The sequence below is a fragment of the Pseudomonas defluvii genome, from assembly GCF_001695625.1.
Classification (GTDB): Bacteria; Pseudomonadota; Gammaproteobacteria; order Pseudomonadales; family Pseudomonadaceae; genus Aquipseudomonas; species Aquipseudomonas defluvii.
This window is the reverse complement of sequence record NZ_MBPN01000033.1, coordinates 1-50137: the sequence shown is the minus strand read 5'-3', so window position 1 is coordinate 50137 and position 50137 is coordinate 1. Positions and strand designations below refer to the sequence as shown.

The 50137-nt window shown below is 60.3% G+C and carries 47 protein-coding genes and 1 pseudogene; 24 read left to right on the top strand and 24 right to left on the bottom strand.

Translation table 11 applies throughout. The features are described from left to right. Positions 1-891: 891 nt before the first annotated feature. From eutC to eat, 3 genes are read right to left on the bottom strand one after another with little or no spacing between them, the layout of a single operon-like run. Positions 892-1692 (bottom strand): ethanolamine ammonia-lyase subunit EutC, encoded by an 801-nt coding sequence (eutC, locus tag EKA13_RS11645; protein ID WP_065759551.1) that lies wholly within the window; start codon positions 1690-1692, stop codon positions 892-894. A gap of 8 nt (positions 1693-1700) precedes the next feature. Beyond that, positions 1701-3092, bottom strand: a complete 1392-nt coding sequence (locus EKA13_RS11640) for an ethanolamine ammonia-lyase subunit EutB (protein ID WP_065759550.1) — start codon at positions 3090-3092, stop codon at positions 1701-1703. An 11-nt stretch (positions 3093-3103) separates the two neighbouring features. After that, on the bottom strand, positions 3104-4462 hold the full coding sequence (eat, locus tag EKA13_RS11635; protein ID WP_065759549.1) for an ethanolamine permease: 1359 nt from the start codon (positions 4460-4462) through the stop codon (positions 3104-3106). A 369-nt stretch (positions 4463-4831) separates the two neighbouring features. Between eat and qhpR the strand changes: the two genes are divergently transcribed. Then, positions 4832-5881, top strand: a complete 1050-nt coding sequence (qhpR, locus tag EKA13_RS11630; RefSeq protein ID WP_065759548.1) for an AraC-like transcriptional regulator QhpR — start codon at positions 4832-4834, stop codon at positions 5879-5881. Positions 5882-5907: 26 nt separating this feature from the next. Here the strand turns inward: qhpR and EKA13_RS11625 are convergent, their stop codons facing one another. Beyond that, complete coding sequence (locus EKA13_RS11625) at positions 5908-6792, bottom strand: LysR family transcriptional regulator (RefSeq protein WP_065759547.1); 885 nt, start codon at positions 6790-6792, stop codon at positions 5908-5910. Between the two features lie 114 nt (positions 6793-6906). Between EKA13_RS11625 and argC the strand changes: the two genes are divergently transcribed. Further along, positions 6907-7860: an N-acetyl-gamma-glutamyl-phosphate reductase gene (gene argC, locus EKA13_RS11620; RefSeq protein WP_065759546.1), complete on the top strand. Its 954-nt coding sequence runs from the start codon at positions 6907-6909 to the stop codon at positions 7858-7860. 46 nt (positions 7861-7906) lie between these two features. Here argC and katG read toward each other — a convergent pair whose 3' ends face one another. Next, the gene (gene katG / locus EKA13_RS11615) at positions 7907-10105 is read right to left on the bottom strand and encodes a catalase/peroxidase HPI (RefSeq protein WP_065759545.1); all 2199 of its coding nucleotides are present in this window, start codon (positions 10103-10105) and stop codon (positions 7907-7909) included. Between the two features lie 434 nt (positions 10106-10539). On the opposite strand from katG, the gene EKA13_RS11610 reads away from it, so the two are divergent. From EKA13_RS11610 to EKA13_RS11590, 5 genes are all read left to right on the top strand, one after another. Beyond that, positions 10540-12006, top strand: a complete 1467-nt coding sequence (locus EKA13_RS11610) for a high affinity choline transporter 1 (RefSeq protein ID WP_065759544.1) — start codon at positions 10540-10542, stop codon at positions 12004-12006. A gap of 404 nt (positions 12007-12410) precedes the next feature. Next, on the top strand, positions 12411-13979 hold the full coding sequence (locus EKA13_RS11605; RefSeq protein ID WP_065759543.1) for a methyl-accepting chemotaxis protein: 1569 nt from the start codon (positions 12411-12413) through the stop codon (positions 13977-13979). 385 nt (positions 13980-14364) lie between these two features. Beyond that, on the top strand, positions 14365-15603 hold the full coding sequence (locus tag EKA13_RS11600; protein ID WP_065759542.1) for a type II and III secretion system protein family protein: 1239 nt from the start codon (positions 14365-14367) through the stop codon (positions 15601-15603). 110 nt (positions 15604-15713) lie between these two features. After that, positions 15714-16421: a tetratricopeptide repeat protein gene (locus EKA13_RS11595; RefSeq protein ID WP_065759541.1), complete on the top strand. Its 708-nt coding sequence runs from the start codon at positions 15714-15716 to the stop codon at positions 16419-16421. A 35-nt stretch (positions 16422-16456) separates the two neighbouring features. Next, positions 16457-16723 carry a DUF3613 domain-containing protein gene (locus EKA13_RS11590; RefSeq protein ID WP_065759540.1) on the top strand — a complete coding sequence of 89 codons (267 nt, stop codon included), beginning with the start codon at positions 16457-16459 and terminating at the stop codon, positions 16721-16723. A 248-nt stretch (positions 16724-16971) separates the two neighbouring features. Here EKA13_RS11590 and EKA13_RS11585 read toward each other — a convergent pair whose 3' ends face one another. The 11 genes from EKA13_RS11585 to EKA13_RS11535 are packed head-to-tail and all read right to left on the bottom strand — an operon-like array spanning position 16972 to position 26886. Continuing rightward, entirely contained in the window at positions 16972-17940 is a 969-nt protein-coding gene (locus tag EKA13_RS11585) for a type II secretion system F family protein (protein ID WP_065759539.1), read from the bottom strand. 27 nt (positions 17941-17967) lie between these two features. Then, the gene (locus tag EKA13_RS11580; RefSeq protein WP_065759538.1) at positions 17968-18954 is read right to left on the bottom strand and encodes a type II secretion system F family protein; all 987 of its coding nucleotides are present in this window, start codon (positions 18952-18954) and stop codon (positions 17968-17970) included. Continuing rightward, positions 18951-20390, bottom strand: a complete 1440-nt coding sequence (locus EKA13_RS11575) for a TadA family conjugal transfer-associated ATPase (protein WP_065759537.1) — start codon at positions 20388-20390, stop codon at positions 18951-18953. The genes EKA13_RS11580 and EKA13_RS11575 overlap by 4 nt, the downstream gene beginning before the upstream one ends. A 3-nt stretch (positions 20391-20393) precedes the next feature. After that, positions 20394-21611 carry an AAA family ATPase gene (locus EKA13_RS11570; protein ID WP_065759536.1) on the bottom strand — a complete coding sequence of 406 codons (1218 nt, stop codon included), beginning with the start codon at positions 21609-21611 and terminating at the stop codon, positions 20394-20396. Continuing rightward, entirely contained in the window at positions 21605-22108 is a 504-nt protein-coding gene (locus EKA13_RS11565; RefSeq protein WP_065759553.1) for a TadE/TadG family type IV pilus assembly protein, read from the bottom strand. The genes EKA13_RS11570 and EKA13_RS11565 overlap by 7 nt, the downstream gene beginning before the upstream one ends. Further along, a complete protein-coding gene (locus EKA13_RS11560) occupies positions 22108-22578 on the bottom strand; it encodes a TadE/TadG family type IV pilus assembly protein (protein WP_065759535.1) in 471 nt (156 codons plus the stop codon). The genes EKA13_RS11565 and EKA13_RS11560 overlap by 1 nt, the downstream gene beginning before the upstream one ends. Positions 22579-22586: 8 nt before the next feature. Next, positions 22587-23915 carry a TadE/TadG family type IV pilus assembly protein gene (locus EKA13_RS11555; RefSeq protein ID WP_065759534.1) on the bottom strand — a complete coding sequence of 443 codons (1329 nt, stop codon included), beginning with the start codon at positions 23913-23915 and terminating at the stop codon, positions 22587-22589. 37 nt (positions 23916-23952) lie between these two features. Further along, positions 23953-24762 (bottom strand): Flp pilus assembly protein CpaB, encoded by an 810-nt coding sequence (cpaB, locus tag EKA13_RS11550; RefSeq protein WP_065759533.1) that lies wholly within the window; start codon positions 24760-24762, stop codon positions 23953-23955. Positions 24763-24774: 12 nt separating this feature from the next. Further along, entirely contained in the window at positions 24775-26100 is a 1326-nt protein-coding gene (locus tag EKA13_RS11545; RefSeq protein ID WP_065759532.1) for a P-loop NTPase family protein, read from the bottom strand. Positions 26101-26114: 14 nt separating this feature from the next. Then, entirely contained in the window at positions 26115-26633 is a 519-nt protein-coding gene (locus tag EKA13_RS11540; RefSeq protein ID WP_065759531.1) for an A24 family peptidase, read from the bottom strand. 58 nt (positions 26634-26691) lie between these two features. Beyond that, positions 26692-26886 (bottom strand): Flp family type IVb pilin, encoded by a 195-nt coding sequence (locus EKA13_RS11535; protein WP_065759530.1) that lies wholly within the window; start codon positions 26884-26886, stop codon positions 26692-26694. Between the two features lie 937 nt (positions 26887-27823). Here EKA13_RS11535 and EKA13_RS11530 point away from each other — a divergent pair. Next, on the top strand, positions 27824-28720 hold the full coding sequence (locus EKA13_RS11530; protein ID WP_065759529.1) for a response regulator transcription factor: 897 nt from the start codon (positions 27824-27826) through the stop codon (positions 28718-28720). Between the two features lie 40 nt (positions 28721-28760). Here EKA13_RS11530 and ppnN read toward each other — a convergent pair whose 3' ends face one another. After that, the gene (gene ppnN / locus EKA13_RS11525; RefSeq protein WP_065759528.1) at positions 28761-30134 is read right to left on the bottom strand and encodes a nucleotide 5'-monophosphate nucleosidase PpnN; all 1374 of its coding nucleotides are present in this window, start codon (positions 30132-30134) and stop codon (positions 28761-28763) included. A 469-nt stretch (positions 30135-30603) separates the two neighbouring features. Here ppnN and EKA13_RS11520 point away from each other — a divergent pair, with 469 nt between their 5' ends. Then, positions 30604-30870 carry a ParD-like family protein gene (locus EKA13_RS11520; protein WP_065759527.1) on the top strand — a complete coding sequence of 89 codons (267 nt, stop codon included), beginning with the start codon at positions 30604-30606 and terminating at the stop codon, positions 30868-30870. Beyond that, positions 30867-31658, top strand: a complete 792-nt coding sequence (map, locus tag EKA13_RS11515; RefSeq protein ID WP_065759526.1) for a type I methionyl aminopeptidase — start codon at positions 30867-30869, stop codon at positions 31656-31658. Before EKA13_RS11520 ends, map begins: the two co-directional genes overlap by 4 nt. A gap of 47 nt (positions 31659-31705) precedes the next feature. Here map and EKA13_RS11510 read toward each other — a convergent pair whose 3' ends face one another. The 3 genes and pseudogenes from EKA13_RS11510 to EKA13_RS28830 form a co-directional block, all read right to left on the bottom strand. Next, complete coding sequence (locus EKA13_RS11510) at positions 31706-32731, bottom strand: lysylphosphatidylglycerol synthase transmembrane domain-containing protein (RefSeq protein ID WP_065759525.1); 1026 nt, start codon at positions 32729-32731, stop codon at positions 31706-31708. A 12-nt stretch (positions 32732-32743) separates the two neighbouring features. Further along, positions 32744-32980: a hypothetical protein gene (locus EKA13_RS28350; protein ID WP_065759524.1), complete on the bottom strand. Its 237-nt coding sequence runs from the start codon at positions 32978-32980 to the stop codon at positions 32744-32746. 92 nt (positions 32981-33072) lie between these two features. Beyond that, positions 33073-33558: pseudogene (locus EKA13_RS28830) on the bottom strand (cation-transporting P-type ATPase); the annotation flags it as partial. 114 nt (positions 33559-33672) lie between these two features. On the opposite strand from EKA13_RS28830, the gene EKA13_RS11500 reads away from it, so the two are divergent. Together EKA13_RS11500 and EKA13_RS11495 are read left to right on the top strand one after the other, a co-directional pair. Further along, positions 33673-34074 (top strand): hypothetical protein, encoded by a 402-nt coding sequence (locus tag EKA13_RS11500; RefSeq protein WP_065759522.1) that lies wholly within the window; start codon positions 33673-33675, stop codon positions 34072-34074. 113 nt (positions 34075-34187) lie between these two features. Then, positions 34188-35981, top strand: coding sequence for a sensor domain-containing diguanylate cyclase (locus EKA13_RS11495; protein ID WP_065759521.1), 1794 nt, complete (start codon positions 34188-34190; stop codon positions 35979-35981). Positions 35982-36016: 35 nt separating this feature from the next. On the opposite strand, the gene EKA13_RS11490 is transcribed toward EKA13_RS11495, so the two are convergent. Continuing rightward, the gene (locus EKA13_RS11490) at positions 36017-36787 is read right to left on the bottom strand and encodes a phytanoyl-CoA dioxygenase family protein (protein ID WP_065759520.1); all 771 of its coding nucleotides are present in this window, start codon (positions 36785-36787) and stop codon (positions 36017-36019) included. A 161-nt stretch (positions 36788-36948) separates the two neighbouring features. Here EKA13_RS11490 and EKA13_RS11485 point away from each other — a divergent pair, with 161 nt between their 5' ends. Next, positions 36949-37611 (top strand): VIT1/CCC1 transporter family protein, encoded by a 663-nt coding sequence (locus EKA13_RS11485; RefSeq protein ID WP_065759519.1) that lies wholly within the window; start codon positions 36949-36951, stop codon positions 37609-37611. Between the two features lie 18 nt (positions 37612-37629). On the opposite strand, the gene EKA13_RS11480 is transcribed toward EKA13_RS11485, so the two are convergent. After that, positions 37630-38520 (bottom strand): helix-turn-helix domain-containing protein, encoded by an 891-nt coding sequence (locus EKA13_RS11480; protein WP_065759518.1) that lies wholly within the window; start codon positions 38518-38520, stop codon positions 37630-37632. 297 nt (positions 38521-38817) lie between these two features. Here EKA13_RS11480 and EKA13_RS11475 point away from each other — a divergent pair, with 297 nt between their 5' ends. The 10 genes from EKA13_RS11475 (at position 38818) to EKA13_RS11430 (ending at position 47245) form a co-directional block, all read left to right on the top strand. After that, positions 38818-39651, top strand: coding sequence for an SDR family NAD(P)-dependent oxidoreductase (locus EKA13_RS11475; RefSeq protein WP_065759517.1), 834 nt, complete (start codon positions 38818-38820; stop codon positions 39649-39651). Between the two features lie 80 nt (positions 39652-39731). Continuing rightward, positions 39732-41480 (top strand): FAD-dependent oxidoreductase, encoded by a 1749-nt coding sequence (locus tag EKA13_RS11470; protein ID WP_065759516.1) that lies wholly within the window; start codon positions 39732-39734, stop codon positions 41478-41480. Continuing rightward, positions 41480-41812, top strand: a complete 333-nt coding sequence (locus tag EKA13_RS11465) for an NIPSNAP family protein (protein ID WP_065759515.1) — start codon at positions 41480-41482, stop codon at positions 41810-41812. Before EKA13_RS11470 ends, EKA13_RS11465 begins: the two co-directional genes overlap by 1 nt. A gap of 68 nt (positions 41813-41880) precedes the next feature. Further along, complete coding sequence (locus EKA13_RS11460) at positions 41881-43278, top strand: MFS transporter (protein WP_100250136.1); 1398 nt, start codon at positions 41881-41883, stop codon at positions 43276-43278. 107 nt (positions 43279-43385) lie between these two features. Further along, positions 43386-43625 carry a Pathogenicity locus gene (locus EKA13_RS11455; protein ID WP_065759514.1) on the top strand — a complete coding sequence of 80 codons (240 nt, stop codon included), beginning with the start codon at positions 43386-43388 and terminating at the stop codon, positions 43623-43625. Positions 43626-43711: 86 nt separating this feature from the next. Then, a complete protein-coding gene (locus EKA13_RS11450; protein ID WP_065759513.1) occupies positions 43712-44263 on the top strand; it encodes a hydrolase in 552 nt (183 codons plus the stop codon). 66 nt (positions 44264-44329) lie between these two features. Beyond that, positions 44330-44824 carry a DUF1543 domain-containing protein gene (locus EKA13_RS11445; protein ID WP_065759512.1) on the top strand — a complete coding sequence of 165 codons (495 nt, stop codon included), beginning with the start codon at positions 44330-44332 and terminating at the stop codon, positions 44822-44824. 83 nt (positions 44825-44907) lie between these two features. Then, positions 44908-45582 (top strand): hypothetical protein, encoded by a 675-nt coding sequence (locus tag EKA13_RS11440; RefSeq protein ID WP_065759511.1) that lies wholly within the window; start codon positions 44908-44910, stop codon positions 45580-45582. A 29-nt stretch (positions 45583-45611) separates the two neighbouring features. Next, complete coding sequence (locus EKA13_RS11435) at positions 45612-46694, top strand: DUF1615 domain-containing protein (protein WP_065759510.1); 1083 nt, start codon at positions 45612-45614, stop codon at positions 46692-46694. Positions 46695-46798: 104 nt separating this feature from the next. Continuing rightward, positions 46799-47245 carry a hypothetical protein gene (locus EKA13_RS11430; RefSeq protein WP_065759509.1) on the top strand — a complete coding sequence of 149 codons (447 nt, stop codon included), beginning with the start codon at positions 46799-46801 and terminating at the stop codon, positions 47243-47245. 51 nt (positions 47246-47296) lie between these two features. On the opposite strand, the gene pbpG is transcribed toward EKA13_RS11430, so the two are convergent. Beyond that, the gene (gene pbpG / locus EKA13_RS11425) at positions 47297-48220 is read right to left on the bottom strand and encodes a D-alanyl-D-alanine endopeptidase (RefSeq protein ID WP_065759508.1); all 924 of its coding nucleotides are present in this window, start codon (positions 48218-48220) and stop codon (positions 47297-47299) included. 329 nt (positions 48221-48549) lie between these two features. Between pbpG and EKA13_RS11420 the strand changes: the two genes are divergently transcribed. Further along, positions 48550-49395, top strand: a complete 846-nt coding sequence (locus tag EKA13_RS11420) for a shikimate 5-dehydrogenase (RefSeq protein WP_065759507.1) — start codon at positions 48550-48552, stop codon at positions 49393-49395. A gap of 52 nt (positions 49396-49447) precedes the next feature. Here the strand turns inward: EKA13_RS11420 and EKA13_RS11415 are convergent, their stop codons facing one another. Beyond that, positions 49448-50092, bottom strand: a complete 645-nt coding sequence (locus EKA13_RS11415) for a YceH family protein (protein ID WP_065759506.1) — start codon at positions 50090-50092, stop codon at positions 49448-49450. Between the last annotated feature and the right edge of the window lie 45 nt (positions 50093-50137).

The window sequence follows — 50137 nt, the reverse complement described above, 5'->3', positions numbered from 1 at the left end:
GCAAGCTGTAGGAGCCGGGCTTGCCCGCGATACAAACGCCGCGCACTCACGGGCACCCCACCGACGCCATCGCAGGCCAGCCAGCTCCAACAGACCCCGCGCAAGCTGTAGGAGCCGGGCTTGCCCGCGATACAAACGCCGCGCACTCACGGGCACCCCACCGACGCCATCGCAGGCAAGCCTGCTCCAACAGCGCCCGCGCAGCCTGTAGGAGCCGGGCTTGCCCGCGATGCAGACGCCGCGCACGTACTGACACCCCGCCGATACCATCGCAGGCCAGCCAGCGCCAACAGGCCCCGCGCCAGCCTGTAGGAGCCGGGCTTGCCCGCGATGCAGACGCCGCGCACTCACGGATACCCCACCGACGCCATCGCAGGCCAGCCAGCTCCAACAGAGCCCGCGCCAGCCTGTAGGCGCTGGGCTTGCCCGCGATGCAAGCGCCGCGCACTCGCGGAGATCCCACCGACGGCATCGCAGGCAAGCCAGCTCCAACAGGCCCCGCGCCAGCCTGTAGGAGCCGGGCTTGCCCGCGATGCAGACGCCGCGAACTCACTGACACCCCACCGACGCCATCGCAGGCAAACCTGCTTCAACAGCGCCCGCGCAACCTGTGGGAGCCGGGCTTGCCCGCGATGCAGACGCCGCGCATTCACGGACACCCCACCGACGCCATCGCAGGCAAACCTGCTTCAACAGAGCCCGCGCAGCCTGTAGGAGCCGGGCTTGCCCGCGATGCAGACGCCGCGAACTAGCGGATACGCCACCGACGCTATCGCAGGCAAGCCAGCTCCAACAGCGCCCGCGCAGCCTGTAGGAGCGGGTCTTGCCCGCGATGCAAGCGCCGCGTATTCAGTGGGCCAGGCACCACAGATCCAGCGCTCGGACGGTTACCTAAACAAGAAAATTCCCCGGTCGAACCTCACCAGTGCCTTCCAGCACGGGTATCTGCGCCTCGTCCTTCAGGTTCACCCCCGACAACTGCCGCCGCCAGGCCTCGCGCATCAGGTAACCCAGTTTGTGGGTGGCCATGGCGTAACTCAGCCCCTCCAGCCGCACATTGGAGATGCAATTACGCGATGCGTCGTTCAAACCCACCCGTGGGGCATAGGTGAAATACAGCCCGAGGCTGTCCGGCGAGCTGAGCCCGGGCCGTTCACCAATCAGAATCACTACCATGCGTGCGCCGAGCCGTTCAGCCACTTCATCGGCAACGGCCACGCGGCCTTGTTCGACCAGGCAAATCGGCGCAACGTTCCAGCCTTCATCCTTGGCCAGTGCTTCGATACGCTGGAGCATCGGTAGGGCATGACGGTGTACCGCCAGCGCAGACAGCCCGTCTGCCACCACCAGGGCCAGGTCGACCCCTTCCGGTTGAGCCTTGGCGTAGTCGCGCAGTTGCGCCACCGACGCTTCGTTCAAGCGCCGGCCCAAGTCGGGGCGTTGCAGGTAGGTGTGCCGGTCTGGTGCGGCGCTGTGCAGGGCCAGGCTCTGCCCGCAGCCAGCGGCCAGACCGGCCAGGTCAAAACGCAGGTGCACCGCGTCACGGGCCTGGGCATGGGCGTACTGGAAGTCGAGTTGTGCGGCCGTGGGCAAGCTGGTGCCTGCACGGCCCAAGGCAATCCGTGCCGGGGTCAGGTTGCGCAGCTGTTGCCAGGGGTCGGGCTGGGCTGGGCTTTTGGCGTTATCGTCCATCGTTACCTCTACTTCAACTGTGCCAGGGCGTTGCGAAACAGCGGTGGTACGCCGCTGCCCAGGCGTACCTGGCCGTCGCGTTGTTGCAGGATATCCATGCATGCCAGCCACGCCTCAAACTCCGGTGCCGGTCGCAGGCCCAGAGCCTTGCGCGCATACAGGGCATCGTGGAATGAGGTGGTCTGGTAGTTGAGCATGACGTCATCGGAACCTGGAATGCCCATGATGAAGTTGATCCCGGCCACACCCAACAAGGTCAGCAGCATGTCCATGTCGTCCTGATCGGCTTCGGCATGGTTGGTGTAGCAGATATCGCAGCCCATGGGGACGCCGAGCAGTTTGCCGCAGAAATGATCCTCCAGTCCGGCACGGATGATCTGCTTGCCGTTGTACAGGTATTCCGGGCCGATGAAACCGACCACGGTGTTCACCAGGAACGGGTTGAAATGCCTGGCCACGGCATACGCGCGAGCTTCGCAGGTCTGCTGGTCGACACCATGGTGAGCGTTGGCCGAAAGGGCGCTGCCCTGTCCGGTTTCAAAGTACATCAGGTTGTTACCCAGGGTGCCGCGTTTCAGGCTCAGGCCCGCCTCGTAGCCTTCCTGGAGAATGCCAAGGCTGATGCCGAAACTGCTGTTGGCCGCTTGGGTGCCGGCGATGGATTGAAACACCAGGTCCAGTGGCACGCCTCGTTCAATTGCGGCCACAGAGGAGGTGACGTGGGTCAGCACGCAGGATTGCGTTGGAATGTCGTAATGCTGGATGACCCCATCGAGCATCTTCAGCAATTCGCTGATGGCACTGAGGCTGTCGGTGGCCGGGTTGATGCCGATCATGGCGTCGCCATTACCGTACAGTAGGCCGTCGAGCAGGCTGGCGGCGATGCCAGCAGGATCATCGGTCGGGTGGTTGGGTTGCAGCCGCGTGGACATCCGCCCACGCAGCCCCACGGTATTGCGAAAACGCGTCACCACGCGGATTTTCTGCGCGACCAGCACCAGGTCCTGAACGCGCATGATTTTTGAAACCGCGGCCGCCATCTCTGGGGTCAAGCCGGGCGCCAGTGCCTTGAGGCTGGCTTCGTCGGCTTCGTCACCCAGCAGCCAGTCACGAAAGCCACCAATCGTCAGGTGGCTGACCGGTGCGAAGGCCGCAGGGTCGTGGCTGTCGATGATCAGGCGTGTGACTTCATCCTCTTCATAGGGGATCAGGGCTTCGCTGAGAAAGCGCTTCAAGGGCACATCGGCCAAGGCCATTTGTGCCGCTGCACGTTCCGCGTCACTGGTGGCAGCGATCTCTGCAAGACAGTCGCCAGAGCGCGCCGGGCTGGCCTTGGCCATCAATTGCTTTAGGCTTTCAAAACGCCAGGTCGTGCCGGCGACTGTATGCACGAAGCTCATGGTGTGTCTCCTTACTCGCTGGCCAGTGCCACGGTGCCTGCGTTCTGGCTACGTACCGCGACGCAGAACAGCATGCCAATCGCCATCAGGCCAATGAAGATCCCGCAGATCAAGGTGTTGAACCAGACCATCGCCACCAGGCAGACCACCGCCAGCAACAGCGCAATGGCCGGTACCACCGGGTAACCCGGGGCACGGAAGGTGCGCTCGAGGTCGGGCTCGCTGCGACGCAGTTTGAACAGGCTGAGCATACTGACAATGTACATCACGATAGCGCCGAACACCGACATGGTGATCATCGCCGCAGTCAGGGTCATGCCCTGCAGGTTGATCAGGCCGTCGCTCAGGATGGCTGCGATACCGACTACGCCGCCGGCCAGAATCGCCCGGTGCGGGGTGTGGAAGCGCGACAGCTTGGCCAGCCCTTTGGGCAGGAAACCGGCGCGGGCAAGGGCGAAGAATTGCCGCGAGTAACCCAGAATGATGCCGTGAAAGCTTGCCACCAGGCCGAACAGGCCGATCCACACCAGCATGTGCATCCAGGTCGAATCGTTGCCCACGACCGACTTCATGGCCATCGGCAACGGGTCGTTGATGTTGGCCAGTGTGCGCCAGTCACCCACGCCACCGGCGAAGATCATGACGCTGATGGCCAGGCTTACCAGGGTCAGGATGCCGGCGATGTAGGCACGCGGAATGGTGCGTTTCGGGTCTTTCGCTTCCTCGGCGGCCATGGCGGCGCCTTCGATGGCCAGGAAGAACCAGATGGCGAAGGGGATCGCGGCGAAGATGCCACTCAGCGCGCCCAGGCTGAAGGTGTCGGCGCCAGCCCAGCCACCCAGGGCAAAGCTGCTGAAGCTGAACGCGGGTGCAACCACGCCCATGAACACCAGCAGCTCCAGCACGGCGAGGATGGTGACCACCAGCTCGAACGTAGCGGCAATGCTCACCCCGACAATGTTGAGGGTCATGAAGACAAAGTAGGCGCCCACCGCGGCTACCTTCGGATCAAGGTTGGGGTACTGCACATTCAGGTAGGCGCCAATCGCCATGGCGATCGCAGGCGGTGCAAAGACAAATTCGATCAGCGTCGCCATCCCGGCGATCATCCCCCCGGTCACACCAAAGGCGCGCAGGCTATAGGCAAAGGGGCCGCCGGCATGAGGGATAGCAGTGGTCAACTCGGTGAAGCTGAAGATGAAGCAGGTGTACATCACTGCGACCAGCAGGGTGGTCACCAGGAAGCCCAGCGTACCGGCGGTGCCCCAGCCATAACTCCAGCCGAAGTATTCGCCGGAGATCACCAGCCCGACCGCGATACCCCAGAGGTGCAGGGTGCCTAATGTTGGTTTTAGTTGTGATACGGCCATGGTATGTCCCCTTGAAGGTGTACCCGAAAAAATGCCTGGCTGGGAGCATAACCACAGGCCTGCGCTCAAGACTTGACCGACCGGCACGGCCATAATTGCATTCGGTCAACTTTCGCCAAAGGCGCACGGATGGCGCGCACGGAACCGATCATGCCCTCACTTGGGGCAGGCCGGAATCACCCTGCTCAGTGTCACCGAGCGGCAACGGGTGCAGGCGCCACGGCCTACACACTGCCCATTGCACCGAGTATTCGGGTAGCAGTTTGGGGTGTCGGCACACCGGCAACATCCTGTGCTAAAGCGTTTATGCACAAAGGTACGGTATTTGCTTGGAGGGCTGATCGCATTCTCCATACGGTAACAGCAGCCATGTTCCAGTCATCCCTTGCCCAGGCTCCCCTGAATGCCCCTCGTGCGAACAACCGGGGTGTGCTCTCGGCGGCTGCCACCGGTATGGATGCCTTTATCGTCAACCATGGCGGTGACCTGGACCGGGTGTTCGGCCATGCCGGTATCGACCCGGAACAACTCCAGCACCCGACCTTGAGCCTGGCCTTGCCGAACTACTGTCAGGTGCTGGAAGAGGCGGCGCAGCAGACCGGGTGCGATAATTTCGGCCTGCGTTACGGCGAGCAGTTCCAACCCCAGGCACTTGGCCTGCTGGGGTATGTGGGGCTCTGTTCGGCCACCCTGGAAGATGCGCTGATCAACTTTGCGCAGGCCTTTCCCTATCACCAGCACAGTACCTTGATCCGTCTGGTTGATCAGGGCGAGTGCTACAGCTTCGATTACCAGATCCACCACAGCGCTATCCGCCAGCGGCGTCAGGACGCCGAGCTGACCATGGGCATGGCGATGAACCTGGTGCGTCATGTACTTGGGCCGAAATGGGCACCGCGTGAAGTCGCCTTTGAACACGCCCGGCCACAAGACTGGCATGAGCACCGTGAGGTCTTCGACGCACCGGTGTATTTCGAGCGCTCCTGTAACTCCATTTTGATTCCCAAGCGCGAAATCGCCGGCAAGGCCATGCCTGGCCATGACCCGGTATTGCTCACGCTGGTCAAGGATGCGATTCGGCAACTGGGCGAAACCAACGCCGGTCCGGATCTGTTGGAGCAGGCGTGCCAGGCCATCATCACGCTGCTGCCACAGGGTGATCCGAGCCTGGACAGCGTTGCCGATCAACTGCAACTGCCGCACTGGTTGCTGCAGCGTAAATTGCGTGAGCAGGGCCTGAGCTTTACCCAATTGCTGGATCAGATCCGCCAGGACCTGGCCTTGCAGCATCTGGGGCAGCAAAACCTGAACATCTCCGAACTGGCACCACTGCTGGGTTACTCGGAAACCAGCGCATTTTCCCGCGCCTTCCGCCGCTGGTTCGGCGTCAGCCCGCGCCAATGGCGCAGCGAGCACTAGGCCCGCACAACCCTGCACGCGTCACGCTAGCCTGCCCTCAATGCCCACAGCACGTCCAGTACGTGTTGCGTCGGTCGCTCAACGTCGCCGGTACGGTGGGCAATGCCCAGTTGGCGCCACAACAAGGGCTGTAGTGGCCGCATGACCACCCGCGTATCGGGCAATGGCGTGTCGGCTTCATGGGGCAGCAACGTTGCGCCATAACCGGCCGCGACCAGGCTTTTGATGGCGTCGTTGTAGTTCAGTTGAATGCGTGGTGTCGGCTGGTGGCCGTCGTTGGCGAACCACTCGGACGTCAAGCGTGAAAGCCGTGTGCTGTTGTCATTCAGGATCAAGGGCTGGGTGGCCAGCCAATCGGGGGTGACGACCTCCGGGCACGCCCAGCGCGCTGGCAAAAACGCCATGACCGGGTCGCGTCGCCAGGGTTCGATTCGCACGCCCTTCGTTGCGGTTTGCGGGAGCGCGACCAGGCCAATGTCCAGCGTGCCTTCGACCAGTTTCTTCAGCGTCTCTTGCGAGGTCAGCACGGCGACCTGGACGTCGATTTCCGGGTGCTGCTGGCTCAAGGTTTCCAGCGCCTGCGGCATCAGCTGGGCGATGGCTCCGGTCGAGGCACCCAGCCGCACGCGGCCAGCCAGCCCCTGCACCTGACGCTGCACCTCCTCAAGGGCTTGCTCGGCATCGGCCAACAAACGCCGTGCACGCTCCACCAGTGTTTCACCAATCGCCGATGGCTGAACGCGCCCCCGTGTACGCGACAACAGCCGGGCGCCAACCCGTGATTCCAGATCGGCGATATGCAAGCTGATCGTGGGTGGCGCAAGGTTCAGCACCCGAGCGGCTTCGGCAAATGAGCCCAGGTCGGCAATCGCCACCAGTGTGCGCAGGCGGTCCAGGCTGATTTCACGCATGGCGGGTTCCTTGGTCAGAAAAACTGAATGTAATCGTTTGGAAATTCAACTTTTCCTATCTTAAGCCCGCGTCGAAGATTAGGCCTGCTGATTTCTGACGTTCGAGAGCACTTCATGACCACTCCTCTTGTATTCATCGATGGCGACCAAGGCACCACCGGCTTGCAGATCCACCAGCGCTTGCGCGGTCGGACCGACCTGCGGTTGCTCACGCTCAGTGCTGAACACCGCAAGGATGCAACTCATCGCGCCGAAGCCATCAATGCCTGTGACATTGCGATCCTGTGCCTGCCCGACGACGCTGCACGTGACGCGGTAGCGAGTATCGAAAACCCCGCGGTACGGGTGATTGATGCCAGTTCGGCGCACCGCACCCACCCGGACTGGACCTATGGCTTCGCGGAAATGAGCCCGGAGCAGGCGCAGCGAATTGCGACGGCGCGGCGTGTCAGCAACCCCGGTTGCTACCCTACGGGGGCGATAGGCTTGTTGCGCCCACTGCTAGAGGCGGGGCTGGTGGGCGCAGACTACCCGATCAGCGTGCATGCCGTATCGGGTTACTCCGGGAGAGGGCGTGCGGGGGTGGAGGCGCATGAGGGGCAGGGCGCGTCGCTCGCACCGGCATTCCAGGTGTATGGGTTGGCGCTGGCGCACAAGCATGTACCGGAAATTCAACAGCACAGCGGCCTGAGTGAGCGGCCGATGTTTGTGCCTGCCTATGGGGCGTTTCGGCAAGGCATTGTGCTGACCATCCCCTTGCAGGTTCGGTTGTTGGCTCCGGGCACGAATGCGCGGCAGTTACACGCGTGCCTGCAGCAGCATTATGCCGGTGCGCAGTACGTGCAGGTCATGTCGATGCATGAGGCCAAGGCACTCACACACCTGGATCCGCAGGCACTCAATGGTACCGATCAATTGCGCTTGATCGTCCTGGAAAACGAACCTGCGGGGCAGGTGCTGTTGGCGGCCGTGTTCGATAACCTGGGCAAGGGCGCGGCGGGCGCTGCCGTGCAAAATCTGGATTTGATGCTGGTAGGCGCAGGCCACCCTTTACCGTCACGCCGGTAAGGGTGGCCTGCTCACGCCGTGGCGACCATGGGCCGCCCTGCCGCAATCAGGCAAGGTCGAATCGGTCAAGGTTCATCACCTTGTTCCAGGCTGCCACGAAATGACGCACGAACAGCGGCTGTGCATCGCGGCTGGCGTAGACCTCGGCAATGGCCCGCAGCTGTGCGTTTGAACCGAACACCAGGTCAACGACAGTGCCTGTCCATTTGAGGGCACCCGTCGACCGATCACGCCCCTCCAGTACACCTTCAGTTGCAGCGGATCTCTGCCAGGTCGTGTTCATGTCGAGGAGGTTCACGAAGACATCATTGGTCAGCGTTTCAGGCCGCTGAGTGAACACGCCGTGTGCAACCTGCCCGACGTTGCAGTTCAGGGCGCGCAGGCCACCGATCAGCACCGTCATCTCGGGTGCGCTGAGCGTCAGTTGGTTCGCCCGGTCCAGCAGCAGCTCGGCTGCCGATTCTTCAAGCCCGCTGCGCAGGTAGTTACGGAAACCGTCGGCGCTGGGCTCCAACACGGCAAAGGACGCCACATCGGTCTGCTCCTGCGATGCGTCGGTACGCCCGGGTGAGAACGGCACGGTCACCTCATGGCCAGCCCGTTTCGCCGCAGCTTCTATGGCTGCGCAGCCGCCCAGCACGATCAGGTCGGCCAGCGAGACGTTCTTGCCACCGGCCTGGGCGTTATTGAAGTCCTGCTGGATCGCCGTCAGTGTGTGTAGCACCTTCGCCAATTCAGCAGGTTGGTTGACCGCCCAGTCTTTCTGCGGCGCCAGGCGAATGCGCGCCCCATTGGCACCACCACGCTTGTCACTACCGCGGAAGGTGGCGGCCGATGCCCATGCCGTCGTAACCAGTTGCGCGATCGAAAGGCCGGATGCCAGAAGCCGGGCTTTCAGGGTTGCAATGTCCTGCTCCCCGATCAGTGGGTGATCCACCGCTGGAACAGGGTCTTGCCAGAGCAGGGGCTCCTGGGGGACGAGCGGGCCCAGGTAGCGAGAAACAGGCCCCATGTCCCGGTGGGTCAGCTTGAACCAGGCTTTGGCGAAAGCATCGGCCAACGCCTGAGGGTCTGAGTGGAAGCGTTTTGAAATCGGCGAGTACACCGGGTCCATGATCAGTGCAAGGTCGGTGGTGAACATGATCGGTGCGTGGGTTTTCGTCGGGTCATGTGCGTCCGGTACGGTACCGGCGGCAGAGGCCTCCTTGGGCGTCCACTGGTGGGCACCGGCAGGGCTCTTGGTGAGCGTCCACTCGTAGCCGAACAGGTTGTCGAAGTAGTTGTTGTCCCATTTCACCGGGTTGGTGGTCCAGGCACCTTCCAGCCCACTGGTAATGGTGTTGGCGCCGTTGCCGCTGCCAAAGGTATTTTTCCAGCCCAGGCCTTGTTCTTCGAGCGTCGCGGCTTCCGGCTCGGGGCCTACATACTGGCTTGGATCGGCGGCGCCGTGGGCTTTGCCGAAGGTGTGGCCGCCGGCGATCAGGGCGACGGTCTCTTCGTCATTCATGGCCATGCGGGCGAACGTCTCACGAATGTCTCGTGCTGCCGCGAGCGGGTCCGGGTTGCCATTCGGGCCTTCCGGGTTCACGTAGATCAGGCCCATCTGAACCGCGCCAAGCGGGTTTTCAAGTTCGCGATCACCGCTGTAGCGCTCGTCTGCCAGCCACTTGCCTTCCGGCCCCCAATAGATGTCGTCTTCGGGCTCCCAGATATCGACACGTCCACCGCCGAAACCGAAAGTCTTCAGGCCCATCGAGTCCAGGGCGACGTTACCCGCGAGCACCATCAGGTCAGCCCAGGAGAGACTGTTGCCGTACTTCTGCTTGATCGGCCAGAGCAACCGCCGTGCCTTGTCGAGGTTGCCGTTGTCCGGCCAGCTATTGAGCGGCGCAAAGCGTTGCGCGCCACCTCCCGCGCCACCGCGCCCGTCAGCGATACGGTAGGTGCCTGCGCTGTGCCAGGCCATGCGGATGAACAGCGGACCATAGTGGCCGTAATCGGCGGGCCACCACGCCTGCGAGTCTGTCATCAGGGCATGCAGGTCTTTGATCACCGCATCCAGGTCGAGGCTTTTGAACGCTTCGGCATAGTTGAAGGCTTCACCCAGGGGATTGGCCTGGGGGGCGTGCGAGTGGAGGATTTTCAGGTTGAGTTGATCAGGCCACCAGTCGGCATTCGAGGGTGCCCCGGCTGTGGTGTGTTTGCGAGCGCCGCCCGCGAACGGGCAGGTTGCTTCGTTAGACATGATGCTCTCCTGTGATGTCCGGTTATCCGTCAACTCAGCGTGGAACCTGACGGTGGCGCCAGCCAATAGGTTTTCAGTATGGGATTCATAGTAGACAGGGAAGGTGAACAGTCTGGCGCTTTCGGATGTTTAAAATAATCGACTGTCGACGATGGGGAAGGTGTCTTTTAAGCCACCAAAATCCGCTTTACCTAAAAAAACGTCGCATTTCGTCTTTTTTTATCCAAATCCCAGCGGTAATTGTTTGACATATTTAACGGCTTTGGCAGACTGCAAAGCCGTTGTCATAAGTGGTTACGATTTCCTCGTGCTGGTTACAGATGAGCCGTCGTGCCGCCTGCGATACGCAAACAAAAACAACATAGTCAGTCGCGCTGCCCCTGCACGAGCCATGCTCGTCAGTCCGGTGTCGGACGAGCCAACGGAAAGTACAAATGCTGATTTGGTTTGTTGCGCTTTATCTGCTGCTCACGGTAGGTGTCGGTTTCTACGCGTCCACTCGCGTGAAAAACTCCAGGGATTTCGCTGCCGGTGGTCGCAGCATGTCCTTCCCGCTGGTCGCCGCGATGGTATTCGCCACCTGGTTCGGCTCTGAGGCCGTATTGGGGATACCTGCTACCTTCATCCAGGAAGGTTTCGCCGGCATTATCGAGGACCCGTTCGGTTCCTTCGGCTGCCTGATGTTGGTCGGCCTGATTTTCGCCCGGCCCCTCTACCGCATGAACCTGCTGACGCTCGGTGACTTCTTCCGCAAGCGCTTTGGCCCGAACGTGGAAATGATCACCAGTATTGTGATCATCCTCTCCTACCTTGGCTGGATTGCCGCACAGTTCACCGCACTGGGCGTGGTGTTCAACGTGCTCTCTGACGGCGTCATCAGCACCACCCAGGGCATGTTGATCGGCGCGGTGATCGTGCTGCTTTACACCTTGTTCGGCGGTATGTGGTCGGTTGCGCTGACAGACTTCATGCAGATGCTGATCATTGTCGCCGGCCTGGTTTATCTGACCTGGCTGATCGGTGACATGGCGGGCGGGCCTGCCGCGGTCATTTCCCATGCGGCCAACGAAGGCAAGTTCAGTTTCATGCACAGCTTCGAGCCGAAGGACTTCGTTGCCTTCATCGGTGCCGCGGTGACCATGATGTTCGGCTCGATTCCGCAGCAGGACGTTTATGCGCGGGTCATGTCGGCCAAGACCGAAAACATCGCAGCGCGCGCATCGATGGCAGGCGCCTGTTTCTACCTGGCCTTCTGCATGCTGCCGATTTTCCTGACCTACGCGGCCTCGATGATTGATCCGGCGATGGTTCAGCAATGGCTGGCTGAAGATGCCCAGATGATCCTGCCGCACCTTATCCTGGAGCGGACCCCATTGTTCGCCCAGATCATGTTCTTCGGTGCGCTGCTTTCGGCGATCATGTCCACGGCCTCTGGCACACTCCTGGCGCCGTCGGTGACCTTTACCGAGAACGTGCTCAAGCGCTTTTTGCCCGACATGAACGACAAGCAGTTCCTGCTGGCCATGCGCCTGACTATCCTGGTGTGCGCCATGGTCACGTGCCTGTTCTCACTGTTCTCCAATGCCAGCATCTACGAGATGGTGGGCAATGCCTACAAAGTGACCCTGGTTGCCGCTGCGGTGCCGTTGTTCGCAGGCCTGTTCTGGAAGCGCGCCACCACTCAGGGGGCTCTGGCCTCGATGGGTTTGGGCATGGCGTCCTGGCTGTGGCTGGAATACACCCACACCGATGCTGACTTCTGGCCACCGCAGCTGGCCGGGCTGCTGTTCAGCTGGCTGGGCATGCTGCTGGGGTCGCTGTTGCCGCAGATCTCGACTGCCCGCGCCCCGGTTCGCGAGCGCGTGGTGGACAACGCCTCAGGTGCTGTCGCTGTCGAGTAAGCCTCGCGATAACGAGCCGATTGGCTGACGGTACGAATGAACGGGCAGTGCGCAAGCGCTGCCCGTTTTTTTGCGCGCAAACCAGACCGGCCTTGCTCGTGAGAATTTCAAACACGGCGAAGACTTCTGTGAACACATTTCTGCAGTCGATGTCGCGACGCCGGGAAAATGGGTCATTTCTGCGAGAAGTAGTGAGTAAAACGCACGAAAACAACGGAAAATCAGCGCCAAAATAGTGGCACATTAATTGCTGGCGGGGCCTCGTATGGTTCGATAACTATAAGAGGGTCCAATTGCTATGCCCATCACTTGCGTTGCTTTCCAGTCTGTCGAGGTATCCTCGATTGCCTGCCAATGGCGCTTCACACGCCTCATGTCCTCAGCGTATGAAGAGAGCCAATGCTATGTTTTTTAAGTATTCCTTGCGCACGCAAATGCTGACGCTGCTGGGCGTCGGCCTGATGCTGGTGCTGTGTTCAGCATTGGTGTGTTTCAGCCTTTTCGCTAATAGCCTGAATACCTACAACGCGTTGCTGACGCGCTCTGCTCAGGCATCGAAGTATGTCAATGAAGCCAGCCTTGCATTCAAACGCCAATCTCAGGCGTTCAGTAGCGCAGAGCGTGGCCTGGCGGTGTTTGAAGCTGAAGAACGCAAGGTCAGGGAGTGCTTGGCCAACGTGCTGGCGCTGGATATGGATCTGTCGCTAAAGGCCAAGGTCAATGACCTGCTCAGCGCACATCAGGTATTCGGCGATCAGTACCGTGAGCGTCACAACACCGTTGCGACCACCGGTGTGGACAACGGTACGGATCGACCCGTCAGTGAGCAGATGAATGCCTTGGTGGAGCAGCTCTATCAAGACACCCAGACCCAACTTGGGCAGGTCGATGCCCATGCCGAGCGTATTGGCTGGGTCGGTACCCTGGCGCTGTTGATGGTCAGTGTGCTGACGTGGCTGTTTGGCATGTGGTTGATCAACCGCAACCTGATCACACCACTGCGTGGTTTGATGGCGTCTATCGTCCAGCTCAGCCAAGGTCATTTTGGTCAGCGGATCAACAGTCAACGGGGCGATGAGCTGGGGCGTCTGGCGAAGGCGACCGACGCGCTGCATGACGTGCTCTCGGACACCTTCGCCGGCCTGAAACACGGCACCCGGCAACTGGACACCGCCAGCGACGAACTGAAGACCATTGCCAGCCAGTTGGGGCAGGGCGTTGAAAATCAGGGGTTGCGTACCGATCAGGTGGCGACTGCGATGCAAGAAATGGCCTCTGCGGCCCAGGAAGTCGCCAGCCATACCGCACAGGCAGCCCGGGCCGCTGACGATGCCGAGAACGCCACTCAGCAGGGCGAGAAGGCCATGCTCGGCATGGTCAAGAGCATCAATGACATTCGCGATGAAATTACCGGTACGGCCAGCGTTATCCATCGCCTGGAAGCCGACAGTGGGCGCATCGGCGAAGTGTTGGCGGTGATCCACAGTATTGCAGAGCAGACCAACCTGCTTGCGCTTAACGCGGCTATCGAAGCCGCCCGAGCCGGCGAACAAGGCCGAGGTTTTGCCGTCGTGGCCGATGAGGTGCGTAATCTGGCGCAGCGTACTGCGCAGTCAACGGCAGAAATCAATACCATTATTGATGCCGTGCAAAAAGGCGCGGAGCGTGCGGTGCAAGCGATCGAAAGTGGTAAGCGCAGCAGCGAGAATGGCGTCGAGCAAGTGCGGCAGGCCGGCGAAATTCTCAGTGGCGTTACTGGCGCGGTGCAGACCATCCGCGATATGAGTCAGCAGATCGCCACCGCCGCTGAAGAGCAAACGCTGGTCACGGAAGATATTTCGCGCAACCTGTGCGAGCTGGTGGCGATTGCCGCGAGCAATCAGGAAAGCGTGCGTCGTACTGAAGGGGCCAGCAAGAATCTGCACCATGTGTCCAGCACCTTGGCTGAGCTGACCGGGCGACACCACGCCTGATTCGGCAGTGACTCATTTTTTTTACAGTCTGATAGCAATTTGACCTTTCTGAGCTAACTTCAAATAGCGAAACAGTTATTTGTGCTCAGCCGGGGGGTTGGCCTCGCTTCAGGATGGTTAGGCAGTTCGCAGACCCGACGGATGGCTCGTTATGACTGGTCGTTTCAGCTGAACCACATAAGGGGGGTGTTTGGCACGACGATCACTGGAGGGCTCTAGCAGCGGTGGCGAGTGTGTCCACGCTGTGCCAGCCCACTGTGGATTTTCCAGACGTCACGGCGTGCGCGGATCGCGTGTCGTGGCGGCAGGGGACCGGCAGTGGTCATGCAAGTCGTGTTGAACCGATCTTCTAGCAAACTGCCCTGACCGGACAAGGAAGCAGAGAATGACCAATAATTACGCGCAAGTACTCAAACGAGTGGCGTGGACGTTGATTGTTGCTGGTTTACCCGCTGGGACGACGTTGGCCGCGGGGAAAAACTGCGCAGATCTGGCGGCACTGCCAGCCGTGGTCGAGGTGGGTGAAGGCATGCAGACTGCCATGCGCTCCCCTGAGGCCATTACCCGATTGGCCATAGGCGATCCGAAAATCGCTGATGTGCACCTCAATGGCAATGATGCATACCTGCTTACCGGTATTGCTCCCGGAACCACCAGCCTGATGGTCTGGACGGCATGCTCCAGTGCGCCTCGCCAGAGCATGGTGTTCGTCAAGGGCAAGGCTACGTCCTCCTTGGGTAGCGCAGTCTTTCCTGAAGGCAATGAGGTGCTGACCAGCCAGGTTCAGACCGATATTCGGTTTGTCGAAGTCAGCCGCACCAAGTTGAAAGAGGCCAGTACGTCGATCTTCGGCAAAGGCGGCAGTTTTCTGTTCGGCTCACCGGGCACTGTGCCTGGCGTGACGGTGACGCCAGGGCAGATTGGTAGCCTGGCACCCAACATCCCTCTGGATAACGGCAGTTTCAACATCGGGATCGGTGGCGGCAACGTACTGGGGTTGATCAATGCGCTGGAAGGCAGTGGCTTTGCCTATACCCTGGCCCGCCCCAGCCTGGTGGCGCTGAGTGGGCAGAGCGCGAGCTTCCTGGCCGGTGGTGAAGTGCCCATCCCTGTACCGAGCACTGGCAGCGACAGTATTTCAATCGAGTACAAGGAATTCGGTATTCGTCTGACGCTGACACCAACGGTGGTTGGGCCGGGCCGTATCAACCTGAAGGTGGCACCGGAGGTCAGTGAGCTCGATTTCAACAACGGTGTGTCCATTTCCGGCACGGTTGTACCGGCACTGGTTGTTCGTCGTACGGACACCAGTATTTCCCTGGCGGACGGTGAGAGCTTCGTGGTCAGCGGCTTGATCAGCACGACCAACACCTCTGCTGTGAACAAGTTGCCTGGCCTCGGAAACATTCCGATCCTGGGTGCCTTTTTCCGTGACTCTACGATCAAGCGTGAAGAGAAAGAACTGCTGATGATCGTCACCCCGCATCTGGTGCAACCGCTGGCGGTCAATGCCCAGCTTCCTACACTGCCCGGCGAGCAGATGCGTAATTACGATCCGAACTGGTTCCGCATGTACTTCCTGGAAGACGGTGACTTCGACCACCGTAGTGGGTTATCACAATGAGCCAGCCCATTGCAGCCTCTTTGTTGACGAACACATCCCACGACACCGTGCTGGGCGGGGTTGGCCTTACGGCCATCGCCCGCTCGTTGTGCGTTTCCCGGGAGCGAAAAATGAAGGTGATCATTGCAACGTTGGGCCTGGTGATGCTGAGCGGCTGTGCCACGGGCGGTGGCTCCGATTGGTCGTCACTCAGTGCCCCGGAAAGCTGTGCCAAGGTCAGTTCCGATCAGGAGCTGTCGCTGAGCCTGGCCGACGACATGATCCGTGAGGGCAAGCTGCATGCGGGCCTGGCCAACTTGCAGCGGCTGCCGCAGGACCTTCCCGCCGTGCGTTTGCGCAAGGCCAAGATCTACCGTGTATTGGGAGAGGCCGAGGCCGAACCGTTGTTTCGCAGTTTACTCAGTACCTGCCTAGCGGCTGAAGGCGAACACGGCCTGGGGCAACTGGCGGTGGCGCGCAATGATAGCGAGAAGGCCTTGGCTCACCTGCAACGGGCGGTACGCATGTCGCCCACTGACGAAAAAATCCGTAACGACCTGGGCGTGATCTACCTTAACCAAGGGCGCCTTAAGCAAGCCCGCTTCGAGTTCATCACGGCCATGGAGTTGAAGCAGTCCGATCAATTGGCGGCCGTTAACCTGGTGACCTTGATGATTTACCAAGGGAACTGGAAGCAGGCCTCGGAGTTGGTCAGCCGAGTCGGCCTGAGCCCGGCACAAGTCACTGAAGCCCAGGCGCGAGCAGAAAAACTCAAGAGTAGGAAGAAGGCCACCGCAGCGCCTGCCGATCAGGTAGCAGCGGTCAATGATCCGGCATAACCGAGTGCCAACTCGCCACCAATGCAGAGGTAGTGATGAAACAGACTATGCTCATCTGCCTGGGAGCCGCGTTGCTCCCCCTTGCAGCCCAGGCCATCGAACCTGGCCCATCTTCCCCACAACAGCAGGTCACCGAAACCTGGCTGCAATTGCAGCGTAGTAATCAGGTGGCTTCGCCAAATCTGCAAACCGTGAAACCCGCTGAGCGTGAACTGAGCCTGCAGCGCCTGTTGGACAGCTACAAGCACCCCATACCCGAGTTTTACAAAGAGTATGGTCTCTCGTCATCCAAGGGGAAGTAGGCTGCAACGGCGCAGGATGCGCCAGTGTTCGGGGTTGAAAGAGTAGGGTGACAGTGTGCAGGTTGGGTGATTCAGGTGGGTAGACATCACATCATGGCGGCGGCGGGGTAGCGTAAACAGGCTCCCGCCGCCGTTTTGCTTTGTGCGCATGGTGATCAGCGTTTCGCAGCCTCCCTATTGAGTCATTCAAAAGGCTGCGGCATGCAAAAGGCCTCGGCATTGCTGCCGAGGCCTTTTTCTACTCGTTGTTAAAGCTTTCCGAATACCTTGAACACGCCGATGATTGCAGGGCCTATGGCCACCAGGAAAAAACTTGGCCACAAGCACAGGATCAGTGGGAACACCAGTTTTGTCCCGATTTTCGCGGCTTTCTCTTCGGCCAGTTGCGTGCGACGGTCACGAAATTCCTCAGCATAGATGCGCAGGGTGGTACCCACACTGGTACCGAAGCGAATGCTCTGTGCCAGCAGGCTCACCAGCCCGCGAATGTCCTCCAGCCCGGTGCGTTCGGCAAGGTTTTTCAAGGCCTCGGTGCTGGGGATGCCCGCGCGGATTTCGGCGTTGACCAAGGCCAGTTCCATGGCCAGGTCAGGCTGGCTCACCGCCATTTCTTCAGACACCCTCTCGATGGCCTGGGGCAGGGCCAGGCCCGACTCCACGCACACCACCATGAGGTCCAGGGCATCAGGAAAGGCAATCAGCAAACGGTTCATCCGTGATTGTGCGCGATGCTCGACATAGAGGGCTGGCGCCAGCCAACCCACACCTAGCGCCAGCAGCAGCAGGCCGACACCGAGCATCAGCGACAGCTTCGGAATAAGCGGTAATGCCAAGGCTACAAGGCCCATCAAGGTCAGGGGCAACAGCAGGCGAAGCGCCCAGTAGGTCTGTACGGCCGACTGAGCGCGATAACCGGCGTGTGTCAGCAGTACCCGTGTCGCCGAGGCTTGCCCTTGCTCACCCGTGTTGAAGCGCTGCCCCACCTGTTCCAGCATCAATTGCAGGTTGCTTGGTGGCCGTTGCCCGGCAATTTCTGCACTTTGGCCGCGCTTGATCAGCATCAGTCGGCGTTTGACCGGGTCTTGCAGCCCCAGCACCAGCAAGGTCATGGTCGTTATGGCAAAGACCACACTCAGGCCGATGGCTGCTGCAAACAACAGGCGCGTCAGTTGTTCGTTGCCCACCCAATGATTGATCAGACTCAGTAGATACTCCATGGTCTTACTCCCTAGGTCTATCGGTACTCAAACCTGAATCCGGATGATCTTGCGTATCCAGTAGATCCCGATCAGCATGGCAACAAAGGCGCCGAGGACCAGTTTTCGACCCAGAGGCTCGTTGATCAGCAGGGGCAGATAGGTCGGGCTCGACAGCACGATCGCTGCGGCGAGCACAAAGGGCATCGACACCAGTATCCAACCTGACATACGCCCTTCGGCGGACAGGGTCTTGACCTTGCGTTGAAAGCGAAAGCGCCCGCGAATCAGGCTGCTCAGGCGATCCAGTACTTCGGTCAGGTTGCCACCTGTTTCACGGTGGATCAGCACTGTGGTCACCAGCATCATGACCGTCATGCTGGGTACGCGTTCCAGCAGGCCGAGCATGGCCCGGCGTACATCGTTGCCATAGTTGATGTCGGCGAAGGTCAGGCCGAACTCATGGGCGACCGGCCCTTTGTGCTCATCGGCGACCAGTTGCAGGGTCTCGTTGAACGGATGGCCGGCGCGCAGCGCCCGGCACATGGCATCGAGCGCATCTGGCAGCCCCTCTTCGAAGCGGGCAAAGCGCTTGATGCGGTCATTGGAGATCTTAAGTATCGGTAGCCAGAACACCACCATCGCAGCAGGTACTGCCACCCACCAGGTGCGCGTGATCAACCACAGTACAATGCCGCTTGCCAGTGCCAGCGTCAGCCCAAGCAGCAGTACCCGATAGGCACGGTATTCATGCCCGGCCTGTTCGATCATCTGGGCCAGGGCCTCCATCGCTGGCAGTTGCTCTAACCACGCTTCCAGTGGCGACAGGCGCCGCAAGTATTTTTGCCGTAATACCGACTGCATGTTCGGCAGGTCATTGGCGCGCTCCAGCATGTTCAGGCGACTGCGGATGCGCTTGCGCACCTTGCCCGCTTCGCCAAACACCGGAACGGTCAGGCCCTGGCTGAGGAGGAAGATCGCCGTGAACACCATGCCAAGGAAGGCCAGGACGAACTCGCTGGGGATCTGGTTCATGATTTTTCCTCCATCCATTCCTGCCGGAACAGGCTGAGCGGCAGCTCGATACTCCGCTTGGCCAGCGTTTCACGGAATGCCGGGACCATGCCGGTGGGGCGAAACTCACCCAGTACCTCGCCTTTTTCGCCGATGCCATTGCGTACGAACGAGAAAATCTCGGTCATGGTGATGATGTCGCCCTCCATGCCGTTGATCTCTTGCACGCTGACCAGCCGCCGGGTGCCATCCTCCTGACGCTCCAACTGGATGACCACATCGATGGCCGAGGCGATCTGCTGGCGCAGCGCCTTGATCGGGAAGGTTGCACCGCTCATCGACACCATGTTCTCGATTCGGCCCAAGGCGTCACGTGCGGTGTTGGCGTGAATGGTGGTCAGTGAGCCGTCGTGACCGGTGTTCATCGCCGTCAACATGTCCAGTGCCTCGGCGCCGCGCACCTCGCCAATGACGATGCGGTCCGGGCGCATCCGCAGGCTGTTGCGCACCAGTTCACGCTGATTGACTTCGCCGCGCCCTTCGATGTTCGACGGGCGGGTTTCCAGCCGTACCACATGAGGCTGTTGCAACTGCAACTCGGCCGAGTCTTCGATGGTGACGATTCGCTCGTTGTGCGGGATGAAGCTGGACAGGACGTTGAGCATGGTGGTCTTGCCGCTGCCGGTACCGCCGGAAATCAGCACGTTCATGCGCCCGCGAACGATAGCCTTGAGCATCAGTGCGATGGCCGCCGTCAGGGTGCCCGTCTGCACCAGGTTTTCGGTATTGAGCAAGTCCACGGCGAAGCGGCGAATCGACATGCTGGGGCCGTCGATCGCCAGGGGAGGGATGATGGCGTTGACCCGCGAGCCGTCCTTCAGGCGTGCGTCCACCAACGGCGAAGATTCATCAATGCGCCGGCCCAGGTTGGACACAATGCGGTCGATGATATTCAGCAGGTGTTGATCATCGCGAAAACGCACGTCGGTTCTTTGCAGCTTGCCAAACCGCTCGACGTACACCGAGGCGTGGCCGTTCACCAGGATGTCGGACACACTCGGGTCGGCCAGCAGTGGCTCAAGCGGGCCAAGGCCCAGCACCTCGTCGGTGATCTGCTTGATGATCAACTGGCGACCACTGGCGCTGACCGGTGCCGAGTTCTCGTCAAGCAAGCGCTGGCTGATCTCTTTGATCTGCCGACCGGCTTCGGCGGCCTCCAGCGTGTCCAGCAAGGACAGGTCCATGACCTTGAGTAGCTGCTGGTAGGTCTTTTCCTTCCATTCGCTCTCCACCGGGTTGAGCTTGCTCCGGGTCTCGTAGAGGATTTCCGGTGCAATGTTCTCCCAGGCCATCAGTACCTGAGTGCAGTCCTGGCTGTTGGCCGGTGCTGCCGGTTTGTCTGCCGTGGCCTGGTTGTTGGCCTGCTGACGCAAGCGATTACGAAAGTCGCTGAGCATGGCTTACCCTCCAAACAAACGGCCAAAGGTACGTTTAAGCAGGCTCTGTTCGCAGGCCTCGATCCCGATCAGGTTCTGGCTCAGTTCGCGCAGGGCAAGGTTGATGGCTGACCGTGGTGCATGCCGTTCCAGCGGCACCCCGGTGTTCAGGCTTTCGCTGACCACCGCAAAGTCATTTGGGAGCTTGTGCACCTCCGTGCAGCGCAACGCCTCGGTCACATCCTTGAGGGTGACGGGGGACGTCTTGTTGTAGCGGTTGACCACCACCTGCAGTCGACTGCTCGACACGCCCAGGTCGTCGCGCAGGATGCGGGTCAAGCGCGTGCCGTCTTTCAGGTGGCTCAGGCTTTGCTGCAACACAATGTAGATGCGGTCGGCCTGCTCCAGGCTGATGCCGGTGAGGTGGTCGATTTGCCGCGGCAAGTCCACCACCACCCAGTCGTAGCTACTGCGGGCCAGGCGCAACAGATTCTCCAGTTGCTCCAGGCGCACGTCCTGCTGCAGGCACAGTTCATCGGTACGCCCGCCCAGCACATGCAAGGTCGGGCTGTAGTGGCTGCAAAAGCCGCGCAAGGCGATGCTGTCCAGGGTATCGGCCTGCTGAAGCACCTCCATCGGGCTGTGTGTCGATTGCACATCCAGGCTGTGGCCGACGCTGCCGAACTGCAGGTCCAGGTCCAGCAGCAGGGTTCTGCCACCCTGGTTACTGAGCTGATGGGCCAGGTTGCAGGCCAGCATGCTGGCCCCTGAACCGCCCTTGGCATTCATGACCGCAATCAGTTTGCCTTCGTTTCCTCGCTCTGCCCGCGCCTCCATCTGCATGCGCCCAAGGGCCGCCTGCAGCTCTTCGGGTTTCACCGGCTCTGGAAGAAAGTCACGGGCGCCGGCCTGCATTGCCAGGCGCATGCCCTCGCGTTCATCCAGGGGGCCGCACACCAACAGCGGCGGACGCTCCTTGAGTGGATGCAGCAGCAGGGCGGCCAACTCTTCGCGCCACAAATGGCTGACGTGCAGCAGCAACAGGTCCGGCATGTGCTCCAGCCCATACAGCGGGTCGGTATGGCCGTTGCTTACCAAGCGGGTGCTGACCTGCAGGTTGGGCAGGCTCTGGCTGATGGTTTTCATCTGGTTCAAGGCTGTCGCATCGCGGCCACTGATCAGCAGGCGCAGGCCTTGCCGGTCAGTCGCGGTGACGACGGGGGCTTCACGTGTGCTTAACATGGCGTGATCTCCGGTACTACGTTTGCATCGGGTTGCCTGCCGAGGCTCTCGCGCGGCATGGTTGACCTGAACACCGGCAGCACGAAGGCGCCGTTGAATCCAGGAATCAGCAAGTTGAAACTGAAGTTCGTCACCTGCAGTTGCACATAACGGATGGCGAGAAAACCGTTGGCGCTGGTGAGGTCGTCAGGGTTGGCGATCACGGCACCGTCCTTGTCCAGGTAGATCAGGTTCAGGTTGGCACTGGTCAGGTTGCCAATCAGGCTGCTCGCGCCGCTGTTGTCGGCGGCATTGAACATTGCGCGGCGCAGAATGGTCGGGTCTTTGATGTTGCACACCGCGGCCAGGCGCGCCCCCCGGCGCACCGTTTCATTCAGCGCATTGACGGTGAAGTACAACCGGCCTATTTCCAGCACGCCGAACAGCAAGGTGAACAGCACCAAGCCGGTGATGGCGAACTCGACGACATACACGCCGCGCATGCGTTTGCGGTTCATCATAAGGCCCTCATCACAACGGTGGAGGTCAACGTCAGGCCCAGCGGTTTACTGCTGCCATAGAGGGCCGGCAGTGCGCTACCGATCACAGGCACGAAGGTATAGTTAATGCTCACCTGCACGTGCTCGGTACCTGCTGCAGCCACCGTGACATTTCCAGGCGTCAGCCCAGGCACGACCGAGGGGTAACCATTCGGGTTGGCAGGTACGCCGTACACCGCGACGTTTTTGGTTTTGGACAACAGAGCAGCGCTCAGATCGAGTTTGCCCTGATTGGCGTCCCACGCCTGGCTGGCGACAAAGCGCCCAGCGTCACGGCTGGCCTGCATCAGGCTGTTGTACTGAAACAGCATGCGACCGAACTCGCCGAAGGCCAGCATCAGCAGCGCCAACAACGGCAGGGTAATCACCAGCTCAATCATTGCCAGGCCACGCTGAGCCTTTGGGGCGTTGAATCCACCGCGTCTCATAGAGCCCCCTACGAATCGGTACTGGGTGTCTGTTGGTTATCGATGTAGGTCTTGTACAACTGGATGATCTGCGGGCCGACATCATCCGTCGGCGTGGGGCCTGGCACGCTGTCGCCCTCGCACTGGCTAACGAATTGGCCGAAGATCTGCGACTCGTTGCCCTTTTGGGCTTCCGGCTGCATCACGAAGAAACAGCCAAAACCGAGCACCGGTATCGATGACGCACCGTCGTTCTTGCCCGAGCAGTCACCGATGACGATCTTCAGTACCCGCCGTTCGTGCACGCCATTGGACAGGCAGCCACCCCCAGCGCCGGCAATGCAGTTGGCCGAGTCCTGTTTCCAGTCGTTGTAGTCGTACAGGGCGCCACCGGTCGTAGACAGGTTGCCGTTGGCGGCAGTGACCGGTTGGTTGTTGTATTCGATCCTCTTCAACGTATCGTTGTAGGTCAGGGATTTGGGGTTGACCGTGACGACCAGGTCAGGTGGATAGTCGGCGGCACTGAGGCCTCCCTTGTACTCGTTGAAACGCGTATTGAGGCCCTGAGCGGACGGCCCGACGGTATTACCCGGCTTGGTCGTCACGTTTGAACCGATGCTGTTGCACTGATTGATGCCGCCGGCCAGGCCTTCCTTGACCGTTTTTCCGCCTGAGCCGAAATCGAGCAGTTGAAAGTTCCCTGGGCCGATCGCCGAACTGTTGTTCGCAGCGGTTTTCAATACCTGTAGATCGCCGAAGCTGTACCCCCAGAACATTCCGCCGCTGGGGTTGTTCTGTGTGGGGTTGCCGCACACCATCAGCGGGGTAAGCTCACAGGGGCTGGTTGGGCTTGGCCCGGCAGTGGCGATGGCGGCGACGCTCTTGGTCTTGTCTGCGCCATTGCCCAATGTTTGGAAAGCCCCCCAGAAAAAACTGGTCAACGGGTAGTTCGCTACCGTGACTCGCACGTAGCTGGCATTGGCCGAGAATGGCCCGTAGACACTGGAGGCCAGTTCCACCTTGGCGAAGGTGGCGACACTGTTGCCAATCGCCTTGGCCAGCTCCTGATTGCCTGTGGCGTTGGCATTGCGGCTTAGGGTGTCCAGCGCGGCGGTTTGTGCCAGGCTGGCGGCGCCGGTTGCGCCAAGCACCGCGTTGAGTGTCTTGGCCCCGCTCAGCGCTGCCGCATCCACCGCATTTTGCAGGCGTGTCTTGTTCACCAGCATATGGCTGCCGTCCAATGCCAGGGCGGCCATCAACAGCACCGCGGCCATGGCAATGACCACCATCACAATGATCGTGCCGCGCTGACGCTGCGCAAACGCAGTGCGAGGCTGTTTGATTCGCGCGTTCATCATCACGCCCTCCCGCTTGGCCGATGTGGAACAGGATCACTTACAGCTTGGCTCTCACTTCATTGACTTCGACGCCACGAATCACGGTGACAGCGCTGCTGTTGCCTGTGCCTTGGCGGCGTACCACCGGCCGGACAACCGGGGCTGGAGCCGCTGGCTGGGCCAGTGCAACCGGTTGGGTGACAGCCGGGCGTGGCTGATTGTCCAGGGGGTTGCGCAGGGCCAGTTGCAGCTTGCCGGCAGCCATGCCCTTGACCAGCACTTCCGCCTCCAGTGGTGTCATTTCCAGGGTGACGGCGCGGACAACCACGGGCTGGGTCTTGTCGGTGTTGGCCGTTTGGTCCACTGCCAACACCCGCAAGTCTTCGAGAATGGTTTTGGACTCGGCATCGCCACTGTTGCCGGTCTGCCGGGTTGCCAATACGTCGACCCGGTTACCCGGTAGCAAGAACCCGCCGACACCGACCACGTCGTCCACCCGTACCGAGATGGCGCGCTTGTTGGGTTCGATCAACGATGCCAGGGTGCTGCCGCCGAGGTGCTCGGCCAGGCGCGCAGCGCGCAGGATATCGCCGCGCAGCATGGAGAAGGTGGCGATCTTGCCCACCACTTTTTCAGGGGCGTCGAAGGCATCCTCGGGTACGGCATCCTTTGGCATGCGCACCACGGCCACTTGCTGGGCTTCGACCATTTGGCCGAAGGCAATCTCTGTGGTGGCGACCACCACGCTCTGCTGGTTATCGTCTTCCTTGGCATTGAGTTTCGCGCTCAGCCAGTTGTTGGCCATCCAGGCCGCACCCAAGCCCAGGACCAGGGACAAGGCAATCAGGGGAAACGTACGAGAGCTCATGTTGGTAACTCCTTAGCCAATGAAGTCGAGCTGAACGAAGTAGTTGTGCCAGGCCCACTCCAGCTCCGCTGTTGATAGCGGCCCGGCATTGCCCAGGTAACGCTGACGGTCGATTGCCATGCTCAAGAGGTCGCGCGGATGGCACGGTACCAGCGGCATGTTTTCCGCTTCATAGAGTTCCTCCAGGGCATAGCGCAGCAGCTTTGGGTCATGAGGGATGCCCAAGCGTTCTGCTTCCTGGATCCAGATGCGTTCATACTCGCTGGCTTGCGGGTAGCCGAATTGAAGCTTGTAGCCAATTCGGCGCAGAAACGCTTCGTCGGCCAACTCCAGCGGGTTGAGGTTGGTGGAGAACACCAGCACCAGGTCAAAGGGCAATTCGCAGTGCCGCCCCCCACCCAGGTTGAGGAAGTCGCGCTTTTCCTCCATGGGGACAATCCAGCGGTTCAGCAACTCGGCTGGTGCCATGCGCTGGCGGCCCATGTCATCGATGATGAGCATTCCGTTGCTGGCCTTGAGTTGCAACGGCGCCTGGTACTGACGCGAGTCGGGGTCGTAGCGCACATCCAACTGCTCCATCGTCAACTCGCCACCGGTGATGACCAAGGGGCGTTCACAGCACAGCAGGCGACGGTCGATGCCTTCGTTGAGCAGCAAGCTGTTCTGCTGTTCGTCATCATCCTGCAGGCGACGGTGTACCTGGGGGTCGAAAATTTCGATCACGGCATCGTTGATGGCGATGGCATAGGGTACCCAGATGCATTCGCTGAACAGGCGGATCAGCCGGCTGCTGACGTAGGTCTTGCCGGTACCGGCCGGCCCATAGATCATGATGGCGCGCCCGGAGTTTAGGGCCACGCCCAGTTGGTCAAGCATGCTCGGGGCCAGCACCACCGAGCTAAACGAGCGACGCATGTCGTTTGCGCTGATGCGGCCATGGTGAATGGTCTGTACCTTGAGCAGCGATCGGTAGGCACTGACCGGGAAGGGGGCTGCGCCGATATAGCCACTGCGCGCCAGGGCATCACGTGCGGCGCTGCGGCCGCGCTCAGTCAGGCCGTAGCGCAACGCCTGGTTGCCGGCTTGCCCGAGGACTTCGACGCGGCCATCCTTGCGCAAGAACGTCAGGATCTCTTCCAGTACCGCACCGGTCAGCGCCAGGCGCTCTACCAGCCGCGACATGTCCAGTACACCTGCATCGTGCAGGTGCTTGCAGACCAGATCGCCCAGCAGGTTCTCCGGCAACCCGGTTTCAAGCACCGTACGGGGTTGCGGAGCCAGCCGCTGGATTGCACTGCGCTCCTGGGGCGAAATACGGCTGTTGCTGATGGCGTACATAGTATTCTCCTGAACTACTGGCCCAAAGGTAGCCAGAAGATGCTGGCCAAGGTGCCGAGCAATACGGCGACCGAATACGGGAAAGGCTTGCCTGCCACTTCATCGGATGCTGGCGCAAAATAGGCCCTGGCTCGCAGCATCAGCCAGTAGCGGCCGAAGGTTTGCTGCACCTGGCCACGCACGAAGATAATCAATACCGCGCACACGCCCCCGGCAACCAGGCTCAGTGCCGCCACCCAGAGTGCGTTTTGCGGGCTGAGAAAAGAGCCGACCATGGCCATTAGTTTGACGTCGCCGGCCGCCATGCCGCCCAACGCGTAGAGCGGCAGGAAAACGGCGAAGCCGACCAGCAGGCCCAGCACGCCATAACCTGCCCCCATTGCACCCGAGGCATACGCCTGGCTGCCCACCCCCAGGATCAAGCCCAACAACACCAAGAGGTTAGGAATGCGGTGGCGGCGAATATCGCTCGCCACCGCTATCCCGAGCAGCCCAAGCAAGAGTGCGACAGCGACTAACTGCTCTTTGCCCATGACTGCAACCCTCTAACTAGATGTCTGGAAACGTCTGTGCCAGCTGGGTTCATTACCGCTAGCAGGTTGCGCTGCCTTGGACCGCGCAGCCAAGATTTGTAATGGCGGTGTCTACGTTGTCACCCAAGGTAACGAACGCAGCAACAGCGCCCAGCGTTATCAGCCCACCGGCCACTGCATACTCCACAATGGTCAGGCCATCTTCGTCTTTGATGAACTTCAGTACCGAAGTTTTGATGGATTGCAGGTTCATGGTGTTCACCTCGCTCAAGTGCTTTGGTAGTAAGAGCAGTGCGTTTTCACTGCCTGGTTGAACAGTAGTCAGGGGGCGCAGAAAGGGGTTAGGAGATTTTTGCAGACTGTTAGGATTTTATTGCTGTCACAGGGCCATTATTGATGCGTGGCAGACTCGGAAGAAAAACAAGTGGGGCGAAACATGGAGTGGAATCGATATGAGAATGGTTTCTGCTGGCGCTAACGTAAATAGAGCAAACACTTTAAAAGTGTTGTAGCACTCAGGCCAAAAAACAGCCCGTTGCTGGTGATGCAGGCCAAGGTGGTACGTAATGGTCTAAGCAGGGGTTTTGATATCAGGACTTGATCTGCTCATTGGCGTAACGCTGACGATACTATTCAAGAAGGAAAAAGCATTTCGCCAACGCCTGAAAGCAGCAAAAGGGTGCATGGAGTGTTGTTTTTTGACGTTTTGCTCTTGGTGTGCGCTATTTTCGCCATTTTGTTGACGTCAAGCGTTGGTGGTTCGTTCAGGCAGAGACCCTGACAGGCTATTGGTCAGGGCACAATGACGTGTTGTTTGGGAACAGTTTTAGTTGCGAAGTTCCAATGGGTTACCTGATGGAACAGGTGTCAGGAATACTGTCGGAGGTCCGCATTCATTATCGATGAATCAGGATATTTTGCTGTTGTTGCTACTGCTGGAGTGCTAATAATGGCACCGGGCTACTCAAGGAAGGGAAGGGTTCAAGATGTGCAATGGAGCTGATGTGAAAGTGCTGAGTGCATGGCAACGGATATATGTGAAAGACGAGCGAAATTTTTGTAATAACAATTCTAACGGTATAGAGCGCGATGATGAGTCTTTATCAGAATTGGATCCATCATACTTCTGGCCCGATGGCTAAATGGCTTGGGGCGAAAGAGTGGGTTAGTCCTATGGGCAGGCTAACGCCATGAGTGTCGAGGCGGCGAGAAAGCCGTACCTTTTATGGTTCGATCTCACCCACGATCATTCGACTGAAGCGCTGATGATGCAGTTTCAGCCAGCCTGTGAGTGTCGTCTGGCAGCCGGTAATTCCTTTTCCGAAAAGGACTACGAACCACAGCCGGACATGATCTGCATGCATTACGACCGTCCCGACATGCCAGGGCTCAACCTGCTGTTGGAGATCAAGCGCAAGGCGCCGTCCATACCGATCACCATGTTCACCGTGCAGCACTCTGAAGAGCTCGCGGTCTGGGCCATGCGCTCGCGGGTCTGGGAATACATGGTGCTTGCCCTCTCAAGCACCGAGATCAATCGTTTTCTGCATGCGTTGAGGCAACTGTGCGACGTACGTCGCCAGGCCGGGGCGAGCAACAAGGTATTGCAGATTGAGCACGGCCCATCGCTGCCGGACAGTATCCGGTTGACGGCGGAGCACCAGAAGCACCATGCCTTGCATGACGTGCAGTTGTACATTGACCAGCATTTTCGCGACAGCATCGACCAGAAAGTCCTGGCCAAGCGTTGCGGCATGACCACCTTTCGCTTCAGCCGCGTATTCAAGGAAGTGAATGGCCTGGGTTTCATGGAGTACATCCTTAGCAAGCGCATGGACTGCGCCAAGGAGCTGCTCCACAACAGCCAGATGCCCATTACCAGCATCGGCTACGAGGTTGGCTTCAAAGACCCATCCTACTTCGCCCGCGCCTTCAAGCAGTGCGCAGGATGTACGCCCAGTGAATACCGCCAGGCGTCTCAATGCGGCCTGAAACCAGCGCCTGTACAAGAGCCGGAAGTGAAACAGGAACCGTACGACGAGCTGTCGGACGTCATCGGTAGCCTGTCGCTGAGTGCTGAGTGCTGAGTAGCGTTATCGCCGGCGTTGCCGGCGATAACGCTGATGGTCAGGTCACGACCCGGTAGCACGGCTCATACGCCGCTCCGCCTGGCAGTTTCATCCTGTGCTGCTCGACGAAGGCCTTCAGCAGGCGGTCCAGCGGCTGCATGATTGCCGCGTCACCGTGGATTTCATACGGGCCGTGTTCCTCGATCAGACGAATGCCTTTGTCCTTCACGTTACCCGCGACGATGCCGGAGAAGGCACGGCGCAGGTTGGCCGCCAGTTCGTGCGGCGGTATGTCACGGCTCAGTTTCAGGTTGGCCATGTTGGCGTGTGTTGGGTCGAACGGGCGCTGGAAGCCTTCATCGATCTGCAGCAGCCAGTTGAAGTGGAAGGCGTCGTTGCGTTCGCGGCGGAACTGTTTGACGGTCTTCAAGCCTTCGGTCATTTGCCGTGCCACTTGGGCCGGGTCGTCGATGATGATCTGGTAGTGACGCTGTGCCGCTTCACCCAGGGTGGCGCCGACGAACGCATGCAGTTGGTGCAGGTAGGCTTCGGCGCTCTTTGGCCCGGTGAGGATGACCGGGAATGGCAGGTCCTGGTTGTCCGGGTGCATGAGGATGCCGAGCAGGTAGAGGAACTCTTCCGCGGTGCCGGCGCCGCCCGGGAAAATGATGATGCCGTGGCCGACGCGGACGAAGGCCTCAAGGCGCTTCTCGATGTCCGGCAGGATCACCAGTTCGTTGACGATCGGGTTGGGGGCTTCCGCAGCGATGATGCCCGGCTCGGTCAGGCCCAGGTAGCGTCCGCTGTTCATGCGCTGTTTGGCATGGGCAATGGTGGCGCCTTTCATCGGGCCTTTCATCACGCCAGGGCCGCAGCCGGTGCAGATGTCCAGTTTACGCAGGCCCAGCTCGTGGCCGACCTTCTTGGTGTACTGGTACTCCTCGGTGCTGATCGAGTGACCGCCCCAGCACACGACCATTTTCGGTTCAAGCCCAGGGCGCAGGGTGCGGGCGTTGCGCAGCAGGTGAAAGACGTAGTCGGTGATGCCTTGGGAGCTACTCAAGTCGATGCGCAGGCTGTCCAGCTCGTTTTCGGTGTAGACGATGTCGCGCAGGGCGCTGAAGAGCATTTCGCGGGTGCTGGCAATCATTTCACCGTCGACGAAGGCGCCGGCGGGTGCGTTGATCAGCTCCAGGCGAACGCCACGGTCCTGCTGGTGGATACGGACTTCGAAATCCTGGAAGGCGTCGAGAATGGTCTTGGCGTTATCGACGTGGGCGCCGGTGTTGAGGATGGCCAGGGTGCACTGGCGGAACAGTTGGTAGATGCTGCCCGAGCCGGCTTCGCTCAATTGCTGAACTTCGCGCTGGGACAGCGTTTCCAGGCTTCCTTTGGGACTTACCGACGCGTTGATTACATTTCTTGGGATCATTGTGTAATTCCTTTAAACGATGCCAACCTGCCTGGGGTGGCCTGTGGCATTCGGAGGGTTGACACCGAACGTCGCCGCACAGGGCAGGTACTTTTCAAGCGCTCGGGCGATAACGCAAACACGGCTCTCTGGTCCTCCGTCAAATGTGCGTTCAGGTTATGGCGGATACCTCGTGGGGCTGTTGCCAGTAACCTGAAAGCACTGTGTGTTCAGGCGGTTACATTACTAATGCCACATTTCGCTGGGGCCTGTCTTTGAAAAAATACGTGAAAGGTGTGTCCTGGTACGCCCGTGCCGGGTACTGCCCTTGACGCTGGGGCAGGAGGCAGGTTGCGTTTGTGCTGTGCAGCCGGGCTGAGGGGGGAGGGGCGTCGATTTGAGCATAGGCCGTGGAGTGAGGAACATTGCAGAAATTGCCGTGCCTTTGTTAGTGTATGAAACGTATACGTTACATATATGGAGCCTCATCGTGGGTATCGTCAAGATTTCAGAGCAGATGCATGAAGACCTGCGTCTTGCCAGCAATGCACTGAGCCGCTCGATCAATGCGCAAGCCGAGCACTGGATGCGCATTGGCATGTTGGCTGAGCTGCACCCGGAACTGGATCACAGCGCAATCTGTCGCCTGCTGATTCGTGCCGAACAGGCGGGTGGCCTGCATTTGGGCCAGCTTTCTGCACTGGCCGCTGCTGCATCTGGCGCCCGCGTCAAAACCGCCGTGGAGGCTGGACAATGAGCAAGAAAATTACCCTCAAGACACCTGCCGAGATTGCCATGGCGCGTGTGGCCGGAACACTGGCTGCCGAGGTATTGGCGATGATTGCGCCGCACGTCAAACCGGGCGTGTCGACCAATGAGCTGGACCGCCTGTGCCATGACTACATTGTCAACGTACAGAAGGCCATACCGGCCAACGTCGGTTACCACGGCTTTCCGAAAACCATCTGTGCGTCGGTCAACCATGTGGTCTGCCACGGCATTCCCTCGGACAAGCCGCTGGAAGATGGCGATATCGTCAACATCGACATTGCAGTCATCAAGGACGGTTGGTTCGGTGATACCAGCCGCATGTATTTCGTCGGCAAGCCCCGGCCTGAAGCCGAACGTCTGGTCAGCACCACCTATGACGCAATGTACGCCGGCATTCGCGCCGTGCGCCCGGGCGCTACGCTGGGCGATGTCGGCCACGCCATTCAGCGCGTGGCCGAGCAGGCCGGCTACAGTGTCGTACGCGAGTACTGCGGGCACGGTATCGGCAAGGTCTATCACGACGAACCACAGGTACTGCACTACGGTACGCCGGGGCAGGGGCTGACGCTCAAGCCTGGCATGGTGTTCACCATCGAGCCGATGCTCAATGCCGGTAAACGGCATGTGCGCACCCTCGGCGATGGCTGGACGGTCATCACCACCGACCGCTCGTTGTCGGCGCAGTGGGAGCACATGGTTGCGGTGACTGAGAACGGCGTTGAGGTGCTGACGCCTTGGCCGGAGGGTGTGCCTGTTTTCCCCGCGAAGGTTTGAGGCGGGGCGCCTGGTTGCTTTCGCTCTGGCATAGGTGGGCACGCGCGCTAGTGCGAGTTCCGCTCCCGCAGCGCGCTACGCGATACCAGTATGCCCGGCAGCATCGGTGCCCAGAAACTCAGGCCGCGAAACAGCAGCGTCGCGGAGAGTGCCACCGGCAGTGCAATGCCCGCCCAATGCAGGGCACTGACCGCGCCGCCTTCAAATACGCCCAGCCCGCCCGGGGTTATGCCGATACTGCGCAACAGGCTGGCCAGCATGAAGGCGGCATATACGCCACTCCAGTCGGCATGGGCTCCCATGGATAGCACCAGCGCCCAGAGGGTGGTGGCGTCCAGGAGGAAAATGCTCAGGTCCAGTAGGGTCGTGGTAGTCAATAGGTGAGGGTTACGGGTCAAGCCTGCGTCGGCTTCGTTCAGGGTGTCGAGGCTGTGTTTGACCCAGCGGTACCGGGTGATGCCGTGCAATGCGCGTGTGGGTTGATGCCCTTGCAACAAGGCCAGGCCGACGACCACGGCCAGGCTGCCTACGGTGAACAGTGTGCAGGCGGTGATCAGCAGGGGGCTTGCATGCCCGTCCACGATCAGGATGACCAGCGCCCAGGCGATGGCCACTACATAGGCAAGCATGTAGGAGAGAATGCTGATGACAAAGCAGGCGATCACCACTGGGCGAGATATGCCGAGGCGCTCAAAGGCCGTGCTCACGGCAACGGCGCCGCTGACGCCATAGGTCGGTAGGGCTTGATCGAAGAACAGTTTGAGTAGCCCCAGCCTGCAGGCTTTCATCAAAGACAGTCGGGCATGACCGGTGCGCGTGATTCGCCGATAAATTTGCCCTTGAACCATATAGGTCATGGCTTGCAAGGCCAGCGCCAGAACAAACCAGCCAGGCTGCACCTGTTGACTCAATTGGAGCAGGCTCTGCGCTTCCGAGAAATGCAGTGCGACGGCCACGACCCCTGCAAGTGATGCGGCTCCCAACAGCCAGGAACTCCACAGCACACCACGCGAACGCATACTGCGCATGTCCGGGGACGAGTGGGTATTGTGCGGGTTGTCAGGGCTGCTCATGTTTCACGCTGGCTAGATCAAGGGACGAGCAGGACGAGGCCTGGCGTTTGCTCGTTGTATGAATAGTGGTTCAAGGGTGAGTACCGGGTTGGCGTGGCTCTTGAGCGGGTTGCCACGGGGGCGGATGATAATGGTGTCGACCTTGTCCAGTGGGATCGGCACCTCGGAAATGTCGTAAAGGATGTTGTTGAGCAGGATCTGTGTCGGCAACATCGGAAGAAACGGCAGAAACAGCGTTGCGCCGGCCATGCAGAATATGTTGCCGAAGTTGGAGCTGGTTGCATCTGCGCGTGCTTCTCAACAGGATAGAGTTCGCCGGTCAACAAGGCCTGCTTCACGAAAAAATCGCGGGCCTCGATCACCCGGGCATCTGCGGGAATCAGATCGCCGGCGCAAAGTTCCACGACATCCCCCGGTACAACCTCGGTTACCGCGACCTCCTGTGTCGTGCCATCACGGCGCACGCGGGTACGTACCGCAACGGTATGGCGCAGTTTCTCGGCGGCGGCATTGGCGCGGTACTCCTGAACAAAGTCCAGCGTCACGCTAAGCATGACGATGCAGCTGATGATGACGAAATTCACCACCTCGCCGCTCAGGGCCGAGATGGCGCTGGCGGCCAGCAAAATGATCACCAGCGGGTTGCTGAAGCGGCTCAGGTACTGACGCAGGATCGACCGTTGCTGTGTGCTGACAAAAGCATTGGGGCCGAATTGCGTCAGGCGGCGTTTTGCTTCGGCAGCCGAAAGCCCTGAGGTGAAGGTCGAACTGGCCTCAGTTGGAATCGGCTCCAGCCACCATGCCGTGCTTGGCGCACTATTCGCCATGTCAGTGCCCTCTGTCATGAACCGGGTCGCCGTCAGTGTAGTTCGCGTGAGCAGGGTGGCGTCCGATCAGGTGTCATAGGCAAAGCCAGCTGCGCATGGCTATGATTGAACGCCATGACAGCCTCTTTTCCGATCCGCCAACCCTGTCCACCCGGTGCCTGCGACTGTGACCGCGAACAGTTGCTGGACAGCCCTGGTGCCGATCAGCGCATCCTGCTCCTGACCCGCCAGGAGGAAAAGCGCCTGCTCGAGCGCCTGGAAAACCTTGAAAGCCTCGCTGACCTTGAGCGAATGAAGCGGCGCATGCATGAACAACTGGGCATCCGTCTGGATATTGCCCCGGGCTTCAATGAAGTGCGTACCATGCGCGGCATCGGTATTCATATCGGTGCGCAAACCGGGTTGTGCCGTAAGACTCGTCAATCGATTCCTGCCGCTATCCGCCGGGCATTGGAGCGTCGACCCGAGATTGCCTATGAGTTGCTCAATGCCCACGACCTTCTGCGTGATGCTTGAGGTGCTCGTGGGTCACTGAATTGGCTCGGCAAGACGTGCAAGCAAAAAGCCATTCCTTTGGATATGCGGTATAAATTGTGCTCGCCGTTTCGGCAGTATCGACAGAGCTGAACATGCTGAGTCATCTGAAATCCCAAGCGCTTGGCCTGTGCAGACCCGCAAATGCGCCAGGTACGTTGCCGGACAAGCGTTTTGACAGTCTTCTACGTATTGCCCGCGGCCATTTTGGGGTTGTCGATGCCTTGTTCCTGCCTGAAGCGGTAAGTGGGTTGTGGGCGGACACGCATGCGGGCATGGCGCTGTCAGGGCTGCCTGATGTGTTTTCGCTGGGTCGATACTTTTCCGCGCATGATGAGGTGTTGGTCATCCCCGATACCGTTGCAGACGGGCGTTTTCGCAGGCCATTGCACGATACCTGCAACCGGCCGGTGCGTTTTCTGGCCGGCTGCCGGGTCATCACCCCAGCGGCAGAGGCGGTTGGTTTTTTTTGCCTGCTTAATGATGCCCCTCGGGACATGACTGAAGAGGACCAGGCATTTTTGCGCGACCTGGCCCGTTTGGCTGCCGAGATCATCGCGCGTGATGGCGCACAGGCCCGCCTGGAAGAAGAGGTCAACACCCTGCGTGAAGGCGAGCGCCGCATGACGCTGGCGATCGCCGGTAGCGGAACCGGTATTTGGGATCGCGACATTCAGGCCGGTGAAATCTATTACTCCGCGGGCTGGAAGGCCATTCTGGGCTATGCCGATGCAGAGATTTCCAATCGTATTGAAGACAGTTACACCCGTATCCACCCGGATGACGTCGATTACGTGAGGGCTGCCATTCGCGCGCACTTTGACCAACAGACAGCAAACTACGAAGTCGAACACCGTATTCGCTGCAAGGATGGCCGCTACAAATGGATTTCCAGTCGGGGCCGGGTGGTCAGCCGCGACGCGGACGGTACACCGCTACGAATGATCGGAACCACCACTGACATTTCAGCCATCCGTGGCATGTCGGAGCAGTTGCAGCAGACGGTCGACCTGCTCACCAACCTGACCAACGAAGTGCCCGGGCTGGTCTTCCAGTACCAACGCACGCCCGCAGGCGACTCGTCGTTCTCCTATGCCAGTGCCGGTATTCAGGACATGTATGAGCTGACGCCGGAGCAGGTCGCCGTCAACGATGCACCCGTCAATCGGCTCATTCATCCCGATGACCTACCGGGTTACCGGATGTCGTTTGATGTGTCGGCGGCAAGCCTGACTCCGTGGCATTTCGAGTACCGCGTCTGGTTGCCCCGGCAAGGCTTGCGCTGGCGCCAAGGTGATGCCCGGCCTGTTCGGTTAGCCGATGGCAGCACCCTCTGGCATGGATTTATCACCGATATTACCGAGCGTAAGCGGATCGAGGCAGAGCTTCATGAGTTCGCCACCGTGGACTTTCTGACCCAACTGCCCAACCGCCGGCATTTCATGATGCAGATCGAGGCTGAGTTGATGAAGGTGCAGCGTGCCCTTGACCGTCGCTCGGCCGTGTTGATGTGTGACCTTGATCATTTCAAATTGATCAACGATCAATGGGGGCATGCTGTCGGCGATCAGGCGCTCAGGCATTTTGCTGCCATCGTGCGGGATCAGCTCAGCGAATGGGACCTGGTGGGCCGCGTGGGGGGGGAGGAATTCGCCGTTGTGCTGAGTGGCAAGGACATCGCACAGGCAAGCGCTTCTGCTCAGCTATTGCAGCAGCGTATTACCGAGGTCCCATTGCGGGTTGGCGACCAGCGCATCCCTCTGACCGTCAGCGTGGGGGTTTCGGCCATCATGGCCAGTGACACCAGTGCCGATGCTGCGCTGTCGCGGAGCGATGAGGCGTTGTACCGGGCGAAGAAAAACGGCCGCAATCGTATCGAGTGCTATTGACCGGTGCGCGGGTTGCACAGGTAAACGCCAGCGGCTCAGTCGTACTCGGCTTCTTCATGTTCGCCCAGCAGGCGCCGTTGCCGTGGTGTGGCCGCGTCCACGACTGCAGGGTTGAAGCGCCAGTACAGGTAGGGAGAAAACTTCTGGGCCACCATGCGTCGGCCATAATGCACCTGCAGCAGGTAGCGGGTGCGGTCGAGCGTGCGGTTGTCGCTGCCCGCGTGCCACAGCTCGCTGCGAAACATCAGCACGTCCCCGGCCTCGCACAGCACCGGCTGTGCCGGTTGGCCTTGCCACTCATTTTCACTTGCTGCCGGTGGTCGCCCGGCGCGGTGGCTTCCTGGTATTACTCGTGTGGGGCTGAGGTCGGCATCGATGGTGTCCAGGTAGAGGTGTGCGGTACAGATCTGCATTGGCAACTCGAACGCAGGGTCGGCCAGCAGGCTTTGCGGCAGAGCCATGGCCAGGTAGTCCAGGTGCAGTGCAGCGCCGATGAAGCCAGGGTGGCAGCGCCAGGCGGTCTGGCCAATGATGTGACAATCCTCGCCCAGGGCTGCTTCGGCCAGTTCGATAACCCCGCTCAGGTCGAGAAACGGCAACCACAGTGGGTCGCGGTTGAACACGCATTTGTAATGTTCAAGCAGGCCGCTGTAATCCCAGTGTTGGGGCTTGAGATGATCGATTGCAGCACGCAGGGTGGCGATTTGCGCAGCGTTCAGCACGCCGGGCAGCAGTACGAAGCCGTCTCGGTGCAAGGCTGCCAGGCGGCTGGCGGTCTGTGTGGACAAGCGATCGATGGTGGCCATGGCGCGTCCCCGTGTAGCGCGGCAAGCACCCCTTCATACTGGCACCCTGCGCGGTGCTGCGCCAGGCGCATCCACACTACACTGAGAGGACCGTTGATTCAGAACGATAGGCGCTGTGAGCGTGGCTCGCAGGTATCGCATGGCTGTGCGAGGTTGGATACATGCACAATGCATATGAGCACAAGCGGGCTCGCGTGCTCGACCCGATAGAGCGCGTCACAGAGGTCATTTTCGGCCTGTTGATGGCAATGACCTTCACCGGAACACTCAGCGTGGCGACTGCCAGCCGTGAGGAAGAGCGCACCATGATGATTGCCGCGCTCGGCTGCAATCTCGCCTGGGGCCTTGCCGATGCTGTGATGTACTTGCTGCGTACTTTGATCGAGCGTTCGCGCAACCGCATGTTGCTTGACACCCTGCGCAAAGGGGCAGACCCGGCAACCGGGCAGGCGCTGATTGCTGAAGTGCTACCGTCGCGTCTGGCCGCTGCAGTCGGCACGGAGGGGCTCGAGGTGCTGCGCCGACGTTTGCTCGACCAACAGGCTATCGTGCTGCCGCCGCGCCTTGGCTGGGACGATTTCAAGGGTGCGTTGGGCGTCTTTCTGCTGGTGGTGTGTGCCACGTTCCCCTTGGTGGTGCCATTCATTGTGCTTGAACAGGCCGCCCTGGCTATCCGCCTGTCAAACGGTGTCGGTGTTGCAGTGTTGTTCATTGCAGGCTGGGTTCTGGCTCGGTACGCCGGCGCAAAAACCTGGCAGGGTGGTGTGGCAATGGCGATCACGGGCGCTTTGTTGATCGCCGCGATCATCGCGCTGGGCGGCTGATGAGCGTGGCAGGTGGCATCACGGCCCTGTCGGTGTCTGCGCCTGGCTGCGGAACTCTCTGGGGCTGGACTGGACGTGTTTGCGGAAGAACCTGCTGAAGTAGCCGACATCGGTGAAGCCCAGGCCGTGTGCGATCTGCTTCACGCTCTGACTGGAGTGGGCCAGTTCCCGTTTGGCTTCGAGCACCAACCGAGCATTGATTACGGTCATTGGTGTCATCCCCAGTTGCTCCTGGCACAGTCGACCGAGGGTAGCTGCGGTGACGCCAAGTTCATCGGCGTAATCGTTGAGCGAGCGATGCTGGCGAAAGTGCACGTCTACCAGCTCACGAAAGCTGGTCACTTGCTGGCTGCGACGGTTGTTGGCGGTTGCGGGTGAAGGGTCGCCTGCCACGCTGAAACGCATGAACTGGATCACCAGGGCCAGCAGCAGCGACATGCTGCAGGCGACATGCTCGCGGGCGCGATTGTGGTACTCCTCGTACAGGGAAAGGCACAGCGGGAGGAGTGGGTCTTGCGCAGGTGACCACTGCGGGATGGCAATCACCTGTGGCTTGAGCAGTTGCGGCAACAGCGTCGGGCATAGCAGGCGGGTGATGCTCTCCAACGGATGTTGCACCGCCGTTATGACATGCCCCTCGACCGCCCCGGTCCAAGAGAAACCATGCACGATCTGCGTGGGGATGAACAGTATGCAGGGGGCCTGGACGCTGACTTTGACATTGTCCAGCAGTACTTCACCGGCGCCGCTCTGCAGGTAGAGGATCTGCAGCAGACCCTCGTGGCGATGCGCTGAGATTTCCCAGTCATGGGCGCCGGAGCGCTTGGAAATCGACTCCACATGCAAGGACTCATGCCATGCCGGCTGTGGTGATTCACCGTAGAGGGCGTAGTTGGGGATCTTGTTCATTGTTGTTATGAGTGCTCTCGACCGTCAGGTCCTACGTGCTTTTACCCTAACCAACCTTCAGGGCATCAGGCAACTCCGTCTACCAGGTAAAGCATCAGGCGGGGGCGGGGGCGCAATTGTCGAAAAAGTCTGGTTGGTTGTGGGTTTTGTCCATTCTGACCAAGCACCTGATGCCCCTATGCTCTGTCTCACGTGAAGGAGCTGTCTGGCTTCCCTTTCGCGTCAGCCGCGGCCCGTGCCGCGCAACGATGGCGGCTTGCTGCGCCGCCGCGCCTTCGAGACATGCTGGAGAGCGTCATGAATAACAATAATCAAGCGAGCAACTGGTTGGGCCTGGAGTCCGCCGTCTGTGTGATCACCGGTGCTGCCGGCGGCATAGGCGCGGCCATCGCCAGTGCATTGGTGGAACAACAGGCCCAGGTGGTGCTGCTCGATCGCGATGTCGACGGCTGCCAGGCTCTGGCGGCCTCATTGTCGGAAACGTCTGCCACTGAGGTGGTGGCGCTGAGCTGCGATATCGCCGACTCGCAGAGTGTGCAGCGTGCCGCCGATTGGCTCAGCGAGCGTTTTGGGCGTTGTGACGTGCTGATCAACAATGCCAGTGTGTTGCAACCCGGCAGCCTTGCAGACATCAGCCTGGCGAGCTGGAATCGGTTGCTGGAGGTCAACCTCACCGGTTACCTGTTGTGCTCCCAGGCGTTCGGGCGGCTGATGCTGGCCAATCAGGCGGGCAGCCTCGTGCATATCTCCTCGATCGCTGCTCATTTTCCGCAGACCCACAGTGGTGCCTACAGTGCGGCGAAGGCCGGGGTGAGTATGCTTTCACGGCAGCTCGCCGCCGAGTGGGGGCCGCAGGGTATTCGCAGTAATGCGATCTGCCCTGGGCTGATTCACACGCCGCTGTCTGCAGCGTTCTATGCCGATCCCAAGGTCGAGCAGCAGCGTAAGGCGATGACGGCCAATCAGCGTATTGGCCAGCCCAGCGATATTGCCAATGCCGCGCTGTTTCTCGCCAGCCCACGGGCCAACTATGTCAATGCTACCGAGCTGACCGTCGACGGCGGCCTCGAAAGCATGTTGATGGCGTTGATTCCGCGTCCCGGTTACGAATCCCCGGCTACCCGCCGCTAGCCCAGTCGAGCCTGCAACGTTGCGCACCTCAGTGCGCGGCGGGCGCTTGCCTGCGGGACATGAACACGGAGATAACGACAATGACACGAATGAGTTCGACGGCGACACAGACCTGCGATGTGCTGGTGATCGGCGCAGGTGCGGGTGGCCTGGCCACTGCGATTGTCGCCAAGAAACAGGGCCTGGATGTGATCGTAGTGGAGAAGGAGGCCTTCTTCGGCGGCACCACGGCGTTTTCCGGTGGTGTGTTGTGGGTACCCTGTAACCCGCAGGCCAGTGCCAGTGGGTTACAGGATAGCCGCGAAGCTGCGCGGACTTACCTGCGCAATGAAACCGGCGATTATTTTGACGCCGAGGCGGTTGACGCCTTCCTCGACAATGCACCGGCCATGGTGTCGTTTTTCGAGCGTGAGACGGCCGTCAAATTCGTGCCGACGCTGTACCCGGACTATCACCCTGACGTGGCTGGAGGGGTCGATATCGGTCGTTCGATCCTGGCCGCGCCTTTTGATATTCGTCAGCTTGGGGCCGACATGGCCAGATTGCGTCCGCCGCTGAAGACCATCACGTTCATTGGCATGATGTTCAATTCCTCGAACGCCGACCTGAAGCACTTCTTCAATGCCACCAAGTCGCTGACCTCGTTCATCTATGTGGCCAAGCGTCTGGCAACGCACATCAAAGAGCTGCTGTTGTACCGTCGCGGCATCAACGTCACCAGCGGCAACGCCCTGGCGGCGCGTCTGGCCAAGTCCGCGCTGGACTTGGGTATACCCATCCATACACAGACTGCTGCGCGCCAACTGTTGCAGGAGCGGGGGCGGGTGAGTGGCGCGCTGCTTAACAGCGTGCACGGTGAGTGGCGTATTGATGCGCGGTGTGGGGTGGTGCTGGCCGGCGGTGGCTTTTCGCATGATCTGCAGCGCCTCAAGCAGGCCTATCCTCACGTCAAACGTGGCGGCGAGCACTTTTCGCCAGTGCCAAGCGGCAACACCGGCGATGGTGCGCGCATGGCCGAAGCGGTCGGTGGCCAGCTTGAAATTCGCTTCAAGGATGCCGCCGCCTGGATGCCCGTGTCCAAGGTGCCTATGGGCGATGGCAGGTTCACCGCTTTCCCGCACCTGCTGGATCGCTACAAGCCTGGGGTCATTGGTGTGCTGCGCAACGGTCAGCGCTTTACCAACGAGTCCAATTCCTACCATGACGTCGGCGCCGCGCTCATACGCGCCTGTGCAGACGAGCATGAAACGGCCATGTGGCTGGTCTGTGATGCTCACGCCATGGCCAAGTATGGCCTCGGTTATGCCAAACCGGCGCCGATGCCACTTGGCCCTCTCCTGCGCAATGGCTACCTGCTCAAGGGTGACAGCCTGGCTGAACTGGCCCGCAAGGCGGGTATCGAAGCCGCTGGCCTGGAACAGACGGTAAGGCAGTACAACCTCGGCGCGGAACACGGCGAAGACCGCGAGTTCGGCCGCGGCAGCACCTGCTTCAACCGCTACCTGGCGGACCCACAGCATCAGCCGAATCCGTGTGTGGCGCCGATCGGTAAAGGTCCGTACTACGCGGTGAAGGTCATCATGGGCGACCTGGGTACGTTTGACGGGATCAAGACCAGCGTTGTGGGTGAAGTGCTCAACGAGACGGGGGCAGCCATTCCCGGGCTTTATGCCGTCGGCAATGACCGCGCAAGCATCATGGGCGGTAACTACCCGGGCGCAGGCATTACCTTGGGGCCGATCATGACCTTTGGCTACCTCACCGCTCGGCACCTGGCGCAGAGCTTCAGGCCGCAGGCGGACAAACCCTCACAACAGGAGGTTGCATGATGAACCACAAAGCCATCGTCGATCACCGCATCTACACCATCAAGCCCCGCGGTATGGCCGAATTCATCGAGGTATTCGAGCGTCTGGCCATGCCTGTTCTGCTCAAACACCTGGGGGCGCCTCTGGCGTTTTACAGCAGTTGCATCGGGCCGCTTAATCAAGTGGTGCACCTATGGGGCTATGACAGCCTGGATGACTTCGAGAAACGTAGCGCGGCGCGTGACCGTGACGAGACGTTCGCGGCCTATCTGCAGGCATCGGCGCACCTGATCGTGGCTCAGGAGACACGCATCATCAAGCCCGTGCATTTCCAGAGCCTCAACCGGTTGTAACCAGGCCAACAACCAGGCCAACAATGCCGTGCGAGTCGCTTCAACAATAAAAAAGCGGGTGCCGCAGCATGGCTGTCGAGCACCCCTACAAGATAGAGGTGAACGTGGTGGATAAAGTTAAAGCAATAGACGTGCGTGAATTGATCAACAACCGGCCCGTCGGGGCTTATCAAAAGTGGGTGGTTTTTCTTGGCTTCCTGATCATCGCCCTGGATGGCTTCGATGTGGCGATCATGGGGTTTATCGCCCCACAATTGAAAATGGACTGGGGCCTCAGTCATCAGGACCTGGGCCCGGTACTGAGTGCCGCTTTGATTGGCCTGGCATTGGGGGCGCTGGTGGCCGGGCCTTTGGCTGATCGCTATGGGCGCAAGATTGTGCTGGTGGTGAGCGTGTTTTTCTTCGGCCTATGGACACTGGCTACGGCCTTTTCCCCTGATCTGACCAGTATGGTGATCCTGCGCTTTCTGACGGGGCTCGGGTTAGGTGCAGCGATGCCCAATGCCTGTACGCTGGTTTCCGAGTTCGCTCCGGATCGCAAGCGCTCGTTCATGATTACCCTGGCGTTCTGTGGCTTCTCCTTCGGCGCTGCCGCAGGCGGCTTTGTCTCTGCCTGGATGATTCCCAACTTCGGCTGGCACAGCATGCTTGTGCTCGGCGGTGTCGCGCCGTTGCTGGTGGCACCGTTGCTGTTCTTCAAGCTGCCAGAATCGGTGACGTTCCTGGTGATCAAGCAGGCACCACAGGCGCACATTCGTCGCATTGTCGACAAACTGGCGCCTGGCGTAGCCAGCGCCAGCTCAACCTTCTGCCTGCCGAAGGCTGCGATCGTGAATGCCAGTGCTCCGCAGATCGTACTGTCGGCACAGTACCGCTTCAGTACCCTGATGTTATGGAGCGGTTACTTTCTCGGTCTGTTTCTGGTCTACCTGTTCAGCAGTTGGTTACCGACGCTGGTCAAGGAGGGTGGCGGTTACAGCGTGGCCGACGCAGCCATCGTTACGGCGATGTTCCAGATCGGCGGCCCCGTGGGTTCCCTTGTGCTGGGTTGGGCGATGGACCGCTGGAGCAAATACGGGGTGTTGATCGTCAACTATCTGGCCGGCGGCCTGGTGATTTTCGCCATCGGTCAGACCCTGCAGCACTTTGCGTTGATGTGCGCCGCAGCGTGGATGGCGGGGTTCTGCTTCAACGGCGGCAGTGTTGGCCAGAACGCCCTGGCCGCGTCGATCTACCCGACTGAAGCGCGCGCAACCGGCGCCAGCTGGATGAGTGGTGTGGGTCGCTTTGGTGCCATCCTCAGTGCCTTTGCCGGGGCGCAGATGCTTAGCCTGGGCTGGTCGTTCGCGCAGGTGTTCAGCGTACTGGCGATTCCGGCGTTGCTGACGGCCTTGACTACCTATGCTCAGGGGCGGCGCGCAGCGGCTCTGGCCCGGCCCGGGGCTGTGCGACTGTCGCCCCTCTGAAACGATGCTGCTACTGGCTGTTCAGCCACTGGTGCAGACCCTACAGAGACGCTTAGACTTGTGGTTTACCGCGCAGTCATCGGCTGCGTACTCACAGGGAGGTGAATATGGCGTTTCCACACGATGAGCGCGCTGCGCTGCTGGATGTAAAGGGCGTTGGCCCCACCGTGGTCGACCGGTTGGAGCAGTTGGGTTTTAACTCGCTGGCTCAGCTGAGCGAGGCCAACGCGCTGGATATCGTTACCCAGGCGGCGGCATTGGTGGGTTCCAGTTGCTGGAAGAACAGCCCGCAGGCGCGAGCGGCGATCGCAGCGGCGATTGCCCGGGCGAAGGCAGTGCAGGGCTGAGCGGTTTGCGCTGCTTGCGGGCAGGCATTGACGACGCAACGCACCTGCGCGAGGCTTGCGGCCATATTGAACAGAGGGTTCACACGATGTTGATCGACGCCACCCAGGCCACGCTGCTGGTCATCGATGTTCAGGAAAAACTCATTGGCGCGGTGACTGACCCGGCGGGCACCGTGGCCCGTACCCGCTGGCTGCTGGCTGCCACCGGTGAGCTTGGCTTGCCGGTGGTGTTCTCCGAGCAGTACCCCAAAGGCCTGGGCTCGACGCTGACGGCACTCAAGGAGGCGGCACGCAATGCCGAGGTGGTCGAGAAACTGCATTTTTCCTGCGTGGCCGCCAACTGCCTACCGGCCAGCCTGCTCGCCCGTGATCAGGTCATTGTCTGCGGTATGGAGACCCATATCTGCGTACTGCAAACCGTCCTGCACTTGTGCGAGGCGGGTAAGCAGGTGTTTGTCGTCGAGGATGCCTGCGACTGCCGTAGCCCACTGAGCCAGGCTGCCGGTGTGCAGCGTATGCGTGATGCCGGGGCGCAGATCGTCACCCGTGAAATGGTGCTGTTCGAGTTGCTGGGCAGCGCCGGTCACGAGCAGTTCCGGCAAATCAGTAAAACCTACCTGGTGGGCGAGCAGCCCTGAAACCGAGGCCCTTGCGTTGCAGGTGTCGCCCATGGCACCTGCCATTCTCGAGTAGGGAACGCCATCATGTTGTTTGTTGTCATGCTGGGGGGCAAGCACCCCGGCGCCAAGATCGAAGTCCACGATGTGGTTTTTGCTGTTGCCCCAAGCCTGGAGGCGGCTTATCCGCAATTGCGCGAGCAGTGGTTTGGCAGCCCCAAGGGCTTGCATATCGACTCCTGGCTTGAGGTTGATGGGGCTGAGGGGTATGTGTTGCACTGGTCCGACCTGCAGCCAGCTGCGGGTGATCCACGCTTGTACTTCATCAATCTTGGGGGGTATGAGCCGGGCAGTTTTGGCGAGGCTCATCGCTACCTGCTGGTGGTCGCGTGCAGTCCGGCGGAGGCCAGGCTCAAAGGCAAATTGCAGATGGCCCGAGACTGGCTCAAGCCGCATACCGATGCCGTGCTGGATGTCGATGACTGTATCGCGATTGATCAGGTGGGTGGACGCTACGCGCAGTTGGTCGCGGGCGAACATGCACCCATTGCGCAGTTCAGCGATTACATCATTCTCTCCTGACGTGCCTGTGAGGTATGGCTGTGGCCTATTGATCTGAATTAGAGTGCGCGTTTTTCCACCCTCGATTTCTACAGGATGTTCCGATGAACACGCGTGCCCTCGTTCCCTTTTGCTCGACCCTGGCGTTGAGCAGCTTTGCGCTGTTGGCCCAGGCACAGGCCCAGGCAACGGTGGCTCAGGTCTTCAATGGCGAGATGCTGGGCAGCAGCCTGGGCTATTTTGAATCGGTTGCAGGTGTTGCCCAGGCTTCGGATGGCGATACCCACAGCTACCGCGTGCAAGGGTGCGAGGTTACCGCAACGGCAGCGGGCGGGAAGGTCAGTGCATTGCGCCTGGCGTTGTCGCCTACCTGCAAGGCTGACTTGAGCAGCTTTATCGGTACTTTTGCTCCGCCGGGCAATGAACCGTTGACGTTCGGTGCGCTTAACCGCTCTACAGGTGGCCCGATGGCGTTCTATGCAGACTGCCTGGACCTGTGTGGTAACGCCTATGATCCGTCGGTCTATGCCCTTTGGGAGGGGCCACATGCGGTCAACTTCACGCAAGTGATGCTGGAAGTGGTATTGGCGGGTGATCAGGCGGTCAACGCGGCCTACAACTGGCGTGACGCGATCAGCAAGGCCAAGGGGGATGACTTCGTGGTCGATACGCGCTTCAACTGCGAACGTACGTTCGACCCGGCGGCGATGCATCATTTCCAGGGAGTGGAGGTGACGGCCGTGACCATTGGTAGTGGGCTGAGCACGCCCGGCTGCTGAAACCACGGCGGTATCCTTGCGGGTGGTCCATGACTTCACTTCGATTGCTGTTGTGCCTTGCCGTGTTGCTCGTGCTGGCCGGTTGCGCCTCACCGCGCACCACCCAGCCTGCCAGCCCTGCCGAGTTGCGGGCTCAGATCGCTCGCCTGTTGCCGGCCAACCTCGCTGATCGCCAGGGTTGGGCGAAGGATATTCAAGTTGCCTTTACCCACCAGGGCATTGCCGCAACCCGCGACAACCTGTGTGCTGCGCTGGCGGTCACTGAGCAGGAGTCCACCTTCCAGGCCGACCCCAGCGTCCCAGGTCTGGGGCGCATCGCCCGTGAAGAAATCTACCGTCGTGCCGCCAGGCTGCATGTCCCGCAGTTTCTGGTCAATGCGGCGCTCAATACCCGTTCACCGAGTGGCAAGAGCTACAGCGCGCGCCTGGAAACGGTGCGCAGCGAACGGCAGTTGAGTGCAATCTTCGATGACCTGATCAGCACCGTGCCCATGGGGCGCACACTGCTTGGCGGTCTCAATCCGGTGCGCACCGGCGGGCCGATGCAGGTGAGCATCGCCTTTGCCGAACGCCATGCCAAGGGTTACCCCTACACGTACACCGGCACGATCCGACAGGAAGTGTTCAGTCGCCGTGGTGGGCTGTATTTCGGGATTGCTCATTTGCTCGCTTATCCGGCGAACTATGATCGGCAACTGTACCGTTTCGCTGATTTCAATGCCGGTTGGTACGCCAGCCGTAATGCGGCGTTTCAGCATGCCGTCAGCCGGGCATCAGGTGTCAGTCTGGCGCTCGATGGCGACCTGATCGCCCCGGGTGCGATTCTGCCGGGAGCGACAGAGCGGGCCGTGAGGCAGTTGGGTGATGCGCTGGACATGCGCAACCCAGCGATCCGCAGTCAGTTGGAGGAAGGCGACAGCCTGGCATTTGAAAGCACTCGTCTTTATCGACGCGTGTATGCCCTTGCCGAGCAGCACGAGGGCAAGCCATTACCCCGTGCGCTGTTGCCGGGGATTGTGCTGGAAAGCCCGAAGATTACCCGCACGCTGACCACCGCCTGGTTTGCCAATCGGGTCGAGGCGCGTTACCAGCGTTGCATGCAGCGTGGTTAGGGGATCGCTGCCAGTGTTAGTGGGGGTAAAGCAGGGCGGGTTAAAGGTTTGACCCGTGCGGTCGATAAGCGGGCTAACGCAAATACCATCAGGACGATAAGCACATGGTCGGAATCAATACGCTGGCGGCCGGCATCAGCATCAACGGCAGCCCAAGTGCAACCAACGTCAATGGCGTCAGTATTAATGGCGCGGCGCCTGCCGAGGCGACAGCTACAAGCGGCATCAAGGCCGACCTTTCCCAGGTGCGGGAGAATGGTGAGGCCAAGGCCAGTGGTGCCAGCACAAGCGACAGTGAGCCAGCACACATCAAGCAGTTGCGTGAGCAGATAGAGCGGCTACAAAAGCAGTTGGCCGAGCAGCAGAAGCAATTGCAGAAAGCGATGGCCAGTAAGCAGGAGGCGACAGCCAAGGCTGCTGCGGTGATGGCTGCCCAGAGCGCGGTTTCAAGCACCATGGCCGCTATTCAGGTCGCGACCAGTGCCTTGCTCGAAGCGCTGACCACCAGCGGAGGCAGCAGTTCGGGTTCGCTGGTCAGTACCAGCGCCTGATACTTGCCTTGGGGCCTGCTATGCATAACGCCGGGCAGGCCCTGTAGCCCTTCAGTCGGCGACTGGCCGGTTCTGGGTCCTTTCCGATTTATAGCGCATCGCCACGGCTGGCGCAGCGCTTGCCTTGCCGGTTTCCATCCACTGGCGCAGGCGGCTGGCGTCGGCAAAGTGGGTGTATTTGCCAAAGGCGTCGAGAATGACCATGGCCACTTGCCGGTCAGCCATGCGCGTCAGCAGCACCAGGCAATGCCCCGCCTCATTGGTGAAGCCGGTCTTGGTCAGCTTGATGTCCCAATCACTCTTGTTGACCAAGTGGTCGGTGTTACGAAAGCCCAAGGTGTATTTGGGTTTGCGGAACGCCACGGTCTTCTCGCGTGTGGTGCTCAACTCGCTCAGCATCGGGTAGTTGCGTGCGGCCAGCAGCAGCTTGCTCAGGTCGCGTGCGGTCGACACGTTGTACATCGACAACCCGGTCGGTTCGACATAACGCGTGTGGTTCATGCCCAGTGCGCGGGCCTTGCTGTTCATGGCCTTGATGAACGCATCGTAGCCGCCGGGGTAGTGGTGCGCCAAGGTTGCCGCCGCGCGGTTTTCCGAGGACATCAGGGTAATGAGCAGCATCTCTCGACGGCTCAGCTCACTGCCGAGTTTGACCCTGGAAAAGACGCCCTTCATTTCCTTGGTCTGCGCAATCGTGACGGGTATCACCTCGTCCATGCGCTGCTTGGCGTCGAGGACTACCATCGCGGTCATCAACTTGGTGACCGATGCGATCGGGCGCACGACGTCGGCCTTGTTGGCGTACAGCACCTGGTTGGTCTGCACGTCGATCAACAGAGCACTGCCGGATGCCAGGCGCAGCTTGGAAGGGTCACGTTGAACTTGCGCGGGTGGTTGGGCAACAGCATTCGACGAGACTGCGGCGGTACCTGTGAGCAATAGCAGCAGACTTAAAATCGAAAGAGAGGTTTTCACGTTGGCGCTCACTGAATGTTGGTATGTCGTTGGCTGTGCAAAGGTTTTCGGTAAAAAACCGTTACATTTTAGGAGTATGGCTCAGGGGCTGTCGATTGCCCCGGAATCATTAGGCCAGAAATGAAACAAATTTAACCTTGTCCCATGCGTGTACCTATCAGCCGCGTCTCCAGCTTCCCGACTTCCGACCAACCTGCTGATGAGCTGAGTCAGCGTGCGTAGGTAGAGCGTAGTACGGGTGCAGGCGATCTGAAGGGTTTGGCGACATGAGGCACGTTGCCTGTTCACGGTTGGCATACTGTGCCTTCAGCGCATTTCAGGAGATCCGCATGACCCCCAGTAAAGACACCGTCTTGTGCATGTCTCTGGCAGGCCGTCCCGGCACCTTTGGCGTACGTTTTCACAACCACCTGTATCAGCAGTTGGGGCTGGATTATTACTACAAGGCCATGACCACCACCGATCTGCCCGCAGCCATCGGCGGGATCCGTGCCCTGGGCATTCGCGGTTGCGGTGTGTCGATGCCCTACAAGGAGGCCTGTATTGCCTTGATCGACGAGCTGGACCCATCGGCTGCGGCCATTGACTCAGTCAACACCCTGGTCAATACGGCTGGGCACCTGAAAGGCTACAACACCGACTATCTGGCAGTACGCCAACTGCTGGCGCGCCATCGTCTGGACCCGGACATGAGCTTTGCCTTGCGTGGCAGTGGGGGCATGGCCAAAGCTGTGGCCTGCGCGTTGCGTGATGCCGGCTTCGCCAATGGCACCCTGGTCGCGCGCAACGAAGCAGCGGGGCGGCGACTGGCCCAGGCGTGCGGGTATGGCTGGCAAGCCGAGCTTGGTAACCTGCGTGTACAGTTGCTGATCAATGTGACACCGATTGGCATGGCCGGTGGCGATGAGGCGGATCAGTTGGCGTTCGCGCCCGAGGCGATAGCGGCTGCACAGTGGGTGTTCGATGTGGTGGCGATGCCGGTGCAGACACCGTTGATCTTACAGGCACAGGCGTTGGGCAAGCCGGTGATCACTGGTCTGGACGTGATTGCACTACAAGCACTGGAACAGTTCGTGCTGTACACCGGGGTAAGGCCAACGGACGAGCAGGTCGCCGCGGCAGTGGCGTACGCACGAATGCCATCGCCAGTGTTGGCGGCGCCTGCAGCGCTGTAGGCGTATTGTCGGGAGCCTGCCGTTGTCGGCCCGGTCACCCAGGCCGTGTGTGTTACTCCAGCTGCGCCAGGCGCTCTTCCAGCGCGGCAATACGGGCTTCCAGCGCTTCGATACGTTCCAGCGACACCGCGCTGGCGGCCGAGCGTTCCGGCCCTTGCTGCCGTGCTGCGAGGATGGCTTCGATGTCTTCCGGATCGCCGAATGCATGGGTGTACCGGTCTTCCCGCTGGCCGGCCTGGCGCGGCAGGTGCAGCGCAAAACCGCGTGCAATCAGGCGTTCAAGTTGATGCACGACCTGCTCGGCATCGTCAAAGTCGTGCATGCGGTTGCTGCGGGTCAGCAGCTCGTTGACGGTCTGCGGGCCGCGCAGAAACATCAGGCCAAGCAGCGTCACTTGTGCCGGAACCAGCTCCAGGGCCTTGTCGATACGGTGTTCCCAGCGGTCGGCGCGGCTGCCCATTTGCAGGCGGGTCATGCCTTGGCTTTCCAGGGCGCGCAGGCTCTGGCCGACTTGGCCTTGACTCAGGTTCATCACCGGCTCACGGCTGGTTTTCTGGTTGCAGGCCAGCACCAGGGCGTTGAGGGTCAGTGGGTAAGTTTCGGGGTTGGTGGCCTGTTTCTCGATCAGCGAGCCGAGAATACGGACTTCGGTGCTGGTGAAGCGGGCAGGGGAAGCGGTTTCGTGTTCGGCGGACATGGCCCTGTCTCTATTCGAGGAAAGGCTCTAGCCTAGGTGCGGTTG

Bases quoted from the DNA above. Each gene is read 5' to 3' on its own strand.
- EKA13_RS11585 (WP_065759539.1), bottom strand. From the start codon at position 17,940: ATGGAGTATCTACTGAGTCTGATCAATCATTGGGTGGGCAACGAACAA.
- EKA13_RS11440 (WP_065759511.1), top strand. From the start codon at position 44,908: ATGAACACGCGTGCCCTCGTTCCCTTTTGCTCGACCCTGGCGTTGAGC.
- EKA13_RS11420 (WP_065759507.1), top strand. From the start codon at position 48,550: ATGACCCCCAGTAAAGACACCGTCTTGTGCATGTCTCTGGCAGGCCGT.
- map (WP_065759526.1), top strand. From the start codon at position 30,867: ATGAGCAAGAAAATTACCCTCAAGACACCTGCCGAGATTGCCATGGCG.
- EKA13_RS11560 (WP_065759535.1), bottom strand. From the start codon at position 22,578: ATGAGACGCGGTGGATTCAACGCCCCAAAGGCTCAGCGTGGCCTGGCA.
- EKA13_RS11600 (WP_065759542.1), top strand. From the start codon at position 14,365: ATGACCAATAATTACGCGCAAGTACTCAAACGAGTGGCGTGGACGTTG.
- eat (WP_065759549.1), bottom strand. From the start codon at position 4,462: ATGGCCGTATCACAACTAAAACCAACATTAGGCACCCTGCACCTCTGG.
- EKA13_RS11605 (WP_065759543.1), top strand. From the start codon at position 12,411: ATGTTTTTTAAGTATTCCTTGCGCACGCAAATGCTGACGCTGCTGGGC.
- EKA13_RS11610 (WP_065759544.1), top strand. From the start codon at position 10,540: ATGCTGATTTGGTTTGTTGCGCTTTATCTGCTGCTCACGGTAGGTGTC.
- eutC (WP_065759551.1), bottom strand. From the start codon at position 1,692: ATGGACGATAACGCCAAAAGCCCAGCCCAGCCCGACCCCTGGCAACAG.
- EKA13_RS11490 (WP_065759520.1), bottom strand. From the start codon at position 36,787: ATGGCCACCATCGATCGCTTGTCCACACAGACCGCCAGCCGCCTGGCA.
- EKA13_RS11570 (WP_065759536.1), bottom strand. From the start codon at position 21,611: ATGTTAAGCACACGTGAAGCCCCCGTCGTCACCGCGACTGACCGGCAA.
- EKA13_RS11455 (WP_065759514.1), top strand. From the start codon at position 43,386: ATGGCGTTTCCACACGATGAGCGCGCTGCGCTGCTGGATGTAAAGGGC.
- EKA13_RS11565 (WP_065759553.1), bottom strand. From the start codon at position 22,108: ATGAACCGCAAACGCATGCGCGGCGTGTATGTCGTCGAGTTCGCCATC.
- cpaB (WP_065759533.1), bottom strand. From the start codon at position 24,762: ATGAGCTCTCGTACGTTTCCCCTGATTGCCTTGTCCCTGGTCCTGGGC.
- EKA13_RS11545 (WP_065759532.1), bottom strand. From the start codon at position 26,100: ATGTACGCCATCAGCAACAGCCGTATTTCGCCCCAGGAGCGCAGTGCA.
- EKA13_RS11445 (WP_065759512.1), top strand. From the start codon at position 44,330: ATGTTGTTTGTTGTCATGCTGGGGGGCAAGCACCCCGGCGCCAAGATC.
- EKA13_RS11575 (WP_065759537.1), bottom strand. From the start codon at position 20,390: ATGCTCAGCGACTTTCGTAATCGCTTGCGTCAGCAGGCCAACAACCAG.
- EKA13_RS11640 (WP_065759550.1), bottom strand. From the start codon at position 3,092: ATGAGCTTCGTGCATACAGTCGCCGGCACGACCTGGCGTTTTGAAAGC.
- EKA13_RS11485 (WP_065759519.1), top strand. From the start codon at position 36,949: ATGCACAATGCATATGAGCACAAGCGGGCTCGCGTGCTCGACCCGATA.
- EKA13_RS11540 (WP_065759531.1), bottom strand. From the start codon at position 26,633: ATGGGCAAAGAGCAGTTAGTCGCTGTCGCACTCTTGCTTGGGCTGCTC.
- EKA13_RS11480 (WP_065759518.1), bottom strand. From the start codon at position 38,520: ATGAACAAGATCCCCAACTACGCCCTCTACGGTGAATCACCACAGCCG.
- EKA13_RS11625 (WP_065759547.1), bottom strand. From the start codon at position 6,792: ATGCGTGAAATCAGCCTGGACCGCCTGCGCACACTGGTGGCGATTGCC.
- EKA13_RS11475 (WP_065759517.1), top strand. From the start codon at position 38,818: ATGAATAACAATAATCAAGCGAGCAACTGGTTGGGCCTGGAGTCCGCC.
- EKA13_RS11595 (WP_065759541.1), top strand. From the start codon at position 15,714: ATGAAGGTGATCATTGCAACGTTGGGCCTGGTGATGCTGAGCGGCTGT.
- EKA13_RS11510 (WP_065759525.1), bottom strand. From the start codon at position 32,731: ATGAGCAGCCCTGACAACCCGCACAATACCCACTCGTCCCCGGACATG.
- EKA13_RS11580 (WP_065759538.1), bottom strand. From the start codon at position 18,954: ATGAACCAGATCCCCAGCGAGTTCGTCCTGGCCTTCCTTGGCATGGTG.
- EKA13_RS11500 (WP_065759522.1), top strand. From the start codon at position 33,673: ATGACAGCCTCTTTTCCGATCCGCCAACCCTGTCCACCCGGTGCCTGC.
- EKA13_RS11415 (WP_065759506.1), bottom strand. From the start codon at position 50,092: ATGTCCGCCGAACACGAAACCGCTTCCCCTGCCCGCTTCACCAGCACC.
- EKA13_RS28350 (WP_065759524.1), bottom strand. From the start codon at position 32,980: ATGGCCGGCGCAACGCTGTTTCTGCCGTTTCTTCCGATGTTGCCGACA.
- ppnN (WP_065759528.1), bottom strand. From the start codon at position 30,134: ATGATCCCAAGAAATGTAATCAACGCGTCGGTAAGTCCCAAAGGAAGC.
- EKA13_RS11465 (WP_065759515.1), top strand. From the start codon at position 41,480: ATGAACCACAAAGCCATCGTCGATCACCGCATCTACACCATCAAGCCC.
- EKA13_RS11555 (WP_065759534.1), bottom strand. From the start codon at position 23,915: ATGATGAACGCGCGAATCAAACAGCCTCGCACTGCGTTTGCGCAGCGT.
- EKA13_RS11470 (WP_065759516.1), top strand. From the start codon at position 39,732: ATGACACGAATGAGTTCGACGGCGACACAGACCTGCGATGTGCTGGTG.
- qhpR (WP_065759548.1), top strand. From the start codon at position 4,832: ATGTTCCAGTCATCCCTTGCCCAGGCTCCCCTGAATGCCCCTCGTGCG.
- EKA13_RS11495 (WP_065759521.1), top strand. From the start codon at position 34,188: ATGCTGAGTCATCTGAAATCCCAAGCGCTTGGCCTGTGCAGACCCGCA.
- EKA13_RS11450 (WP_065759513.1), top strand. From the start codon at position 43,712: ATGTTGATCGACGCCACCCAGGCCACGCTGCTGGTCATCGATGTTCAG.
- katG (WP_065759545.1), bottom strand. From the start codon at position 10,105: ATGTCTAACGAAGCAACCTGCCCGTTCGCGGGCGGCGCTCGCAAACAC.
- EKA13_RS11435 (WP_065759510.1), top strand. From the start codon at position 45,612: ATGACTTCACTTCGATTGCTGTTGTGCCTTGCCGTGTTGCTCGTGCTG.
- EKA13_RS11590 (WP_065759540.1), top strand. From the start codon at position 16,457: ATGAAACAGACTATGCTCATCTGCCTGGGAGCCGCGTTGCTCCCCCTT.
- EKA13_RS11460 (WP_100250136.1), top strand. From the start codon at position 41,881: ATGGCTGTCGAGCACCCCTACAAGATAGAGGTGAACGTGGTGGATAAA.
- argC (WP_065759546.1), top strand. From the start codon at position 6,907: ATGACCACTCCTCTTGTATTCATCGATGGCGACCAAGGCACCACCGGC.
- EKA13_RS11535 (WP_065759530.1), bottom strand. From the start codon at position 26,886: ATGAACCTGCAATCCATCAAAACTTCGGTACTGAAGTTCATCAAAGAC.
- EKA13_RS11530 (WP_065759529.1), top strand. From the start codon at position 27,824: ATGAGTGTCGAGGCGGCGAGAAAGCCGTACCTTTTATGGTTCGATCTC.
- EKA13_RS11430 (WP_065759509.1), top strand. From the start codon at position 46,799: ATGGTCGGAATCAATACGCTGGCGGCCGGCATCAGCATCAACGGCAGC.